Source organism: Sphingomonas sp. SP5, from assembly GCF_058313455.1.
The window spans coordinates 112,550-168,893 of sequence record NZ_JBZFLF010000002.1 but is presented as its reverse complement, the minus strand read 5'-3'; the positions used below and the strand labels follow the sequence as shown (position 1 = coordinate 168,893).

Annotated in this window: 53 protein-coding genes (2 of these 53 cut by a window edge); 26 read left to right on the top strand and 27 right to left on the bottom strand. The window is 68.0% G+C overall.

Annotation, left to right across the window (positions count from 1 at the left end; translation table 11 throughout):
- Positions 1–613, bottom strand: the 5' portion of a protein-coding gene (locus tag AC4GY7_RS04560; protein ID WP_491112210.1) for a M23 family metallopeptidase. Its footprint begins 557 nt before the window's first position; only the first 613 of its 1,170 coding nucleotides appear in the window; it begins with the start codon at positions 611–613; the stop codon falls past the left edge of the window.
- A 326-nt stretch (positions 614–939) separates the two neighbouring features.
- Here AC4GY7_RS04560 and AC4GY7_RS04555 point away from each other — a divergent pair, with 326 nt between their 5' ends.
- A complete protein-coding gene (locus AC4GY7_RS04555; RefSeq protein ID WP_491112209.1) occupies positions 940–1,899 on the top strand; it encodes an isopenicillin N synthase family dioxygenase in 960 nt (319 codons plus the stop codon).
- Between the two features lie 40 nt (positions 1,900–1,939).
- Here the strand turns inward: AC4GY7_RS04555 and AC4GY7_RS04550 are convergent, their stop codons facing one another.
- From AC4GY7_RS04550 to hflK, 5 genes are all read right to left on the bottom strand, one after another.
- Positions 1,940–3,154: a M20 metallopeptidase family protein gene (locus AC4GY7_RS04550; protein ID WP_491112208.1), complete on the bottom strand. Its 1,215-nt coding sequence runs from the start codon at positions 3,152–3,154 to the stop codon at positions 1,940–1,942.
- Positions 3,155–3,220: 66 nt separating this feature from the next.
- Positions 3,221–4,858: a helicase HerA-like domain-containing protein gene (locus AC4GY7_RS04545; RefSeq protein WP_491112207.1), complete on the bottom strand. Its 1,638-nt coding sequence runs from the start codon at positions 4,856–4,858 to the stop codon at positions 3,221–3,223.
- A 333-nt stretch (positions 4,859–5,191) separates the two neighbouring features.
- Positions 5,192–6,745: a Do family serine endopeptidase gene (locus AC4GY7_RS04540; RefSeq protein WP_491112206.1), complete on the bottom strand. Its 1,554-nt coding sequence runs from the start codon at positions 6,743–6,745 to the stop codon at positions 5,192–5,194.
- Between the two features lie 115 nt (positions 6,746–6,860).
- Positions 6,861–7,700: a protease modulator HflC gene (gene hflC, locus AC4GY7_RS04535; protein WP_443585175.1), complete on the bottom strand. Its 840-nt coding sequence runs from the start codon at positions 7,698–7,700 to the stop codon at positions 6,861–6,863.
- Positions 7,701–7,732: 32 nt separating this feature from the next.
- A complete protein-coding gene (hflK, locus tag AC4GY7_RS04530) occupies positions 7,733–8,884 on the bottom strand; it encodes an FtsH protease activity modulator HflK (RefSeq protein ID WP_491112205.1) in 1,152 nt (383 codons plus the stop codon).
- Between the two features lie 71 nt (positions 8,885–8,955).
- On the opposite strand from hflK, the gene AC4GY7_RS04525 reads away from it, so the two are divergent.
- Genes AC4GY7_RS04525 through AC4GY7_RS04510 form a run of 4 tightly spaced genes read left to right on the top strand, consistent with a single transcriptional unit; the run spans position 8,956 to position 11,323 of the window.
- Entirely contained in the window at positions 8,956–9,912 is a 957-nt protein-coding gene (locus AC4GY7_RS04525; RefSeq protein ID WP_491112204.1) for an Mrp/NBP35 family ATP-binding protein, read from the top strand.
- A gap of 17 nt (positions 9,913–9,929) precedes the next feature.
- The gene (locus tag AC4GY7_RS04520; RefSeq protein ID WP_491112203.1) at positions 9,930–10,361 is read left to right on the top strand and encodes a CoA-binding protein; all 432 of its coding nucleotides are present in this window, start codon (positions 9,930–9,932) and stop codon (positions 10,359–10,361) included.
- Positions 10,362–10,418: 57 nt separating this feature from the next.
- Entirely contained in the window at positions 10,419–10,766 is a 348-nt protein-coding gene (locus tag AC4GY7_RS04515) for a hypothetical protein (protein ID WP_491112202.1), read from the top strand.
- Entirely contained in the window at positions 10,763–11,323 is a 561-nt protein-coding gene (locus tag AC4GY7_RS04510) for a hypothetical protein (RefSeq protein ID WP_491112201.1), read from the top strand. Before AC4GY7_RS04515 ends, AC4GY7_RS04510 begins: the two co-directional genes overlap by 4 nt.
- A gap of 203 nt (positions 11,324–11,526) precedes the next feature.
- Here the strand turns inward: AC4GY7_RS04510 and AC4GY7_RS04505 are convergent, their stop codons facing one another.
- Positions 11,527–12,822 carry a homoserine dehydrogenase gene (locus tag AC4GY7_RS04505; protein WP_491112200.1) on the bottom strand — a complete coding sequence of 432 codons (1,296 nt, stop codon included), beginning with the start codon at positions 12,820–12,822 and terminating at the stop codon, positions 11,527–11,529.
- A 138-nt stretch (positions 12,823–12,960) separates the two neighbouring features.
- Here AC4GY7_RS04505 and AC4GY7_RS04500 point away from each other — a divergent pair, with 138 nt between their 5' ends.
- From AC4GY7_RS04500 to AC4GY7_RS04490, 3 genes are all read left to right on the top strand, one after another.
- Positions 12,961–14,928 (top strand): OPT family oligopeptide transporter, encoded by a 1,968-nt coding sequence (locus tag AC4GY7_RS04500; RefSeq protein WP_491112199.1) that lies wholly within the window; start codon positions 12,961–12,963, stop codon positions 14,926–14,928.
- Between the two features lie 134 nt (positions 14,929–15,062).
- Positions 15,063–15,248, top strand: a complete 186-nt coding sequence (locus AC4GY7_RS04495; protein WP_443584999.1) for a hypothetical protein — start codon at positions 15,063–15,065, stop codon at positions 15,246–15,248.
- Between the two features lie 185 nt (positions 15,249–15,433).
- Positions 15,434–16,309: an FRG domain-containing protein gene (locus AC4GY7_RS04490; RefSeq protein WP_491112198.1), complete on the top strand. Its 876-nt coding sequence runs from the start codon at positions 15,434–15,436 to the stop codon at positions 16,307–16,309.
- A 50-nt stretch (positions 16,310–16,359) separates the two neighbouring features.
- On the opposite strand, the gene AC4GY7_RS04485 is transcribed toward AC4GY7_RS04490, so the two are convergent.
- From AC4GY7_RS04485 to queF, 3 genes are all read right to left on the bottom strand, one after another.
- Positions 16,360–17,640: a glycoside hydrolase family 130 protein gene (locus AC4GY7_RS04485; RefSeq protein WP_491112197.1), complete on the bottom strand. Its 1,281-nt coding sequence runs from the start codon at positions 17,638–17,640 to the stop codon at positions 16,360–16,362.
- Between the two features lie 51 nt (positions 17,641–17,691).
- Positions 17,692–19,965: a glycosyltransferase family 4 protein gene (locus AC4GY7_RS04480; RefSeq protein WP_491112196.1), complete on the bottom strand. Its 2,274-nt coding sequence runs from the start codon at positions 19,963–19,965 to the stop codon at positions 17,692–17,694.
- A gap of 124 nt (positions 19,966–20,089) precedes the next feature.
- Positions 20,090–20,536: a preQ(1) synthase gene (gene queF, locus AC4GY7_RS04475; RefSeq protein ID WP_491112195.1), complete on the bottom strand. Its 447-nt coding sequence runs from the start codon at positions 20,534–20,536 to the stop codon at positions 20,090–20,092.
- A 29-nt stretch (positions 20,537–20,565) separates the two neighbouring features.
- Between queF and AC4GY7_RS04470 the strand changes: the two genes are divergently transcribed.
- From AC4GY7_RS04470 to metC, 3 genes are all read left to right on the top strand, one after another.
- Positions 20,566–22,110: a cryptochrome/photolyase family protein gene (locus AC4GY7_RS04470; RefSeq protein ID WP_491112194.1), complete on the top strand. Its 1,545-nt coding sequence runs from the start codon at positions 20,566–20,568 to the stop codon at positions 22,108–22,110.
- Positions 22,111–22,172: 62 nt separating this feature from the next.
- A complete protein-coding gene (gene sseA / locus AC4GY7_RS04465; RefSeq protein ID WP_491112193.1) occupies positions 22,173–23,036 on the top strand; it encodes a 3-mercaptopyruvate sulfurtransferase in 864 nt (287 codons plus the stop codon).
- Positions 23,026–24,225, top strand: coding sequence for a cystathionine beta-lyase (metC, locus tag AC4GY7_RS04460; RefSeq protein WP_491112192.1), 1,200 nt, complete (start codon positions 23,026–23,028; stop codon positions 24,223–24,225). Before sseA ends, metC begins: the two co-directional genes overlap by 11 nt.
- A 131-nt stretch (positions 24,226–24,356) precedes the next feature.
- Here metC and AC4GY7_RS04455 read toward each other — a convergent pair whose 3' ends face one another.
- The 7 genes from AC4GY7_RS04455 to AC4GY7_RS04425 all read right to left on the bottom strand — a co-directional run bounded on the left by AC4GY7_RS04455 (position 24,357) and on the right by AC4GY7_RS04425 (position 31,645).
- Positions 24,357–24,770, bottom strand: coding sequence for a DUF3035 domain-containing protein (locus tag AC4GY7_RS04455; RefSeq protein WP_443584991.1), 414 nt, complete (start codon positions 24,768–24,770; stop codon positions 24,357–24,359).
- Complete coding sequence (lspA, locus tag AC4GY7_RS04450; protein WP_443584990.1) at positions 24,763–25,272, bottom strand: signal peptidase II; 510 nt, start codon at positions 25,270–25,272, stop codon at positions 24,763–24,765. Before lspA ends, AC4GY7_RS04455 begins: the two co-directional genes overlap by 8 nt.
- Positions 25,265–28,081 carry an isoleucine--tRNA ligase gene (ileS, locus tag AC4GY7_RS04445; RefSeq protein WP_491112191.1) on the bottom strand — a complete coding sequence of 939 codons (2,817 nt, stop codon included), beginning with the start codon at positions 28,079–28,081 and terminating at the stop codon, positions 25,265–25,267. Before ileS ends, lspA begins: the two co-directional genes overlap by 8 nt.
- Positions 28,082–28,114: 33 nt before the next feature.
- Positions 28,115–29,044 carry a bifunctional riboflavin kinase/FAD synthetase gene (locus AC4GY7_RS04440; protein WP_491112190.1) on the bottom strand — a complete coding sequence of 310 codons (930 nt, stop codon included), beginning with the start codon at positions 29,042–29,044 and terminating at the stop codon, positions 28,115–28,117.
- Between the two features lie 11 nt (positions 29,045–29,055).
- Positions 29,056–30,246 carry a dipeptidase gene (locus AC4GY7_RS04435; RefSeq protein ID WP_491112189.1) on the bottom strand — a complete coding sequence of 397 codons (1,191 nt, stop codon included), beginning with the start codon at positions 30,244–30,246 and terminating at the stop codon, positions 29,056–29,058.
- A 146-nt stretch (positions 30,247–30,392) separates the two neighbouring features.
- Complete coding sequence (locus tag AC4GY7_RS04430; RefSeq protein ID WP_491112188.1) at positions 30,393–30,854, bottom strand: dihydrofolate reductase; 462 nt, start codon at positions 30,852–30,854, stop codon at positions 30,393–30,395.
- Complete coding sequence (locus tag AC4GY7_RS04425; protein WP_491112187.1) at positions 30,851–31,645, bottom strand: thymidylate synthase; 795 nt, start codon at positions 31,643–31,645, stop codon at positions 30,851–30,853. The genes AC4GY7_RS04430 and AC4GY7_RS04425 overlap by 4 nt, the downstream gene beginning before the upstream one ends.
- A 99-nt stretch (positions 31,646–31,744) precedes the next feature.
- Here AC4GY7_RS04425 and AC4GY7_RS04420 point away from each other — a divergent pair, with 99 nt between their 5' ends.
- Entirely contained in the window at positions 31,745–32,134 is a 390-nt protein-coding gene (locus tag AC4GY7_RS04420; protein ID WP_491112186.1) for a JAB domain-containing protein, read from the top strand.
- Between the two features lie 12 nt (positions 32,135–32,146).
- On the opposite strand, the gene AC4GY7_RS04415 is transcribed toward AC4GY7_RS04420, so the two are convergent.
- Positions 32,147–32,860: a DsbA family protein gene (locus tag AC4GY7_RS04415; protein WP_491112185.1), complete on the bottom strand. Its 714-nt coding sequence runs from the start codon at positions 32,858–32,860 to the stop codon at positions 32,147–32,149.
- Positions 32,857–34,209 (bottom strand): M48 family metalloprotease, encoded by a 1,353-nt coding sequence (locus AC4GY7_RS04410; RefSeq protein WP_491112184.1) that lies wholly within the window; start codon positions 34,207–34,209, stop codon positions 32,857–32,859. The genes AC4GY7_RS04415 and AC4GY7_RS04410 overlap by 4 nt, the downstream gene beginning before the upstream one ends.
- Positions 34,210–34,513: 304 nt before the next feature.
- Here AC4GY7_RS04410 and AC4GY7_RS04405 point away from each other — a divergent pair, with 304 nt between their 5' ends.
- The 3 genes from AC4GY7_RS04405 to AC4GY7_RS04395 all read left to right on the top strand — a co-directional run bounded on the left by AC4GY7_RS04405 (position 34,514) and on the right by AC4GY7_RS04395 (position 39,015).
- Positions 34,514–37,042 (top strand): penicillin-binding protein 1A, encoded by a 2,529-nt coding sequence (locus tag AC4GY7_RS04405; RefSeq protein WP_491112183.1) that lies wholly within the window; start codon positions 34,514–34,516, stop codon positions 37,040–37,042.
- 117 nt (positions 37,043–37,159) lie between these two features.
- A complete protein-coding gene (gene prfB / locus AC4GY7_RS04400; protein WP_491112182.1) occupies positions 37,160–38,287 on the top strand; it encodes a peptide chain release factor 2 in 1,128 nt (375 codons plus the stop codon).
- Positions 38,284–39,015 carry a class I SAM-dependent methyltransferase gene (locus AC4GY7_RS04395; protein ID WP_443584979.1) on the top strand — a complete coding sequence of 244 codons (732 nt, stop codon included), beginning with the start codon at positions 38,284–38,286 and terminating at the stop codon, positions 39,013–39,015. Before prfB ends, AC4GY7_RS04395 begins: the two co-directional genes overlap by 4 nt.
- Before the next feature lie 432 nt (positions 39,016–39,447).
- Here the strand turns inward: AC4GY7_RS04395 and dnaN are convergent, their stop codons facing one another.
- Together dnaN and AC4GY7_RS04385 are read right to left on the bottom strand one after the other, a co-directional pair.
- The gene (gene dnaN, locus AC4GY7_RS04390; RefSeq protein ID WP_491112181.1) at positions 39,448–40,563 is read right to left on the bottom strand and encodes a DNA polymerase III subunit beta; all 1,116 of its coding nucleotides are present in this window, start codon (positions 40,561–40,563) and stop codon (positions 39,448–39,450) included.
- Positions 40,564–40,682: 119 nt separating this feature from the next.
- On the bottom strand, positions 40,683–41,285 hold the full coding sequence (locus AC4GY7_RS04385; RefSeq protein ID WP_491112180.1) for an outer membrane protein: 603 nt from the start codon (positions 41,283–41,285) through the stop codon (positions 40,683–40,685).
- A 133-nt stretch (positions 41,286–41,418) separates the two neighbouring features.
- Between AC4GY7_RS04385 and AC4GY7_RS04380 the strand changes: the two genes are divergently transcribed.
- From AC4GY7_RS04380 to AC4GY7_RS04365, 4 genes are read left to right on the top strand one after another with little or no spacing between them, the layout of a single operon-like run.
- Entirely contained in the window at positions 41,419–42,078 is a 660-nt protein-coding gene (locus AC4GY7_RS04380; protein WP_491112179.1) for a histidine phosphatase family protein, read from the top strand.
- Complete coding sequence (locus AC4GY7_RS04375) at positions 42,075–42,584, top strand: hypothetical protein (RefSeq protein ID WP_491112178.1); 510 nt, start codon at positions 42,075–42,077, stop codon at positions 42,582–42,584. The genes AC4GY7_RS04380 and AC4GY7_RS04375 overlap by 4 nt, the downstream gene beginning before the upstream one ends.
- A gap of 56 nt (positions 42,585–42,640) precedes the next feature.
- Complete coding sequence (rlmN, locus tag AC4GY7_RS04370; RefSeq protein ID WP_491112177.1) at positions 42,641–43,825, top strand: dual-specificity RNA methyltransferase RlmN; 1,185 nt, start codon at positions 42,641–42,643, stop codon at positions 43,823–43,825.
- A gap of 9 nt (positions 43,826–43,834) precedes the next feature.
- On the top strand, positions 43,835–44,593 hold the full coding sequence (locus AC4GY7_RS04365) for a sulfite exporter TauE/SafE family protein (RefSeq protein WP_443584973.1): 759 nt from the start codon (positions 43,835–43,837) through the stop codon (positions 44,591–44,593).
- Between the two features lie 92 nt (positions 44,594–44,685).
- Here AC4GY7_RS04365 and AC4GY7_RS04360 read toward each other — a convergent pair whose 3' ends face one another.
- Positions 44,686–45,303, bottom strand: a complete 618-nt coding sequence (locus AC4GY7_RS04360; protein ID WP_491112176.1) for a flavin reductase family protein — start codon at positions 45,301–45,303, stop codon at positions 44,686–44,688.
- A gap of 26 nt (positions 45,304–45,329) precedes the next feature.
- Between AC4GY7_RS04360 and AC4GY7_RS04355 the strand changes: the two genes are divergently transcribed.
- Genes AC4GY7_RS04355 through AC4GY7_RS04345 form a run of 3 tightly spaced genes read left to right on the top strand, consistent with a single transcriptional unit; the run spans position 45,330 to position 48,021 of the window.
- Positions 45,330–46,031, top strand: coding sequence for a cytochrome b/b6 domain-containing protein (locus AC4GY7_RS04355; RefSeq protein WP_491112175.1), 702 nt, complete (start codon positions 45,330–45,332; stop codon positions 46,029–46,031).
- A complete protein-coding gene (locus tag AC4GY7_RS04350; RefSeq protein ID WP_491112174.1) occupies positions 46,028–46,774 on the top strand; it encodes a molybdopterin-dependent oxidoreductase in 747 nt (248 codons plus the stop codon). Before AC4GY7_RS04355 ends, AC4GY7_RS04350 begins: the two co-directional genes overlap by 4 nt.
- Before the next feature lie 17 nt (positions 46,775–46,791).
- Positions 46,792–48,021: a class I SAM-dependent methyltransferase gene (locus AC4GY7_RS04345; RefSeq protein WP_491112173.1), complete on the top strand. Its 1,230-nt coding sequence runs from the start codon at positions 46,792–46,794 to the stop codon at positions 48,019–48,021.
- Positions 48,022–48,174: 153 nt separating this feature from the next.
- Here the strand turns inward: AC4GY7_RS04345 and AC4GY7_RS04340 are convergent, their stop codons facing one another.
- Positions 48,175–48,582 carry an EF-hand domain-containing protein gene (locus AC4GY7_RS04340; RefSeq protein WP_491112172.1) on the bottom strand — a complete coding sequence of 136 codons (408 nt, stop codon included), beginning with the start codon at positions 48,580–48,582 and terminating at the stop codon, positions 48,175–48,177.
- A gap of 132 nt (positions 48,583–48,714) precedes the next feature.
- Between AC4GY7_RS04340 and AC4GY7_RS04335 the strand changes: the two genes are divergently transcribed.
- From AC4GY7_RS04335 to AC4GY7_RS04325, 3 genes are all read left to right on the top strand, one after another.
- Positions 48,715–49,929 (top strand): argininosuccinate synthase, encoded by a 1,215-nt coding sequence (locus AC4GY7_RS04335; RefSeq protein WP_491112171.1) that lies wholly within the window; start codon positions 48,715–48,717, stop codon positions 49,927–49,929.
- Positions 49,930–50,048: 119 nt separating this feature from the next.
- Complete coding sequence (locus AC4GY7_RS04330; protein ID WP_491112170.1) at positions 50,049–51,776, top strand: hypothetical protein; 1,728 nt, start codon at positions 50,049–50,051, stop codon at positions 51,774–51,776.
- A gap of 9 nt (positions 51,777–51,785) precedes the next feature.
- Complete coding sequence (locus AC4GY7_RS04325) at positions 51,786–53,405, top strand: hypothetical protein (protein WP_491112169.1); 1,620 nt, start codon at positions 51,786–51,788, stop codon at positions 53,403–53,405.
- Here the strand turns inward: AC4GY7_RS04325 and AC4GY7_RS04320 are convergent.
- From AC4GY7_RS04320 to AC4GY7_RS04305, 4 genes are all read right to left on the bottom strand, one after another.
- Entirely contained in the window at positions 53,380–54,528 is a 1,149-nt protein-coding gene (locus AC4GY7_RS04320; RefSeq protein WP_491112168.1) for a GNAT family N-acetyltransferase, read from the bottom strand. The genes AC4GY7_RS04325 and AC4GY7_RS04320 overlap by 26 nt on opposite strands.
- Positions 54,529–54,604: 76 nt before the next feature.
- The gene (locus AC4GY7_RS04315; protein WP_491112167.1) at positions 54,605–55,069 is read right to left on the bottom strand and encodes a RidA family protein; all 465 of its coding nucleotides are present in this window, start codon (positions 55,067–55,069) and stop codon (positions 54,605–54,607) included.
- A gap of 68 nt (positions 55,070–55,137) precedes the next feature.
- Complete coding sequence (locus AC4GY7_RS04310) at positions 55,138–55,764, bottom strand: HAD family hydrolase (RefSeq protein WP_491112166.1); 627 nt, start codon at positions 55,762–55,764, stop codon at positions 55,138–55,140.
- Positions 55,761–56,036 carry a DUF3572 domain-containing protein gene (locus tag AC4GY7_RS04305; protein WP_491112165.1) on the bottom strand — a complete coding sequence of 92 codons (276 nt, stop codon included), beginning with the start codon at positions 56,034–56,036 and terminating at the stop codon, positions 55,761–55,763. Before AC4GY7_RS04305 ends, AC4GY7_RS04310 begins: the two co-directional genes overlap by 4 nt.
- Positions 56,037–56,077: 41 nt before the next feature.
- On the opposite strand from AC4GY7_RS04305, the gene AC4GY7_RS04300 reads away from it, so the two are divergent.
- A protein-coding gene (locus AC4GY7_RS04300; protein ID WP_443584960.1) for a response regulator crosses the window boundary here: on the top strand, positions 56,078–56,344 show its 5' portion. It continues 96 nt past the right edge of the window; 267 of the gene's 363 nt are visible here — the first part of the coding sequence; the start codon lies at positions 56,078–56,080; its stop codon lies off the right edge, out of view.

The window sequence follows — 56,344 nt, the reverse complement described above, 5'->3', positions numbered from 1 at the left end:
CCTCGGCACCGTTGGCGTCGAGCATCGGGCCACCCATGCCGCCGGTCGTCGTCCGGGCGACCTTCAGGCGGCCGGCGACGCCCAGCGTCTTGAGCGTCGCATCGGTTTGGGCGAGGCGGCGATCGAGCACCTTCTGCGCGGCGGCGGCGAGTTCGCTCTGGCGCCCTTCCACCTTGACCAGCGGTTCGACGACATCGGCGGCGAGGCGATCGGCGGCGGGATCGATCGCCAGCTGCGCGAGCGCGAGCTTGGCCTCGTCGCCCTTGCCGGTCAGCGCGGCGGCGATCAGCGCCTGGCGCTGGTCGAGCCGCTCGGCATGTTCGCGCGCGACCTGGCGGATGGTAGAGACGCGCGCCTGCATCGCGTCGAGGCGATGCTCCATGTGCACGATGCGGGTATCGGCCGGCTGGGTGGCGAGCTGCGCCGCCTGCGCCGCGCCATAGCCCGAAAAGCCGATCATCAGCGTGCCGGCGACCGCCGCCACCGCCTGCGACCGGCCGGTGATGCTGACCCGGCGCAGGCCGCGGCCATCGTGGAACAGGACATCGCGGGTGGCGAACAGCGCGCGAACGCGCGAACCGAAGGCAGCAGCAGTACGGGCGAAGGTGTTCATCGTACCCCAACACGAGTGCGCCGTTCCCGCCCTGACCGGGACCGGCTGTTTGACATCGTCCTGACCCGCAGCCCCACCGCGCCCCAGACCGGGACGGTGAGACACCATCCGATCCACGGCCACAAGACCGCGGATACCGCTACCGCGATCAAGCGGCTGGGGCGTGCGCCGAACGGATGATATGGGGTTACATGGGTTCGTGCTGCTGACGCTTTCGCACGATCGGTACGGGAATCACCCCGCCGAAACCCCCGGCGGGCGAAGTTGCGCATGACGCATCGGCAGGCGCGGGGTATAACTGCCGCTTCATCAAACGGATGGCTCTTATGCTCGACACCCCCTCGACCGCGCAGGTCCCCACCCTCAGCCTCGCCGACCAGGCAAGCGATCCCGACGGCTTCGCCGCCGCGTTCGGCGAATCGTTCGAACGGTTCGGCTTTGCGATCGTCGCCGACCATGGCGTGCCGCAGGAGCTGATCGCGCGCGCCTGGCGCGAGACGGAGGCGCTGTTCGCGCTGCCCGAGGCGGAGAAGCGCGGCTATTTCGTCGAAGGCGGCGGCGGTGCGCGCGGCTACACCCCGTTCAAGACGGAGATCGCCAAGGATGCGAAGCACGTCGACCTGAAGGAATTCTGGCACATCGGCCGCGAGTTGCCGGCCGGGCATCGTTATGCCGATACGATGTCGCCCAATATCTGGCCCGAGCGGCCGGAGGGGTTCAAGCAGACCTTCCTCGAACTCTTCACCGCCTTCGACCGGGCCGGCGACCGGCTGCTGTCGGCGATCGCGCGGCACCTGGGGCTGGCGCCCGACTGGTTCGACCCGGCGGTGAAGGACGGCAATTCGGTGCTGCGCCTGCTGCACTATCCGCCGATCCCCGCCGATGCCGAGGGCGTACGCGCCGGCGCGCATGAGGACATCAACCTCATCACGCTGCTGCTGGGCGCGGAGGAAGCGGGCCTCGAACTGCTCGACCGGCACAGCGGGCAATGGCTGGCGATCAAGCCGCCGGAAGGCGCGATGGTGGTCAACGTCGGCGACATGCTGCAGCGGCTGACCAACCATGTCCTGCCGTCGACCACGCATCGCGTCGTCAATCCGCCGCCCGAGCGCCGCGGCCATTCGCGCTATTCGATGCCCTTCTTCCTCCACCCGGCGCCCGATTTCCTGATCGAGACGCTGCCGCAGACGGTGACCGCCGAGAACCCGAACCGCTACCCCACGCCGATCACCGCGCACGATTACCTGTACGAACGGCTGGTCGAGATCGGCCTCATCAAGGCGTGAGGAGCAGGCATCCCTCCCCTGCCTGGGGAGGGATCGACTCTCAGTCGAAGCCGCGTTCGAGGTAGCGCGTCGCCACGGCGCAGTGCAGCGCGACGCCCTGCGCCATGACCGATTCCTCGATCGTCATGCGGGTGTTGTGCAGCGGCGGGTTGGTGGCCGGATCGCTGCCCGCTGGCGCGACGCCCAGGAAGGCGAAGGCGCCGGGGATCTCGCGCAGCACGTAGGAGAAATCCTCCGCGCCCATCATCGGCTGCGGCATGGGCGCGAAGCGGGCGCCGAGATCGCCCGCCACCGCCTCGACCAGCGCGGCGCCGCGGGGATCGTTGACGGTCACCGGATAGCCGCTGTCGATCGTCACCTCCGCGCTGGCGCCGTGGGCGATGGCGACATGCTCCGCCACCCGCCGGATCGCGGCGTGCATCGTCTCGCGCGTCGCCTCCGACAAGGTGCGCAGCGTGCCGAGCATCGCCACGGCATCGGGAATGATGTTGTGCGCCGAGCCCGCTTCGATCTTGGTGATCGACAGCACCGCGGGATCGGTGACGGCGATCCGGCGCGCGACGAAGGTCTGGAGTGCGGTGACGATCTCGCAGGCGACCGGCACCGGATCGATGCAATCCTGCGGCATGGCCGCATGGCCGCCGGCACCGCGCACGCTGATACGCACCGTGTCGGCCGAGGCCATGATCGACCCCGACCGGGTGATGACGACCCCGGCCGGCGCATTGGGCGTAATGTGCAGCGCGAAGGCCGCGTCCGGCGCGGCGATGCGCAGCAGGCCGTCGTCGATCATGAAGCGGGCGCCGTGATGCCCCTCCTCCCCCGGCTGGAACATGAAGACGACGGTGCCTGGCAGCGTGTCGACCCGCGCGCACAAGGCCTTGGCGGCACCGACCAGCATCGCGGTGTGCGAATCATGGCCGCAGGCGTGCATGCGGCCGGGAATGGTGCTGGCGAAGGGCAGCCCCGTCTCCTCCTGCATCGGCAGCGCGTCCATGTCGCCGCGCAGCAGCACGGTGCGGCCGTTGCCCCCCTGCTGCCCGCGCAGGATCGCGACAAGGCCGGTGGTGGAGGCGCCTTCGTGAAATTCGAGCGGCAGGCCGGCGAGCGCTGCCTTGATCTTGGCCGTGGTGCCGGGACAGTGGAGGCCGATCTCCGGCTCGGCGTGGATCGCGCGGCGCAGCGCGACGACGCCGTCCAGTTCGGCCTCACCGGCCGCGGTCCAATCGATCATGCTGTGGTCGTCGAGGGACATGCAATGGCTCCAATCAGGATGCCATGGTGCGCCGGTGTGCCGCGATTGTCGAGCAGATGCCCGCAATCACCGCCGCATCAGGCCGCCGAGTACGTTCCGCAGCACCGTGCCGACCAGGCCGCCGCCGGACGATGCGCGTCGCGAGCCGGTGCCGAACACCTGCTTGCCGATCTCGTTCGCCACCTGCCGTCCGATCGACGAGCTGGCGGCGCGGGTGGCGGAGGTCATCGCCTTGGCCCAAGGTGAATTCGCCGCCTCGCGATCCGCCGCGGCCTTCGCCTTGGCCTCGGCGGCGGCGGCGCGGGCTGCCTCCTTTGCAGTCCGGGCGTCATCCTTCGCCTGGATCGCCGCCGCCTTTTCGGCATCATCGGCGGCGCGGGCGGCTGCGGCGGAGGCGGCGGCCTCCTGCGTCTTGGCGGCGAGGATCTCCTCGGCCGATTCCCGGTCGATGGCGGTGTCGTACTTGGCGCCGACCGCGTCGGTGTCGATCATCACCGCGCGTTCCTGCGGGGTGATCGGGCCGACGCGGCTGGCGGGCGGCTTGATGAGCGTGCGCTCGACCGGGGACGGCGATCCGTCCGCCTGGAGTAGCGACACCAGCGCCTCGCCGACCTTCAACTCGGTGATCGCGGTCGCGACGTCGACGCCGGGATTGGCGCGGAACGTCTCCGCCGCCGAGCGCACCGCCGCCTGGTCGCGCGGCGTGAAGGCGCGCAGCGCATGCTGGACCCGGTTGCCGAGCTGTCCCGCCACCGTATCGGGCACGTCGATCGGGTTCTGGGTGATGAAATAGATGCCGACGCCCCTCGAACGGATCAGCCGCACGACCTGCTCGATCTTGTCGAGCAACGCCTTGGGAGCGTCGTCGAAGAGGAGGTGCGCTTCGTCGAAGAAGAAGACGAGCCTGGGTTTGTCGGGATCGCCGACTTCGGGCAGATGCTCGAACAATTCGCTCATCAGCCAGAGGAGGAAGGTGCTGTAGAGCTTGGGCGCTGCCATCAGCTTGTCGGCGGCAAGCAGGTTGACAATGCCGCGGCCGCGATCGTCGGTGCGGATGAGGTCGTCGATCTCCAGCGCGGGCTCGCCGAAGAAATGATCGCCGCCCTGCGTGCGCAGCTGGAGCAGCGCGCGCTGGATGGCGCCGATCGATTGTTTGGAGACGTTGCCGTAGGTGGTCGTCAGCTCGTCGGCACGCGTCGCGCAATGCGCGAGCATCGCCTGCAGGTCATCGAGGTCGAGCAGCAGCAGCCCGTCCTTGTCGGCGACGTGGAAGGCGATGGTCATCACCCCTTCCTGCACCTCGTTGAGATCCATCAGCCGGCTGAGCAGCAACGGCCCCATTTCGCTCACCGTGGTGCGGATGGGATGGCCCTGTTCGCCGTACAGGTCCCAGAATTGCACCGGATTGTCGGCATAGGCCCAGTCGGTGTCGCCGATCTCGGCGGCGCGCGCGGCGAAGCCCGCGTGCGTCTTGGCCTGGGGCGAGCCCGCCATGGCGAGGCCGGACAGGTCGCCCTTCACGTCGGCGACGAAACTCGGCACGCCGGCGCGGCTGAAGCCTTCGATGATCCCCTGCAAGGTCACGGTCTTGCCGGTGCCGGTGGCGCCGGCGATCAGGCCGTGGCGATTGGCGCGGCGCAGGTCGAGCAACTGGGGCTTGCCGCCATCCTGCCCCGTGCTCGCGCCGATGAAGATGCCGTCCAACGATCGCTCCTCCTTTCTATCGACCCCGGCTTGGTACTGATCCACAATGGATATAGATAATCCAATACAGTAGACAACGATCTACTCTCCGAGCATCATCGTCAAGCCAAAGTCAGGCAACATGGAGTCATTCTGATGAAAACGTTCAAGCGCTTCTCGCTCGCCCTGCTTACGTTACTAACGATGACGACATCATCCGCGGCGGTATATGCACAGACTCAAGGTCCTGTGATCGTATGTGCGCCAGGCTGCTGGCCGGACATGTTCGGCCAATTCTGTCAATGTGGCGCCTAAATTAATAGGCCGGGAGAAATCTCTCCCGGCCTCCATCATTTACTTAATTTTCACGGCCAAGAACCGTGGAATATCACGGCCACGCTGAACTAACAGTAGCACCTGGGGCCGCCCCGCAGCCTTTGCCTGTGCCACGACGCGCGCGAAGTCGGCCGCGGTGCGGACGGGCACGCCATTGACCGCCTGGATCACGTCCGTGCGCCGCAGCTTGCCATTCGCATCGCTCGACTGATCGACCGTCGCGATGACGACACCCTGCACCGACGTATCGACACCGATCGCGCGGGCGATACCGGGGGTCAGTGCCTGCACGGTAATGCCGAGCGGTGCGGTCGATCCTTGCGTGACGCCATCGCCGTCGTCGCTGCCGTCGTCCTGGCCATCGTTCGGGCCGAAGCCGCCCGAATCCTCGCCGCCGTTGGCCAGCGCGCGGAGCTGGTCGTTCGACGGACGCGTCGCCACCTGCACGGTGAGCGACACAGGCTGCCCGTTACGCAGCACCTCGAACCGCGCCGTCGTTGCCGGTTGCAGGTTGGAGACGAGGCGCGTCAGCGTCTGGTCGGGGGTAACCTGCTGACCGTTGATCTTCGTCACCACGTCGCCGGCGCGCAGGCCACCCTTTGCGGCCGGACCGTTGGGCTCGACCCGCGCGATCAGTTCACCCTGGTTCTTGGGGATACCGAGTGCCGCCGCGGCATCGTCGTTGACGCCGCCGCCGATCGACACGCCGATATAGCCGCGGGTGATCTTGCCGCCCTTCATGAACGTCTCGATGATCGGCTTGGCGGTCGCCGCGGGAATGGCGAAGCCGATGCCGATGTTGCCGCCCGACTGGCTGAAGATCTGCGAATTGACGCCGATCACATTGCCGTTGAGGTCGAACATCGGGCCGCCCGAATTGCCTTGGTTGATCGAGGCATCGGTCTGGATGAACTGGTCGTAGGCGCCGCCCTGACCGGTGACGCGGTTGATCGCCGAGATGATGCCCGCGGTGACGGTACCGCCGAGGCCGAAGGGTTCGCCGATCGCCAGCACCCAATCGCCGACGCGTGCGCGGCTCGAATCGCCCCACTTCACGAAGGGCAGGCCGGCAGCATCGATCTTGAGCAGCGCAAGGTCCGAATCCTGGTCCTTGCCGATGACCTTGGCGGTATATTCCTTGTTGTTGGACAGGGTGACGGTGATCGAGTTGACCGTCGCCCCTTCCGCACCCGGCGCGATCACGTGGTTGTTGGTCACCACATAGCCGTCCGGGGAAATGAGGAAGCCCGAACCCAGCGACTGGCCCTCGCGCTTCACCGGCGCGCCGCCCTGGCCGCCCATGCCGCCGAACAGCTCGCCGAACGGCGTGCCGGAGAAGGGGTTGGCGGGCTGGCGCTGCACGATGGTCTGCTTGGTCGAAATGTTGACCACCGCCGGCTGCAGCTTGGCCACCATGTCGGCAAAGCTCATCGGTGCGCCGGCGCGCGGTGCGCTCGCCTGGATCGCGCCCGGTTCGTTCTGCGCCTGCTGTGCGGCGCTCGGCTGGAGGGCCAGCGTGGCGGTCGCGCCGCCCAGAAGGAGCGCACTGGTGATGGCGTAGGCGTAGCGCACTAGGGGAGATTCCTCTCGTTGGTGACGTTCAATATTGGTGCATTACTGGCCCCAAACGCCTGAACGCCGCTTGAATGTTCATGAACGGGAAAACTGGGGGCGGTGCTGCCCCCGATCAACGCCCCCGCCCTTCGAACTCGCGCAAGTAACTGTTGTTGGGCGACAGAATGATCGACGTCGATCCGGTCGGCGGCGTGCCGCCATCCGCACCGAAGGTGTGACGATACGACTGCATCGCGCGATAGAAGTCGTAAAAATCGGCATCCTTGGTGAAGCTGGCCGCATAGATGCGCGCCGCCTGGGCGTCGGCCTCGCCGCGGATGATCTGCGCGTCCTTCTGCCCCTGCGCGCGGATGGTGATCGCCTGCTGCTGGCGCGCGGTGGCCATGCGGGCGAGCGCACGGTCGAGCGGGCTGCCGTCGGGCAGGTCGGCGTGCTTGATGCGCACGTCGACGATCTGCACGCCATATTGGCTGGCGAGCCGCTGCAGGCGTGCCTGGATATTGTCCATCACCTGGTCGCGTTCCGGGCTGAGCAGCGTCGCGAACGGCTGGTTGCCCAGCTCGTTGCGGATCGAGCTGCCGAGCAGCGGGCGCAATTGCTCGGTGATCCGCGCCTCGGTCTGCGAGGTGCTGCCGGTGGCGTTCACCGCCTTCAGGGGATCGACGATGCGGAAGCGGGCATAGGCATCCACCTCGAGGCGCAGCTGGTCGGACGAGAGGACCTGCTGGTTGTCGTAATCGACGTCGAGCACGCGCTTGTTGAGCCACACCAGCCGGTCGATGAACGGGATGCGCAGGATCGGCCCCGCGCCCGTGTCGCCGAAGCGCTGGTTCGGCTTCCACGCGTTCACCGTGCGCACCGGCTGTTCGAAGCGCAGGATCACCACCTGCTGCGTCTCCGGCACGATCGTCACCGTCGCGGCGAGCAGGATGACGAAGATCAGTGCCGCCATCCCGATCGCGATCGGGTGCTTCCAGAGCCCCTTCACTGGCCGCCTCCCTGTACCGGGGCAGACTGGGCGGGGGCAGATTGGGCGGACTGGGCCGGCTCCGGCTGGGCGGACTGAGCGGTGGCCGCATCGGGCAGGCGCCGCGTCGGCCCCATCGGCAGGTAGGGCACCACGCCGGTCGGCTCGACGATGGTCTTGTCGGACTTGGCCAGCACGGCCTCCATGGTTTCGTAATACATGCGGCGGCGCGTCACTTCGGGGGCAAGCCTGTACTGTTCGTACACCTTGTCGAACTGCGACGCCTCGCCCTCGGCGCGGGCGATCACCTGCTTGGCGTAGGATTGCGCCTGGTTGCGGGCGCCCTGCGCGTCCTGCTGGGCGGCGGTGACGTCCTTGAACGCATCGTTGACGCGGGCGGGCGGATCGGCCTGCTTGATGCCGACGCCGACGATGACGATGCCCGACTTGTAATCGTCCAGCACCTTCTGCATCCGCTCCTGCGCCTGGTTCTCGATCTCCGCGCGGCCCGGCCCCAGGGCGGAATCGAGCGTGACGTTGGCCACGACCTCGCGCATCACGCTCTCGGCCGTCGCGCGCACGGTGTCGCGCGGCTTGTCGATCTGGAAGACGTAGTTCTGGGGGCTCGAGATCTTCCAGCGCACCGCATAAGCGAGATCGATGATGTTCTGATCGCGCGTCAGCATCAGGTTTTCGCTGCCGCTTTCAGGAAAATTCTCGATGCGGATGTTCTGCACGTCGACCTTCACCACGCGTGCGATCGGCGCCGGCAGCGTCATCGCGATGCCCGGGTCGAGCGTGCCGGAATAGCGGCCGAGATAGGTCACCACCCCGCGCTCCTGCGGCGCGATCGGGTGGATCGAGGTGTAGAGGATCCAGACGAGCAGGATGATGCCCGCGCCGATCAGCCACAGCGCCCGTGCGTTGGGCGCGCCGGGCAGGCCGTTGAAGCCGCCTCCGCCGCCGCCGCCACCACCCCGCGCCTTGCGCAGGAAATCATCGAGCGCCGTGGGCTTCGCACCGGGCTTGCGACCGCCGGGCGGCAGCGACCAGGGATTGCGCGGGCCGCCGCCCGAGCCGCCGGCGTCGTCGCCCTGCCCCCACGGGCTCTTCGGTGGTTCGGCTGCGAGGATGGGAGGGCGCGCCTTGCGGCCCGGCAGGATGCTCATGCCTCCCCTTATAGGAAGGCGTCCGCGGAAAAACAGTGGCAAGCCGCGGCCGTGCGCCTATCTGCCTCGCCATGACACAAGACGTTACGATCGCGCGCATCCGCGCCGCCGCCGGAACCCGCGCGACGGTGCGCTTCGAGGGCCAGCGCGCCGGCATCGTGCTGGACGCCACCGGGCTTGGCGGGGCGGAGCGCGATGCACTGGAAGCAGCGGTGCGCGCCGCCGCGGCGGAGAGCTGGCCGGGCGAGGTCCGCGTGGTCGTCACCGCCGAGCGGGTCCAGCGCCGGCTGATCGCGGTGGCGAGCGGCAAGGGCGGGGTCGGCAAGTCGACGCTCGCCGCCAATCTCGCCATCGCGTTGAAGGCGCGCGGGCGGCGGGTCGGGCTGGTCGATGCCGACATCTACGGCCCGTCGCAGCCACGGCTGATGGCGGCGGAGGACCAGCGGCCGACCGCGAAGGACAAGGTGCTCGATCCGGTCGCTACCCCCTATGGCGTGCCGATGCTGTCGATGGGGCAGCTGGTGGCGGACGGCCGCGCGCTCGCCTGGCGCGGGCCGATGGTGGCGGGCGCGCTCACCCAGCTGGTCGAGGCGGATTGGGGGGCGACGGACACGCTGGTGCTGGACCTGCCGCCGGGCACCGGCGACGTGCAGCTGACCATTGTGCAGAAGCACAAGCCAGCCGGCGCGGTGATCGTGTCGACGCCGCAGGACCTGGCGCTGATCGACGCGACGCGTGCGATCGACCTGTTCGACAAGGCGGGCATCCCCGTGATCGGGCTGGTCGAGAATATGGCGGGCTATGCCTGCCCGCATTGCGGCATCGTATCCGACCCGTTCGGCCAGGGCGGTGCGGAGGCGACGGCGATGCGGCTCGGCCTGCCCTTCCTCGGCCGGGTGCCGCTGGCGATCGGCATCCGCACCGCCTCCGATGCCGGGCGGCCGCCGGCGGCGGGGAACGGCGCCGACGGGGCCGCGTTCCACTCCATTGCCGCGCAGGTCGACGACTGGCTGCGCGCGAACGGATAGACGCAAGGGAGACACGCATGCCGCTGACCGCCGATGCCGATATCAAGGCGCTGCTGGAAGGCGCGCGGACGATCGCGCTGGTCGGCGCATCCGACCGGCCGGACCGGCCCTCCTATGGCGTGATGGCGCGGCTGCAACGGCACGGCTATCGCGTGATCCCGGTCAATCCGCAGATCACCGGCGAGCACGCCCATGGCGAATTCGTCTTCCGCGAACTCGACCAGCTGGGCGATCCGATCGATATCGTCGACATCTTCCGCCGATCGGAGGCGGCAGGCGCCGTGGTCGACCAGGCGATCGCAATCGGCGCCAAGGCGGTCTGGATGCAATTGGGCGTAATCGATCAGGCCGCTGCCGCACGGGCGGAAGCCGCCGGCCTGAAAGTGGTCATGGATCGCTGTCCCGCGATCGAGATTCCGCGGCTGGGGGTCGCACCGATCGCCGCTTGATCTTCGGGGGGAATTGGCGGACACCGGAGCATCACCGGCCATCCGGAGTCCGTTCCGATGCTCGCCCTGCTGCTGTTGCTTGCCGCGCCTGCCGAAGATGCCGCCACGCTGGTGGCGCGCTCCTCCGCCGTGATCGCGGGCGAGCGTTGCCATTCCAATCCCAACGCGACCGACATCACCGTCTGCGGGCGGCGACAGGCGGACAAGTTCCGCGTGCCGTTCATCGTCCATGACGAAGGCGACCCGCGCTACGAGGCGGTGATCGTGGAGCGCGACCGCCTGCTAAACCGCACCAACCCGGTGAAGGAGCTCAGCCCCTTCCTGGTCGGCGGCGGCATGGCGGGCGCGACGATGAGCACCAGGAGCGGCCTCACCGGCGTCACCAAGCGGCCGCTGGCGCCGTGATTCTCTTTGCCCTGGCCCTGCAAGCTGCGACGGCGGCGGCCGAACCGGCTGCTGCCAAGCCCGAACCGGTGCAGACCCGCCCCGACGGCAGCCAGAGCTGGTCGATCATGTCGTGCGAGACGCGCGCGGCGAGTGGCGAGATCGTCGTCTGCGGCCGCAGGGACCAGAACCAGTTCGACGGCCCGCCCGTCGGCCGCGGTGCCAATCGCGACCTGTCCGCGGGCACGGCGCTGGCGCTCCAGGCGCCGCCGTGCGCGGCGCGGGTCGGCGGCTGCCAGGTCGGCTTCAACATCCTCGGTCCGCCGACGATGCTGGTGCGGGTGGTGCAGAAACTGGTCAACCCCAACAGCGAGTGTTGCGAAGGCAGCGACGCGACCAACCCGCTGTCGCTCGTCCGCGATGCCGCCCGCGCGATGAAGAAGGGATCGGCCAAAGCCGTCGACACCGCGGGGCGCGTGCCGATCGCGCTCGACGAGCCGGGGCCGGCCGGCCGGATCGTGCCAGCGACGACGGAGCCGGCAGCCGTCACCGCGCCGGAGCCCGCAGCGAAGCCCTGAGCGGCGGCATGGCTGGCGCTACCCTGCCGCCGTTCCTCAGGCCGGCCGTGACGACATGACCGTGCATGGTTCGCACCGAGCCTGTCCAAGCGCCTGAGTCTCACCTGTGCTTCGACAGGCCCAGCACAAACGGGGCTCCGCCGTCATGCCCTCTGGCTCCCGCTTCCGCAGGAGCACCGGCCCTCACCCAAGACCAACGGGCGTCACCCCAGGATGTGCATCCATAGCGGCTGGCCGGCGAGGCTCTGCGAGCCGCGCAGCTTCTCCAGCGCCCGGGCGACGCAGCGTTCGGGGCCTTCGTGCGTGACGATCGCGACGATCGCGCTGCCGTCGTCGGTGACGCCGCGCTGGATGAGGCTTTCGATCGACACGCCGGCATCGCGCATCGCCGCTGCGATCTCGGCCAGCACGCCGACCTTGTCCTCGACGGTGAAGCGCAGATAGGCGCGGCCCCGCCGTTCGCCGCTGTCCGCCTTGGGCTCGGCGGCAAGCGCGGCGGCCGGCATCGCATAGGGCGGCCCGAATTCGCCGCGCGCGATGTCGATGAGGTCGGCGACCACCGCGCTGGCGGTCGGGCCGTCGCCCGCGCCTGCGCCCTGGAAGAACAGGCGCCCGACGAAATTGCCCTCGGCGACGACGGCGTTGAGCGATCCGGTGACGTGCGCCAGCGGATGGTCGATCGGGACGAGGTGCGGATGCACGCGCTGGAACAGCCCGCCCGTCCCCGCTTCCGCGACGCCGACCAGCCGCACCTTGTATCCCAGCGCCGCCGCCTCCGCGATATCGGCGGCGATGACGTGGCGCACGCCGGTGGCCGACACATCGGCGAACGCGGGCTGCGTGCCGAAGGCGATGCTCGCGAGGATCGACAGCTTGTGCGCGGCATCGACGCCGTCGATATCGAAGCTGGGGTCCGCCTCGGCATAGCCGAGCGCCTGCGCCTCGGCGAGCACCTCGGCGAAATCGCGGCCTTCGGCTTCCATCTTGGAGAGGATGAAATTGCAGGTGCCGTTGAGGATGCCGTAGACGCGGCCGATCGCATTGGCGGCGGCACCTTCGCGCAGTCCCTTGATGACCGGAATGCCGCCGGCGACCGCCGCTTCGAACTTGAGCGGCACGCCGGCCGCCTCCGCCGCCTGCGCCAGGGCGAGGCCGTGATGCGCCAGCATCGCCTTGTTGGCGGTGACGAAGCCCTTGCCCGCCGCCAGCGTCGCGCGGGCCAGCGTCAGGGCGGGTCCGTCGGAGCCGCCGATCAGCTCCACCACCACGTCCGCGCCGTCGTGGCCGGCGAGTTCGCGCGTGTCGTCCACCCAGGCGAAGCGGGACAGATCGATGCCTCGATCCTTGGAGCGATCGCGCGCCGAAACCGCGACGACCTCGATCGGGCGCCCCGCGCGCCGGGTGATGAGGTCGCGGTTCGCATCGAGCAGACGGATGACGCCGCCGCCGACCGTACCAAGGCCGGCCAGGGCAACGCGCAATGGAATGGTGTCGTTCATCCCCGCCGCCTAGCGGAAAGGCGCCTTGCCTGTCGACCCGGCGCAGCTTTGTTTCGTCGATGACCGCGGCCATTGCCCGCGGGCGATGCGGCGTGCACAACCCCGCGGCAGTTCCTTCGCCCGAAAGTTTCCCACGTCATGGCCACCGCCCCCCGTTCGCCGATCGCACCCGTCGCCGAACTGACCGTCCGGGGTGTATTGCTCGGCGGGCTCATCACGTTGCTGTTCACCGCCGCCAATGTCTATCTGGGGCTGAAGGTCGGGCTGACCTTCGCCACGTCGATCCCGGCGGCGGTCATATCGATGGCGATCCTGCGCTACCTGCCGGGCGCGACGATCCTTGAAAACAACATCGTGCAGACCGTGGCATCGGCGGCGGGCACGCTGGCGGCGATCATCTTCGTGCTGCCCGGCCTGGTCATGATCGGCTGGTGGCAGGGCTTTCCCTATCTGCTCACCGCCGGCATCACGATGACCGGCGGCATCCTGGGCGTGATGTTCTCCGTGCCGCTGCGCCGGGCGCTGGTGGTCGATACCGCCCTGCCCTATCCCGAAGGGCGTGCCGCCGCCGAGGTGCTGATGGTCGGTGCGGGTAGCCGCGCGGGCGAGGCGGAAAGCGGCAAGGGGCTGCGGCTGATCGTCGTCAATGCCCTGGTGTCTGCGGGCTTCGCGGTGTTCACCCAGACCAAATTGGTCGTGGCGGAGGCGGCGCAGTTCTTTCGCGTCGGCGCGGGCGCGACCGGTATTTCGGGCGGGCTGTCCTTTGCGTTGATCGGCGCGGGGCATCTCGTCGGCCTGTCAGTGGGCTTGGCCATGTTCGCCGGCGTCATCATCGGCTGGTGGATCGCGTTGCCGTTGCTGACCGGCCTCTCCCCCGCCGCCGCAGGTGTCGGCATCGAAGATTGGGCAGGCGGCGTGTTTCGCACCGACGTGCGCTTCCTCGGCGCCGGCGTGATCGGCGTTGCGGCGATCTGGACGCTCATCAAGATCATCGGGCCGGTGCTGGCCGGCATCCGCTCGTCGATCGCGGCGAGCCGGGCGAAGCGCGGCGGCGCGGTGCTGGAACTGGGCGAACGCGACCTGTCGATCGGCATCGTGCTGGTCGTTAGCCTGCTGACGCTGGTGCCGATCGCCGGGCTGCTCTGGTCAGTGATCGCCGGCGGGCCGCTGGCGGGATCGGCGGTGGTGCTGATCCTGGGCGCGCTCGTGTTCGTCCTGGTCCTCGGCCTCGTGATCGCGGCGGTGTGCGGCTATATGGCCGGGCTGATCGGCGCGTCGAACAGCCCCGTGTCCGGGATCGGCATCCTGTCCGTGCTGGCTGCCAGCCTGATGCTGGTCGGGTTGTTCGGGCGCGGCGCGGGGCCTGATACCACGCAGGCGCTGGTCGCCTATGCGCTGATCGTGACCGGCATCGTCTTTGGCGTCGCCACCATCTCCAACGACAATCTCCAGGACCTCAAGACCGGCCAGCTGGTCGGTGCGACGCCGTGGAAGCAGCAGTTGGCGCTGATCTTCGGCGTGATCTTCGGCAGCCTGGTCGTGCCGCCGGTGCTGGAACTGCTGGCGACGACGTTGGGGTTCCAGGGCGCGCCGGGCGCCGGGCCGAACGCGCTCGCCGCGCCGCAGGCGGCGCTGATCTCCGCGCTGGCCAAGGGCGTGCTGGGCGGCGACCTCAACTGGGCGATGATCGGTTACGGGGCGCTGATCGGCATCGTGGTGATCGCGATCGACGAAACGCTCGGCCGGCTGGGCCGGCTGCGCCTGCCGCCGCTGGGCATCGGCCTCGGCGTCTACCTGCCGATGGCGGTGACGCTGCCGGTGGTGATCGGCGCGGTGATCGGCGCGGTGTACGATCGCTGGGCGGAGCGGCAGCGCGACGTGGAGTTTGCCAAGCGCATGGGCGTGCTGACCGCGACCGGCATGATCGTCGGCGAGAGCCTGTGGGGCGTCGCCTTCGCGGTGATCGTCTATGTCACCAATTCGGACGCGCCGCTGGCGATCGCACCGGCGGGGTTCGAGCGGTTCGCGCTGATCGGGGGCACCATCGCGTTCCTCGCCCTCGTCGCTGCCCTGTATCGCTACACGCGGCGTTCGGTGGCCGCCTGAAACGCGACCAACCGTTCATCGCAGGCGGAACACGCAGGGCCGTCCGCCGTTCTGCAACACGAACCCGGTAGTCATCCCGCCATCCCCCCCCGGCCGGTGACTGCCGGGTTTGCCGTAAGCGTAAGGGTTCCCTCGTGACAGCGTCCGCACCACACCAGCACGACCGGCTGGCCGCCGTCAGCAACGCCCTCAGGGCGAGCCTCTCGGTGCCCACCGATACCTTCATCACCGAAGACATTCCCCTGCTGCTGACCCGTTTGTCGCAGATCCCGCCAGTATCAGCCAAGGACACGACGTCGCCGCCGCAGATACGGAATTGACCGCATCACGTCGAAGCACATGACGAGACGCCCATCGGGTTTGAGTTACGCGACACGCGGCCATTGGCCGACAAAGGGATACTGCCGGTTCGGATGATCCGGTAACGCTTTGGCAACGGCGCCATCGATACGCAGGCGGCAGATGACGGACGTCATCTATCCCGATCTCGAATCGAAAGATCATCGTGACCATCATTGCGGCGCATCCTACCACCCTCGTCGACTTCATCCGCCAAGTGTCCGACTATGCGGCAAGCGAACCCTTGTTCAATTGCTATCGTGGACAGCGGGATGCTTCCTGGGCCAATATTCCCGGATTGTTCCGGCCGGATCGTAGCCGATTGGAGGAGCATGAGAACCGGGCGACGCGCGACCTCATCAGCGTGCATCCGACCGAATTCGCAAATGACGCGACGATGTTCGACCGGCTGGTGCGCATGCAGCATTTCGGACTGCCGACGCGGTTGATGGATGTGTCGCGCAATCCACTGGTCGCGCTCTTCTTCGCGACCCATCCGGGGGCAGAAGACCATCTCACCGATGGCGTCGTCACTGCCTTTGCCATTCCTGCCGATCGCGAGAAATATTACGACAGCGATTCCGTCAGCTGCGTGGCGAACCTCGCCAACCTCACCAAAGCCGAAAAGCAGGAGATCATCGATCTTCGCGCCGTCCGCGTTCCCGGCACGCATCGGAACGACGAGATCGCGCGGGTCAACCAAGAGCGTGTCTACCATCGGCTGCAGCAGTTCGTGCGCGTCGAGAAGCCGCATTTCGAACCTGCGATCCATCCGATCGACCTGTTCAAGCCATTCTACGTCCACCCCAAGATGAGCAACCGCCGCATCCTGTCACAGGCCGGCGGCTTCATTATCCATGGGCTGATCCCGCCGAGTGACATCAAGTTCGGATGGACGATCAAGGAAACCCGCTTCGTCATCCCCGCCGACTGCAAGGAACCGCTCCGTCAGGCCCTGGACTTGCTCGGCATCAACGAGAGCACGTTGTTCCCCGAAATCGACAAAGCGGCGCAACGGATCGAGGCACGGTATTCCAATTGAGCGACGCGCCGGGGGATCATCAGCGATCCACCCGCCGCTCGGTCTTTCGATCACACCATCGCGGCCAGCAGGTCCCTGATCCTGACGAACGCGAAGCCGACCGAACTGTCCGCGATGCCATAGGGCAGGAACAACGTGTCGCCGTGGCGGATCGCGCCGCAGCTGTAGACGACGTTGGGCACATAGCCTTCGCGGTCTTGGTCCTTGGCGGCCAGGATCGGTTCGCGCGTGCGGCCGATCACCCTGGAGGGATCGTCCTTGTCGAGCAGCGCGGCGCCGATCGAATATTTGCGCATCGCGCCGACGCCGTGGGTCAGCAGCAGCCAGCCTTCCTCCAGCTCGATGGGCGGGCCGCAATTGCCGATCTGCACCAATTCCCACGGGAAGACCGGGGTGAGGATCTTCTCGCCCTCGTCCCAATGCTCGAGGCTGTCCGATTTCAGCAGGAACAGGTTTTCGCCGTCCTGCCGGCCGATCATCATATACTGCCCGGCGACCTTGCGCGGGAACAGCGCCATGCCCTTGTTGCGGGCGGCGGGACCGGACATCGGCACGAGGTCGAAGGCGCGGAAGTCGCGGGTGCGCATCAGCTCCGACTGGATCACCGAGCCGTTATAGGCGGTATAGGTGCCGATCCATTCGTAGCTGCCGTCGTCATGGCGGAAGTGGACGATGCGCAGATCCTCCAGCCCCTTGGACTGGGCCTGGGTGATCGGGAAGATGACGGTACCCGACAGCGTCGAATCGCGATGCCGCCACACGGTGACCGGCCCTTCCGGGATCTCCTCGCCCTCGCCGATCACGTCGGTCGCGGTGGCGAAGGGCGGCTCGGGCGCGAGCTTCAACTCGTTGCCCTGCGTGATGATGCCTTCGCGGAAAGCGACGGACGAGATGTGCCCCTCACCCACCGATCGCAGGCTCATCAGGATGCGCATCGATCCTTCGGGCATGCCGGTCTGGTCGAAATGCGGCACCGCGCTGGGGTTCATCAGCGCCGCGGCGGCATAGCTGTATTCGTGGCAGAAATAGGCGCCGATCAGCTGCCGCTTCTCATCGCCGATATCGCGCCCGTCAAGGCCGAGCAGTTCCTCGATCTCTTCGTAGCGGGTCATGAAGACGCGGCGCGTCTGCCAGTGCCGCGCCTCGAAATCCTTGAGCACGATCTCCAGCTGGTCGCGCGCCTCTACGGCGGACATCTCCAGCACTTCGCCCACCAGGCGTTCGGTGCGATTGGGTGCGCCGCCCTTACCGCCCCACGCGATGTGGAACGGCCGGACGACGACGCGGGACGGATCGGCATGAAGCCGCAAGCGGTGGTTGAACAGGTCCATCGCGGTTGAAGCCTCGTCGGTCGGTCGTCTACGAGGCCGTCGCTGCTGCAATCAGGCGACGGCGCGCGATGTCCCTGCCACGCCTTGGGCAGACTTTGAAAGCCCCGAAATCGCACATGAGGCGAGTTGCAGCGCCAAAATCGACTCGGCGCCCTGATTGCGGTTGAGGCCGGTCGGCATCAGGCCGTCGAAACAGCCGCCATCGGCCGGGCTGGCGAGCGGCAGGTCGAGATCGTTCTGGCCGAGATACCAGGCATAGGCGCGCTCCGCCTCCGCCACCCAGCGTGCCTCGCCCGTCGCGTGATAGGCGGCGATGCAGGCATCGACGGTCGCCTGCGCCTCCAACGGCTGCTGGTCGAACTGCAGGGGCTCGGCATAGGGACGGTGGAAGCTTTCGGTGCCGACCGCGCGGAACCGCCCCTCAGGCGAAGTCTGCTTGGCGACGATCCAGTCGAGCGTCTGGAGGCCGCAATCGATCAGGTCCTTGCGCCCCAGCGCGCTGCCGGCGACGATCAGCGCCTGCGGCAGGCGCGCGTTGTCATAGGCGAGCACGATCTCGAACCACTGCCATTCCGGGCGCCGCGCCTCGGCGAGCAGCGCCAGCTGGTCGTCGGGGAACCGCTCCAGGATCGAACGCGCAAGGTCGTGGCCGGGCGAGGCCTGCAACATGGCAGCCGCACCGAGCATCGCGAAGGATTGCGCGCGCAGCGAGCCGAGGTCCAGCGCCATGCTGGCGGTGGCGTCGAACATCGCGCGTGCCCAGTCGCGGTGCTTGGGGTCCTTGCCGTCACGCGCGGTGACGCCGAGCGCCCAGATCGCGCGGCCGTTCGAATCCTCCGACCCCACGTCTTCGCACCACGTCCGGTCGAAGTTCATGAAGTTGCGGAAACGCCGCGCATCCGGGTTCCAGGCATATTGCATGAACGAGGCGTAGATGGTCGTCCACTTGTCCCGCTCGACGGGATCGAGATCGTCCATCGCACTCATCAGCATCAGCGCACGAGCATTGTCGTCGATGCAATAGCCGTGACGACGATCGGGCACCGAATAGATCGAATGCTGGAGCATGCCGGTGGCATCGCTCATCCGCTCGACTGCGGCAAAATTGGGTTTCAATGCGCGAACCGCCTGTTGATTCTGGGTAATCCGCCTGGGGCGGGCGGCCACGGCGACCTCGGTTTCATGGAGCGCCGCCTCGGCGAGGCGCGGCCAGATCATCGTGCGGCCGCGGTCATAGGCCCGCTGTGCCAGCCGCGAACGATCACGCGCGCTCGACAGCAGCCGGTCGATCTCACGACTGAACGCGGCGACATCGCGGAAATCGACGAGCACGCCATGGCCATCGGCCAGGATCTCGGTCGCATGCACATAGGGGGTGGAGATGACTGCCTTGCCGACGCCGACCGCGTAAGACAGCGTGCCCGACGTGATCTGCGCCGGGTTGAGATACGGCGTCGCATAGATATCCGCCGCCTGGAGATAGTCGAGCAGCTCGTCATGCTCGACGAACCCGTCGATGAAGGCGACGTTGCCGCCGACGCCCAGCGTCTCGGCCAGCGCCTTCAACCGGTCGCGATATGCCTCGCCCTCGTGCGCGACGAGATTGGGATGGGTCGCGCCCAGCACGACGTAGAGCATATCCGGATGGCGATCGACGACGGCGGGCAGCGCCTCGATGATCGTCTCGATCCCCTTGCCGGGAGCGAGCAGGCCGAAGGTCAGCACGACGTCGCGCCCCTGCCAGCCGAAGCGCGGCTTCAGCGTCTCGGGATCGACGAAGGGACGGTCGGGGACGCCGTGCGGGATCATCGCGATCTGGCGCGGATTGGCGCCATAGACGCGGCGCAGGATATCGCGACCGCGTTCGGCCATCACCACCACCTTGGCGGCGCGGCGCAGCAGCCCTTCGAGCACGCGGCGCTCGTCGGCGTTCGGCTTTTCGAGCACGGTGTGGAGCGTCACGATCACCGGCAGCGTGGTGCGATCGAGCAGCGCCAGCAGGTGTTCGCCCGCCGGCCCTCCGTAGATGCCATATTCGTGCTGCACCCAGATCGCCTGCGCGCCGCTCGCCTCGATCGCGCGGGCCGTCGACAGGTATCCCGCCAGTTCGTGCTGGGGGATGCTGCCGGTCACCGCGGGTGGATAGGCATAGCGGCCGGGATGATCGTCCATCGCATAGACGTCGACCTGCACATCCGGAAAGCGATCGCGCATCGCCTGCCATACGTCGGTCGTGAACGTCGCGAGGCCGCACTGGCGCGGCAGGAAGTTACCGATCATCGCGAGATGTTCGATGCTACCGCCGTTTACCGCCGTCGTACCCATGCCGTTGTCCTTCGCTGGTGCAACATTGCGGCAGGGCCACAATCTTACCAGCGGATGAACAGCCCATCGGACAAAAGGTTGCATTGATGTTGCACCGCAACCGGCGCGATCGGGCTGATCTGGATCAACCGCGGCCGCGGTATGGTGCAACGCCCTGATCGGGCAACCACAGGTCCGCGGGCGGTATGCCCGATTGCCAGAAGACGTCGATCGGAATGCCGCCGCGGGGATACCAATAGCCACCGATGCGCAGCCAGCGCGGCTTCATCTCGTCGAACAGGCGCTGGCCGATGCCGACCGTACAATCCTCGTGGAAGGCGGCATGGTTGCGGAACGCGCCGAGGAACAGCTTCAGCGACTTCGATTCGACGATCGTCTCGCCCGGCACATAGTCGAGGACGAGGTGCGCGAAATCGGGCTGGCCGGTGACGGGGCAGAGCGAGGTGAATTCCGGCACCGCGAAGCGCACCAGATAGGTGGTGCCGATGCGGGGGTTGGGAACATAATCGAGCACCGCCTCTTCGGGAGAGGCGGGCAGCTGGCTGGTCTGGCCGAGGTGCTTGGGGGTCATGCCCGGCCATGTAGGACGTCGCACACCGGATGAAAACGCTCGTTCCCGTTCTGGGCGATCAGCTCAGCCTGTCGCTGTCGTCGCTGCGCGATGCCGATCCCGCCGAAACGATGGTGCTGATGATGGAGGTCGCCGAGGAGACGACCTATGTCCGCCATCACAAGCAGAAGATCGCCTATATCCTGTCGGCGATGCGCCATCATGCCGAGGCGCTGGCGCAGGCCGGCTGGAGCGTGGACTATGTCCGGCTCGACGATCCCGACAACAGCGGCAGCTTCACCGGAGAGATCGCCCGCGCCGTGCAGCGCCATGCGCCGGGTCGCATCGTCGTCACCGAAGCAGGCGAATGGCGCGTCGCGGCGATGCTGGAGGGCTGGGAAACGCTGTTCGGCATCCCCGTCGATATCCGCGCCGACGACCGCTTCCTTGCCAGCCATGCCGAGTTCGAAGCCTGGGCCGATGGCCGCAAGCAGCTGACGATGGAGTATTTCTATCGCGAGATGCGGCGCAAGACCGGCCTGCTGATGGACGGCGCCAAGCCGGTCGGCGATCGCTGGAACTTCGACAAGGAAAACCGAAAACCGGCGAAGAACGACCTGTTCATGCCGCGCCCGCATGCCTTCCCACCCGATGCCACGACGCTTGAGGTGCTGGCGCTGGTCGCGACCCGCTTCGCCGATCATCCCGGCAGCCTCGACGGGTTCGCCTATGCGGTCACCGCCGCGGATGCGGAGAAACAGGCGGCGTATTTCCTCGCCAAGGCGCTGCCGCAGTTCGGCGATTACGAAGATGCGATGCTAACCGGCGAACGCTTCCTGTGGCATTCGATCCTGTCGCCGTACATCAATTCGGGGCTGCTCGATCCGGTCGACCTGTGCCGGCGGGCGGAGGCGGAATATCGTGCCGGCCGCGCGCCGCTCAATTCCGTCGAAGGCTATATCCGCCAGATCATCGGCTGGCGCGAATATATGCGCGGCATCTATTGGCGCGAAGGGCCGGACTATGTGACCCGCAACTTCCTGCGCCACGACCGCAAGCTACCCGGCTGGTACTGGACCGGCGATACCGACATGCATTGCCTGAAGGAATCGATCGGCCAGACGCTCGCCACCGCGCATGCGCACCACATCCAGCGGCTGATGGTAACCGGGAACTTCGCCTTGCTGATCGGCGCCGACCCCGCCGAGGTGCACCGCTGGTATCTGGAGGTGTACGTCGATGCCTATGAATGGGTGGAATTGCCCAACACATTGGGCATGAGCCAGTTCGGCGACGGGGGGTTGCTGGGATCGAAGCCGTACGTGTCCTCCGGCGCCTATATCGACCGCATGAGCGATTATTGCAGCCATTGCCGATACGACGTGAAGCAGCGCATCGGCGAGAATGCCTGCCCGTTCAACGCGCTCTATTGGGACTTCCTCGCTCGCCACGAGAGCAAGCTGGGCGACAACATGCGGTTGCGCATGCCATATCGTACGTGGTCGCGTCAAACCGCGCAATCTCGCAAGCAAACGCGGGCGCAAGCCGCAACTTTCTTGCGGGGGCTCGACAGCGTAGCAAAAGATGGCTATTGAGGCTTCGGGCACTCCTCCCCAGTCGTAGCCCGGCTAACACGTGTAAACGTATGGAGAGAGTGATGGACGCGTTGGTGACGACCGAATGGCTGGCCGAACAACACGGCGCAAGCGATCTCAGGATCGTCGATGCCACCTATTTCGCCAATTTTCCCGGTGAGGCACCGCGCGATGCCGCCGCCGAATATGAGGCGGCGCATATCCCCGGCGCGGTGTTCATGAACCTTGGCGACTTGCGCGACACGGACAGCGACCTGCCGATGATGCTGCCGAGCGCGGAAAAGTTCGCCAGCCGCATGCAGAGCCTGGGCCTGGGCGACGGCAGCCGCATCGTCCTCTACGACAATTCGCCGCACCATACCGCCGCGCGGGCATGGTGGATGCTGCGGACTTTCGGCGCGCACGATGTCGCGATCCTCGACGGTGGCCTCGCCAAATGGCAGGCGGAGGGGCGCGAGACGGTGAGCGGCAAGGAAAGCCTGCGCCACCGCCACTTCACGGTGTGGGCGGATACCAAGAATGTCCGCACGCTTGACCAGATGAAGGCGAACGTCGACAGCAAGGCCGAACAGGTGGTCGATGCCCGTTCGAAGGCGCGCTTCGACGGCGAAGAGCCCGATCCACGTCCGGCGACGCATGCCGGCCATATTCCGGGGTCGCGCAACCTGCCGCAGGGCGCGCTGTTCAACGCCGACGGCACGTGGAAGACGGGCGATGCGCTGCGCCGCGCCTTTGCAGATGCGGGCGTCGACCTCGACCGGCCGATGGTCGCCACCTGCGGGTCGGGGATCACCGCCGCGGTGCTCGCCTTCGGCGCGCATCTGGTCGGCAAGGCGATGCCGATCTATGACGGCAGCTGGTCGGAATGGGGAGCGGATCGCTCGACGCCCAAGGCCATGGGAGCGCGCGAAACCGTTGACGCATGACACCAAGCCCGACCGGCCGCTGGCCGACGCCACCCGCGTCGTCCAGGCCGGTCGCCGCCCCGAATGGACCGGCGGGATCGTCAACCCGCCGGTCTGGCGCGCCTCGACGATCCTCTACGACAGCATCGCCGACCTGCGTGCCAACGCCCGCCCCGACACGCACCACCGCCTCTATTACGGACGCCGCGGCACGCCGACGCAGTGGAGCCTCGCCGACGCGCTGACCAGCCTGGAGCCGGGGGCCGAGGCGACCTTCCTCTATCCCTCCGGCGTCGCGGCGATCGCGGCGGCGCTGCTCTCCGTCCTGTCGCCGGGCGACGAACTGCTGCTGGTCGACAGCGCCTACGACCCGACGCGGGGGCAGGCAATGCAGCTGTTGAAGCGGTTCGGCATCACCACGCGCTTCTACGATCCGCTGATCGGCGCCGGCATCGCCGACCTGATCGGGCCGGCGACCAAGGCGATCTTCCTCGAAAGCCCCGGCAGCCTCACCTTCGAGGTGCAGGACGTGCCCGCCATCGTCGCGGTCGCCAAGGCGCATGGGCTGACGACGCTGCTCGACAATACCTGGGCGACGCCGCTGTTCTTTCCGGCGATCGAGAAGGGCATCGACCTCACCATCCTTGCCGCGACCAAATATGTCGTCGGCCATTCGGACGTGATGCTGGGATCGGTCACCGCCGCGCCGGGCCATTTCGCGCCCTTGCGCGACGTGAGCTTCCAGCTCGGGCAGGTCGCCTCGCCCGACGACAGCTGGCTGGGCAGCCGCGGCCTCAGGACCATGGCGATCCGGCTGGACCAGCACCAGCGCAGCGCGCTCGCCATCGCACGCTGGTTGCAGGATCGGCCGGAGGTGGCGCAGGTGCTGCATCCAGCACTCCCCTCCTGCCCCGGCCACGAACATTGGGCGCGCGATTTCAAGGGGTCGAGCGGGCTCTTCTCCTTCGTCCTGAACGGCGGCGGCGAGGCGGCGCGGGCGGCACTGATCGACGCGCTCGACCTGTTCGGCATCGGCTATAGCTGGGGCGGGTTCGAAAGCCTCGCCATCCCCGCCGATCCGGCGCGGATCAGAACGGCGACGAAGCGCGACTATGCCGGGCCGATGGTGCGATTGCAGATCGGGCTGGAGGACACCGGCGACCTGATCGCCGATCTGGAGCAGGGGCTGGCGGCGTTCCGCGCCGCCTGATTCCTCCCCCGCCAGGGGGAGGTGGCCGCCGCAGGCGGTCGGAGGGGGAGGTCAGCGACAAACGTCGTGCTTGTGGCGACGCCCCCTCCACCACGGCCCCCCTCCCCCGGCTGTGCCGAGGGAGGACTTTATTACTTCGTCGCCGAAGCCTTGGCGTCCTGCCCATCGCTCTCCGGCGCGGCGACGATGTCGCGGGTGGTGGCGCCCTTGTCGACGACATTGGTGTCGGGATCGCCGACCGCGGAGCGGATGCCGGCATCGGCGTTGTCGCCGCCGGCCTGGTTGAGCACGCCGTTCTCCGCCGCCGAACGCTGCGTGTTGCTGCCGAACAGCGCGTCGAGCGTCTGCGCGGTGGTGGCATTGTCCTGCGGGCGGGCGGCGCCGGGCTGCGGCGGCACCAGCGCGTAATCGGGCGGGATCACCAGCGGCGCCTGGCGCGCGACGGCGAATTCATCGGGGCGCGCCCGGTCGAACCCACGCTTGCCGCAACCGGAGAGCAGGACGACGCAGGCGAGGCCGGCGAGAATCGGAACTGACTTACGCATGGGGATTCTCCGTGGGAACGTCGCGCTTGTCGCGCATCAGGAGCGCGCGGACAAGCAGCACCAGCACGCCGAGGGTGATCGCCGCATCGGCGACGTTGAAGACGAGGAACGGGCGCCAGTCGCCGAAATGCAGGTCGGCGAAATCGACCACATAGCCGAAGCGCACGCGGTCGACGATGTTGCCGAGCGCGCCGCCCAGGATCGCGCCCAGCGCGATACGGTCGGCGCGGTTGCTCTCCCGCGTCATCCATACCGCAACCGCCACCGCGATGGCACCGGTCATCGCCACCAATGCCCAGCGCATGGTATTGCTGTCGGCGTGGAGCAGCCCCAGCGAGATGCCGTGGTTGGCGACGAAGCGCAGGTTGAAGAACGGCGTGATCGTCCGCTCGGCGGTCAGTTCGTTCAGTTGCAGCACGTCGGTGACCGCGAACTTGGACAATTGATCGGCGAGGAAGAGCAAGGCGGCAGTAGCCAGCCCCGCGACGGGAAGCTTACGCATGGCCCACCACGCCTTCACCCACCACGCCTTCACCCACCACGCCTTCACATCGCGCGCACAGGTCGCCGTCGACACTCACCTCGGGCAGATGCCGCCAGCAGCGGCCGCATTTGCGATAGTCGGTGCGGGTCACCGCCACCTCCTCGCCCTTGGCCACGCGCGCGACGATGAACGTCTCGGCCAGCGCATCGGCGGACAGCGGCATCGCCGGCACGCTCACCTCCGCCTCCAGGCTGGAGCGCACCGTCTTGGCGCGGCGCAGCGGCTCGATCGCCTCGGTCACGCTCGCACGCAGGCGGCGCACGTCGGCCCAGTCGGTGCCGACCGGATCGTCGCCGGGCAGCGCGGGCAGGTCCGGCCATTCGAGGAAGTGCACCGACCCGTCCTCGCTCGGGAAGCGCGCCTGCCACACCTCTTCCGCGGTGAAGCAGAGGATCGGTGCGGCATAGCGGACGAGCGCGTGGAACAGCACGTCGAGCACGGTGCGATAGGCGCGCCGCTTGGGATCGTCCGCGGCATCGCAATAGAGCGAATCCTTGCGGATATCGAAGAAGAAGGCCGACAGGTCCTCGTTGGCGAAATCGGTCAGGCGGCGCAGGTAGCGGTTGAGTTCATAGGCGTCCGCCGCCTCGCGCAGGTCGACGTCGAGCTGGCCGAGCAGCGTCAGCACATAGCGTTCGAGTTCGGGCATCGCCTCCACCTCGACCCGCTCCGCATCGGTGAAGCCGTCGAGCGCGCCGAGCAGGTAGCGGAAGGTGTTGCGGAGCTTGCGATAGCCGTCGCTGGCGGTGCCGAGCACCTCCTTGCCGATGCGCACATCGTCGAAATAGTCGGTGGAGGCGACCCACATCCTGAGGATGTCGGCGCCGCTTTCGCCGATCACCTTCAACGGATCGACGACGTTGCCGAGGCTCTTCGACATCTTACGGCCCTGGCCGTCGAGCGCGAAGCCGTGGGTCAGCACCGCGTCATAGGGCGCGCGGCCGCGCGTGCCGCAGCTTTCGAGCAAGGACGACTGGAACCAGCCGCGATGCTGGTCGCTGCCTTCGAGATACAGGTTGGCACGCACGTCCTCGCCGTACCGCGCCTCGACGGTGAAGACGTGGGTCGAGCCGCTGTCGAACCACACGTCGAGGATGTCGTTCTGCGGCTCGTAGTCGGCGAGCGCGTGATCGGCGCCGAGCAGCGCCTGATGATCGGCGGTGAACCAGGCATCCGCCCCGCCCTGGCGAAAGGCGTCGACGATGCGCGCGTTGACCGCGGGATCGCTCAGATATTCGCCCGTCTCGCGATGCACGTAGAGCGCGATCGGCACGCCCCAGGCGCGCTGGCGGCTGATGACCCAGTCGGGTCGCCCCTCCACCATCGAGCGGATGCGGTTGCGGCTGCGCTCCGGCACCCAGCGGGTGTGCTCGATCGCGTCCAATGCCGTCTCGCGCAGCGTCGCGCCGTTCGACTGGCCTTCGCCCTCGGGCAGGATCGGTCGGTCCATCGGGATGAACCATTGCGGCGTCGCGCGGAAGATCACCTTCGCCTTCGACCGCCAGGAATGGGGATAGCTGTGCGCGAAATCGTCCGATGCCGACAGCAATGCGCCGACACCCCGCAGATCGGTGCAGATCGGCCCGTCGGCGGCGGTGAACTTCTTGTTGATGACGCTGCCCTGCCCGCCGAGCCAGCCCCAGTCGGCGCGGTAGAAACCGGCGCCATCGACCGCGAACACCGGTTCGAGGCCGTGCGCCTTGCACAGCAGGAAGTCGTCCTCGCCGTGGTCGGGCGCCATGTGGACGAGGCCGGTGCCGGCATCGCGGGTGACGAACTCGCCGGGGAGGAACGGACGCGGCCGGGCGAAGAAGCCGCCAAGGCCATGCATCGGGTGACGCGCGGTCGCGCCCTCCAGTGCGGCGCCCTTCACCAGCGCGACGAATTCCTCCATCTTGAGGCCGGTCCGCCTGGTGAAGGCTGGGAGCAGATTCTCCTCGACCAGGAAGCGCCGGCCACCGCTCGCGAACAGCACGTAATCGAGCGCCGGATTGTAGGCGAGCGCCTGGTTGACCGGGATCGTCCAGGGCGTCGTCGTCCAGATCACCGCAGTCGCGCCGACCAGAATCTCCGCCTCCGGCGCGGTCGCGACCTCGAAGCCGACGTCGATCTGGGTCGAGACGATGTCCTCATACTCAACCTCCGCCTCGGCGAGCGCGGTCTTCTCGACCGGTGACCACATCACCGGCTTGGCGCCGCGATAGAGCTGGCCGGACTCGGCGAACTTGAGCAATTCGCCGACGATCGTCGCCTCGGCGTCGTAGTTCATCGTCAGGTAGGGATCGGCCCAGTCGCCCATCACGCCCAGCCGCTGGAACTGTTCGCGCTGCACGCCGACCCAGCGATCGGCATAGGCGCGGCATTCGGCGCGGAACTGCGCGACCGGCACCTCGTCCTTGTTCTGCTTCTTGGCGCGATAGGCCTCCTCGACCTTCCATTCGATCGGCAGGCCGTGGCAGTCCCAGCCGGGGACGTAGGGCGCATCCTTGCCGATCAGCGACTGGGTGCGGACGATGATGTCCTTCAGCACCTTGTTCATCGCATGGCCCATGTGGATGTCGCCATTGGCATACGGCGGCCCATCATGGAGGATGAAGAGCTCGCGCCCGCGCCGCTGCTCGCGCAACCGGTCGTAGATGCCGATCCGCGCCCAGCGCTCCAGAATCGCCGGCTCCTTGGCGGCAAGGCCCGCCTTCATCGGGAAGTCGGTCTTCGGCAGGAAGACGGTGTCGCGCCAGTCCTTGGCGGTATCGGAAGCGTCGGTCATAGGTCGGGCGGGCTTAGCGTGCATGCGTGTCGCTTACAACGCACCCAGCACGTCCCTCGCGCGGTCACAATCGAGGGCCATCTGCGCCGTCAGCGCATCGAGGCTGTCGAACTTCGCCTCGGGCCGCAGATAGTCGATCAGCGCCACCTCGAGCGGCTGGCCGTACAGGTCGCCCGTGAAGTCGAAGAAATAGGGTTCGAGCAATTCCTTGGGCGGATCGAACGTGGGGCGGATGCCGAGGTTTGCCGCACCGTGCAGCATGCGGCCATCCGCCAGCCGCCCGGTGACGGCATAGATGCCGTAGGCGGGGCGCAGATATTGGCCCATGTCGAGATTGGCGGTGGGATAGCCGATCGTACGGCCCAGCTTGTCGCCATGCTGAACGACGCCCTGCACCGCGAACGGGCGGGTGAGCAGCCGCGCCGCGGTGCGCGGGTCGCCGCGGCGCAGCGCATCGCGGATGCGGGTGGAGGACACCGGCTCGCCATCCAGCGTCACCGGCGCCACCGTTTCGGCAGTAAAGCCGTGCGCCGCGCCACGCGCCGCGAGCAGGCGGACGTCGCCGCTCTTGCCGTGGCCGAAGGTGAAATCCTCGCCGGTCACCACGCCGGCGGCTGACAGGTTGGCGTGCAGCCGCTCGGCGATGAACCGCTCCGCCGACAGCCGGGCAAGGTCGCCGTCGAACTGGAAGACGACCATCGCATCCACGCCGGCGGCGGCGAACAGCGCCGCCCGCTGATCGAGCGTGGTCAGCCGGAACGGCGCGGCATCGGGGCGGAAATGCCGGACGGGATGCGGATCGAAGGTCGCGACCAGCGCCGGCCGCCCCGCGGCACGCGCACGCGCCACCGCATGCCCGACCACCGCTTGGTGCCCGAGGTGGAATCCATCGAAATTGCCGAGCGCGACGATCCCGCCGGCGAGATCGCGCGGCACCGCCGAGCCGCCGTCCAGCCGCTCCATCGCCCTGCGCCTTAGGGCTGGCGCAGCGCCGGAGCAACAGCGGGCTGGAGCCCGGCGCGCAGCACCCGCAGCACGTTGCCGCCCATCACCTTGGCGACGTCCGCATCGGAAAAGCCCCGGTCGAGCAGCGCCTGGGTGATCCCCGCCAGCTGGCTGGTATCGAAACCGGTGGTCACCGCGCCATCGAAGTCGGAGCCCAGGCCGACATGGTCGATGCCGGCGACATCGCGGACATGCGCGATCGCGCGGGCCACTGCCGCCGGCGTGGTCGAGCAGATCGCGGCATCCCAATAACCGATGCCGATCACCCCGCCGGTGCGCCCGATGCCGCGGATCTCGCCATCGGTCAGGTTGCGGTTGACCCGGCACGTCGCCTGCACGCCGCCGTGGCTGGAGACGACCGGGCGACGCGCGACGCGCAGGACATCGGCAACGGCGGCGTGGCTGGCATGCGCCACGTCGACGATCATGCCCTTGGCCTCCATCCGCGCGATCACCTGCCGCCCGAGCGGGGTCAGGCCGCCCTTGGCGAGGCCGTGCATCGATCCGGCCACATCTGTGTCGAAGAAATGGGCCATGCCCGCCATGCGGAAACCGGCGGCGTAGAGCCGGTCGAGATTGCCGATATCGCCTTCGAGATCCTGCAACCCCTCGACCGACAGCATCGCACCGACCGGCCGCGCCGGGCGACGCGCGCGGTCGGCAAGCAGGCGGTCGAGGTCGCCGGCACTGGCGACGACACGCAAGCGGCCGGACGAATCGGCAGCAGCGCGGTGCAGCTTCTCGGCATGCCAGAGCGAACGCTGGAGCAGCGAGGTCCAGGTCCCCGGCGGTTGCAGCTGGGCGATGGTCAGCAACGTGATATTGTCGGTGTCGCCACCGTTGGCGTCGTAATTCTGGTGCTTGGGCGTCTTGGTGACCGAAGAGAAGACCTGGAGCGCGACGTTGCCCGTCTCCAGCCGCGGCAGGTCGACCTGGCCACGCGTGCCGGCGGCGAGCAGGTCGCGCCGCCACAGCAGGGTGTCGGCGTGCATGTCGGCGATGGCGAGGCGGCGGTGCAGCGCCGCGGCGCGCGGGGTGACCCGGATGGACACCGGCACGACGCGGTTCATCGATCGCTCGACGAGGATCGGGGCGATGCCGAAGAAGCCGATGCCGGCGAGGACGAGCGCCGCGGTGAGGATCAGGAGCCAGCGCCGCACCTTCATGCCTCCCCCGCCAGGGGGAGGTGGCAGCGCGCCAGCGCTGACGGAGGGGGAGGTAAGCGATGTCCTTCGCAACGATGCTCCACCCTGTCCTCCCCTCCGTCACGGCTTCGCCGCGCCACCTCCCCTCGCAGGGGAGGAATTTAGATCCTCACCAACGTCACGAAACTATACGCCGGCCGCTCTCCCTCTGCGGGATGATCCTCCCGCGTGATCTCGCGATAGCCGGTGAAGGGCGGGACGATCGCGTCGCCCTGATAGTCGCCATGCACCTCGGTCAGCTCGATCCGGTCGGCCCTGAACAGCGCGAACACCTCCGCGCCGCCGATCACCGCAACGTCGTCTCCCGCCAGCGCCAGCGCCTGTTCGGGGGTGTGCGCCACCTCCGCACCCGCCGCCGACCAGCCGGCATCGCGGGTCAGCACGATGTGGCGGCGGCCCGGCAGCGGCGCGGGAAAGCTGTCGAAGGTCTTGCGGCCCATCACCATCGGCCGGCCCATCGTCTGCGCCTTGAAGCGCTTGAGATCGGCGGGCAGCCGCCACGGCAGCTGCCCATCCCGGCCGATGACGCCATTGGCGGCGCGGGCGAGATGGAAGCTGATCATATCGCCACGGCGGCCTTGATATGCGGCTGCGCCTCGTAATCGTGGAGGACGAAATCCTCATATTCATAGGCGTCGATCGCCGGCGGTTGGCGGAGGATCTCCAGTCGCGGCAGCGGCCCCGGCTGGCGCATCAGCTGCATCCGCGCCTGGTCGAGATGGTTGCTGTAGAGGTGGCAATCGCCGCCGGTCCAGACGAACTCGCCGACCTCCAGCCCGCATTGCTGCGCCAGCATGTGGGTCAGCAGCGCATAGCTGGCGATGTTGAACGGCACGCCCAGGAAGATATCGGCCGACCGCTGGTAGAGTTGCAGCGACAGCCGGCCGTTCGCGACATGCGTCTGGAACAGGCAATGGCATGGCGCCAGCGCCATCGCGTGGAGGTCGCCGGGGTTCCAGGCGGACACGATCTGGCGGCGCGAGGCGGGCTGCGTGCGGATCTGTTCGATCAGTTCCTTGATCTGGTCGATATGGCGCCCGTCGGCGGTTTCCCAGTCCCGCCACTGCTTGCCGTAGACGGGGCCGAGGTCGCCGCCCTCGTCCGCCCATTCGTCCCAGATGCTCACCCGCCGGTCCTGCAACCAGCCCACATTGGTGTCGCCGCGCAGGAACCACAGCAATTCGATGATGATCGAGCGCAGATGCAGCTTCTTGGTGGTGAGCACCGGAAAGCCCTGAGCAAGATCGAATCGCATCTGCGCGCCGAAAACGGACAGCGTGCCGGTGCCGGTACGGTCCATCTGCTCGGCACCGCTGGTCAGCACGCGGTCCATGAGGTCGAGATATTGACGCATCCGTGACGGCCTAGCCGCTCGCATGCGCCGCGCCAAGCGTCGCTCCGAAACGGCGGCGATCGTGCGTGCCCCCGGTCCTGCGGCCGGCGACAACGGGACGTGACCGCATCCCCCGCCCTTCCCCGCATCACCGGCCCGCGCGAGGCGGCGGCGATGTTCGCCGATCTGGCGCACGATGGAGTGGAGCGGGCACGCGTGCTCTATCTCGATCCGGAATGGAGCTATCTCGGCCGCTCCGATTTCGCCGGCAGCGCCACCGCGGTCGCACCGCCGCTGCGCACGATCATCGGCGAGGCGTTGCGGCTGGACGCGGCGGCGCTGGTGCTGGGGCATGGCCACCCGAGCGGTTTGCCCGAACCCAGCGCCGCCGACCTTGCCTATACCCGCGCGCTGACCCGCGTCGCGGAGGCGGTCGGACTGACGCTGGTCGACCATCTGATCGTCGCGGGCGACGGGTTCGTCAGCCTGCGCGATACAGGCTGGATGTGAGGAACGCGCGCCCTACCCCGCCCGCGCCGCCGTGATCGCGCTTTCTATCTCCTCGATCGGCAGCGCGCCCGACAGCACGCGATCGCCGACCACCCAGCTGGGCGTGCCGTTCATCCCCAGCTTCGCCGCGACCGCCATGTTCTTGGCGATCTCGGCATCGAGCTTGGCAACGTCGATCGTGGCGAGCGAGACGCCGGCCTTCGCGGCGGCGGCGGCGATCGATGCCTCGCTTACCGGCCCGCCGGCATAAAGCGCATCGTGGAACGCCTGGAATTTGCCTTGCTGCGCCGCCGCCAGACTGGCGCGGGCGGCGATGCGGCTTTCATCCGATAGGATCGGCAGGTCGCGATAGACGATGCGCAGCTTGGGATCGCGTTTCAGCAGGTCGGCGATCAGCGGCAGCGACGCACGACAATAGCCGCAATTGTAATCGAAATATTCGACCAGCGTGACGTCGCCCTTGGGATTGCCCGCCCAGGCGCTGCCGAACGGCGTTTCGATCGCCTGCCGATTGGCCGCTACCGCCTGCCCGGACTGCTGCTCCTGCAGGCGCTGCATCGCCTGCGGCAGGATTTCGGGATGGGCGAGCATATAGTCGTGGACCACCCGCTCGATCCTGACGCGATCGGCGCCAGCGGGTGCGGCGAAGCGGTCGTAGCTCCAGACGGCGCCGGCGCCGATCACGGCGCCCAGCGCCGCGATCAGCGGCAGGGTGAGGCGGCTCACCGTTTCTTGTACTTCTTGGGATTGTCTTCCATGTCGTTCTGCGCGGCCATGACGATATCCTGTGCGCGGATCCAGTCCGGCGTGTTGGCGGGAATGTTGGCGAGCGCATAGCGGGCGCTCTGTGCCGCCGTACGCTGGTCGCCCTGCATGCTCGCGCGTTCGGCGGTGGCGAGCGCGGCGCGTGCGGTATCGCCGGTCAGTTCATAGGCGGTGCCGAGCTGATACCAGGCGAAGGGATTGTCGTCGTCGCGCCCGGTGGCGACGCGCAGCACGCGGATCGCCTCGGGATAATTGGCCTTGTCCTCCGTCGCGATCAGCGCGTGGCCGAAGGTGGTGGCGATCAGCGGATTGTTGCGCGATCCCTCGGTCGCGGCACGCAGGGGGCCAAGCGCATCCGTCGGCCGCCCGGCTTCCAGCAGGATCTGGCCGCGGATTTCCTGGAAATAGGGATCGTCCGGCTTCGCCTTGATGAGCGCCAGCGATTCGGCATCCGCCTTGGCCGGATAGCCCGCCTTGTGGAAGGCGTAGGCGCGCGCATAATGGCCGTAGAGGCTGGTGTCGGTTTCCGGATAATCCTTCAGCGTGCGCTCCGGGCTCATCACATAACCCTCCAGCTTCGCCTTCACCCGGCGGAAACGCTCCTCCAGTGCCGGGTCGGACGGCTTGTTCCACGCCGGCGATTCCTGCAGCACCGCGGACAGGTGCTGGATGCGCTCGCCCGACAGCGGGTGCGTCTGCATGAACGGATCGATATTCTCGACGCCGTAGCGATATTCCTGCTGCTGCAACACGCGAAAGAAGCTCAGCATCCCCTTGCCGGTGATGCCGGCGGTGTTGAGGAAGCGCGCGCCCGCCGCGTCGGCGGAGGATTCCTGGGTGCGGCTGAACGCCAGATACTTGCCCATGCCGGCGGATTGGCCGAGCGCCATCAGCCCCGCCCCCGCCTCGCCCGCCCCCGCCGCCACGGCGGCAAGCCCCAGCACCATCGACAGCAGGGTGATGTTCATCGCCGGCTTGATGCCCGCATCGGCCAGCACGACGTGACCGTCGGCGACGTGGCCCAGTTCGTGCGCGATGACGCCCTGCACCTGGTTGGCGTTCGCCGCCGCCTGGAGCAGCCCCGAATGGACGTACACCGTCTGCCCGCCGGCGACGAAGGCGTTGATCGAATCGTCGTTGATCAGCACGACCTTGACGTCGCGCGGCGACAGCCCCGCCGCCTTCACCAGCGGCACCGACATGTCGGAGAACATCGCCTCCGTTTCCGCATCGCGCAGGATCGACTGCGCCTGCGCCGGCTGCGCGGCGAGCAGGATCGAGGCGGCGGCAACGACGAGGAGGCGCTTCATGGCAGGCACCGGGGGATCATAGGGGCGGGACGGGAGAAGGTCACGGGCAAACGAGCGCACATGCGCCCGGCGGTAGGGCGCGGCGGGTGAACGGCGATTGAACCCGCAATTCCTCCCCGGCACGGGGAGGGGGACCAGCGGAGCTGGTGGAGGGGGCTTTCCACGAGCGAGTCCCGTGCCGAAGCCCGCCTCCGTCGCCGCTGCGCGGCGCCACCTCCCCGTGCCGGGGAGGATTTTGCCGGTCGCGATCGGGGGCTGAGGCTGGCAACCGCGCCCGAACCTGCTACACGCAGCCCCCAGTATCATGGCGTCCGAAGCACCCCGCACCACCCGTTTCACCGTCTTCCGCGAGCGCGGTGGCGTCCGCGGCCTTGCCCGGCGCGCGTGGGGGCGGTGGTGGGTGAAGGGGCTGGCGATCCTCGCCGTGCTCGCCGCCATCGCCTATGCGGTTCTGTGGCTGACGATCCTGCGCGGCCTCCCCTCGGTCGATCAACTGCGTACCTACGAACCGCCGCTGCCGACCAACGTGCGCGGCGCCGACGGCACGCCGATCCAGTCCTATGCCCGCGAGCGGCGCGTCGAGCTGTCCTTCTCCGAATATCCGCCGCTGCTGGTCCGCGCCTTCCTGGCGGCCGAGGACAAGACCTTCTTCGAGCACCACGGCGTCGACTATCCGGGCCTCGGCGGCGCGGTGATCGATTACGTTCGCAAGTTCGGCAGTGGCCGCCGCGCCAAGGGCGGATCGACCATCACCCAGCAGGTCGCCAAGAACCTGCTGATCGGCAACGAATATTCGCCGACGCGCAAATTGAAGGAGGCGATCCTCGCCTATAAGATCGAGGATACGCTGACCAAGCCGCAGATCCTGGAGCTGTACCTCAACCAGATCGCGCTCGGCCGCAACGCGTTCGGCGTCGAGGCGGCGAGCCACGCCTATTTCGACAAGGAACTGGACGAGCTCGATCTTGCCCAGCTCGCCTATCTCGCCATCCTGCCCAAGGGGCCGTCGAACTACGATCCCGTCCGCCATGCCGATCGCGCGATGACGCGGCGCAACTATGTGCTCGGCGAGATGCTGCGCAACGGCTTCATCACGCAAGCGCAGCACGATCAGGCGGTCGCGGAACCGCTCGGCACGATCCTGCGGCGGACGCCCAAGTTCGAGCGGGTCGGCGGCTATTTCGTCGAAGAGGTGCGCCGCCAGCTGATCGACAAGTTCGGCGAAACCGATCGCGACGGGCCGTACAGCGTCTATGCCGGCGGGCTTTGGGTACGGACCAGCCTTGACACGCGATTGCAGGACCTCGCGGCGCAGGCGCTGCGCGATGGCCTGTTGCGCTACGATCGCGGCCGTGGCTGGTCCGGCCCGTTGCGCCGCGTCGACCTAGGTGCCGATTCTACTGGTAACGGCAATTGGCTGCAGCCGCTGCTCAACACCAACATCGGGCTCGACTACAGCGACTGGCGTGCCGCCATCGTCATCGGGCGCGACGGCAGCGCCTGGAGCCTGGGCTTCGCCGACGGCAAGACCGGCACGCTGCCGCGCTGGGGCGCGCAGATGCCGGTGCGGGGCAAGGGCGGCACCGCCTTTGCGGCGATCAAGCCGGGCGACGTCATCGCGGTCGCGCCCGAGGGCGATGCCTATGCGCTGCGTTCGGTGCCCAAGATCTCCGGCGGCTTCGTCGTCGAGGAGCCGGCGACCGGGCGCATCCTGGCGATGCAGGGCGGCTTCGACAGCCGGTTGCAGGCGTTCAACCGTGCGACGCAGGCACTGCGCCAGCCGGGGTCGACGATCAAGCCGATCGTCTATTCCGCCGCGCTTGAAAACGGCATGTCGCCCGCCTCGATCATCATCGACGGTCCGTTCTGCGTCTATCAGGGCGCTCGCCTGGGCAACAAATGCTTCCGCAATTTCGGCGGCTCGCGCGGCGCCGGGCCGCATACGATGCGCTGGGGGATCGAACAGTCGCGCAACCTGATGACCGTCCGCGCCGCCGCCACCACCGGCATGCCCAAGGTGGTCGACGTGATGAAGCGCATGGGCGTCGGCGACTATCAGCCCTATCTCGCCAATGCGCTCGGCGCCGGCGTCACCACCGTCACCCGCATGGTCAACGCCTATGCGACGCTCGCCAACCAGGGCCGTGCCCATGCGCCGACGCTGATCGACTTCGTGCAGGACCGCCACGGCAAGGTTATCCTGCCGGAGAACTGGCGCGCTTGCGACGGCTGCAACGCGCGCGACTGGAACGGTAAGGCGATGCCCCGCCCCGGCGACCGCACCCGCCAGGCGATCGACGCGATGACCGCCTACCAGATGGTGCACATCACCGAAGGCGTCATCCAGCGCGGCACCGCCACCGTGCTGCGCGATCTCGACCGGCCGATGATGGGCAAGACGGGCACCACCACCGGCCCGACCGACGTGTGGTTCATCGGCGGCACGCCGCAGTTCATCGGCGGCCTCTACGTCGGTTACGACACGCCCTCGAACCTCGGCGGCTATGCGCAGGGCGGCACCTTCGCGGCGCCGATCTTCAAGGAATTCGCGGTCAAGGCCTATGAGGGGCTGGAGAAGGTGCCGTTCCGCGCGCCCGCCGGCATCCGCATGGTGCGGATCGATCGCGGCAGCGGACGGCCGGTCTACGGCACCTTCCCCACGGATACCGATCCCAAGGCCGCGGTGATCTGGGAAGCGTTCAAGCCGCAGAGCGAGCCGCGCCGCGCGATCCGCCGCGGCCCGGCGCCGGCCGCCGCGCCCACCACTGCCGCCAAGCCGACGCAGGCACCGCGCGACAGCGACTTCTTGCAAAGGGAAGGCGGAATCTACTAGCGCCGTCCCTACATACGTCATGCCAGCGCCAAGCTGGCATCTTTCGCCGCCAAGCCCGCCCTTGCGGCTCGAGATGCCGGCCTTCGCCGGCATGACGGACACTTTGGAGAATATACGATGCGCGCCGAAGCGCAGTCCCACGTCGACAGCATCAAAGAGGCGCTGGCGCTGCTGCGCCGGTTCCTCGATTGGGACCGTGCGCTCCGCCGTCTCGACGAGCTCAACGCCCGGGTCGAGGACCAGGCGCTGTGGAACGATCCCAAGGCCGCGCAGGAGGTCATGCGCGAGCGTCGTCGCCTGGATGAGGCGATCACCGCGACCCGCGCGATCCAGTCGGAACTCGACGACACCGTCGAACTGATCGAGATGGCCGAGGCCGAAGGCGACACCGCGATGGAGGCGGAGGGCGTCGAGGCGCTCGCCGCGCTCGCGCAAAAGGCCGATCACGACAAGATCCAGGCGCTGCTCGCCGGCGAGGCCGACGCCAACGACACCTATATCGAGATCAACTCCGGCGCCGGCGGCACCGAGAGCCAGGACTGGGCGGGCATGCTGCAGCGCATGTACACGCGCTGGGCGGAGCGCCGCGGCATGAAGGTCGAACTGATCGACTATCACGCCGGCGAACAGGCCGGGATCAAGTCGGCGACGCTGCTGGTTAAGGGCGAGAACGCCTATGGCTATGCCAAGACCGAAAGCGGCGTCCACCGGCTGGTCCGCATCAGCCCCTACGACAGCGCCGCCCGCCGCCACACCAGCTTCTCGAGCGTGTGGGTCTATCCGGTGATCGACGACAATATCGAGGTCGAATATAACGAGAGCGACCTGCGCATCGATACCTATCGTGCGTCGGGCGCCGGCGGGCAGCACATCAACACCACCGATTCGGCCGTTCGCATCACCCACATACCGACCGGCATCGTCGTGCAGTGCCAGAACCAGCGGTCGCAGCACAAGAACAAGGCGGAGGCGTACAACCAGCTGCGCGCACGCCTGTACGAGCGCGAACTCGCGATTCGCGAACAGGCCGCCAACGCCGAGAACGCGACCAAGACCGATATCGGTTGGGGCCACCAGATCCGCTCCTACGTCCTCCAGCCGTATCAGCTGGTGAAGGACCTGCGCACCGGCACGACCTCGACGGCGCCCGGCGACGTGCTCGACGGCGCGCTCGATCCGTTCATGGCGGCGGCGCTGTCGCAGCGGGTGACCGGCGAAAAGGTCGAGGTGGAGGACGTCGATTGAGACTCGTCCGGGCCCTCTCCCTTGCCGCCTGCGCCGGGCTGACGCTCGGGGCGAGCGCGTGCGACGGGTCCAAGCCGCTCATCAAGCGCGACGAGAAGCCGCCGCAGTTTCCCGCCGCCGATCGCCCGGTCGCGCATATCGTCTCGTCGCGCTGGTCTAACGAAGAGGCGCGCGACCGGCTCAACGAAGCGTCGGAGGTGATGAACAAGGCGGGCATCGCCAAGGGGATGACCGTCGCCGACATCGGGGCGGGCGAAGGCTATTATACCATCCGTCTCGCCCAGCGCGTCGGCAAGACCGGCCGGGTGCTGGCGGAGGACATCGTCGCCGGAGTCCGCGACACGCTGGCCGAACGCGTCGCGCGCGAGGACCTGGAGAACGTCTCGGTACGCCTTGGCGCGCCGGCCGATCCCAAGCTGCCGCCGGCAAGCTTCGACCGGGTGCTGATGGTGCATATGTACCACGAGATCGCGCAGCCCTACGAATTCCTCTGGCGGATGCGCCCCTCGCTGAAGCCCGACGGACTGGTGGTCGTGGTCGACGCCAACCGGCAGACGCAGAACCACGGCACGCCGCCAGCCCTGCTGCGCTGCGAGTTCGAGGCGGTAGGGTATCGCCAGGTCGCGATGACCGACATGCCCTCGGCCGGCGGCTATATGGCAACCTTCCAGGCCGTCGGCCCGCGGCCGGAGCCGGAGGCGATCAAGCCCTGCGTGCTGAAGGACTGACGTCTACGGGCGAATGACGCGCGTGCCGTTCATGCTGCATGGGGCGGAGGGCCGCGTTTCGACGGGCGGTCCGCTGGTGGCGAGGTGCCCTTCGACAAGCTCAGGGCAAACGGGTCACGGGTAACTGCTCGATGCTCCAAAGCGGGTCAAGTGTCATCGCTCGAGACTCCAAAGCGGATCAAGTGTGATCGCATGAGGCTCTAAAATCGGCCCAGTGTGGTCGCTCGGCACTCCAAGACGGGCGGACTGAGTGCGCGCGACACTCCAACGACGACAGCACCCTAACCCGCTCGTGCTGAGCCTGTCGAAGCACAGGTGAGACTCAGGCGCTTCGACACGCTCTCGCCGAACCATGAATCGCGTGCGGTCCTACAGGCCGCGCCTTTTGCCATAGCAAAGAGGCCAGCCACCGCGGCGCCAGCCCCCTCCCCGTCAGACGCGCATCGGCATCAGCACGTACAGCGCCGGCGCCTTGTCGTTCTCGCGGATCAGGGTTGGCGCGGCGGCGTCGTTGAGGTGGACCTCCACCACGTCGCCGTCGATCTGGCCGAGGATGTCGAGCAGGTAGCGGCTGTTGAAGCCGATTTCGAACGGCATGGCGGCATAATCGCCCGGCACCTCTTCGGCGGCGGTGCCGTTTTCGGGGCTGGTCACCGACAGCGTGATCTTGTCGCGATCCAGTGCCATCTTCACCGCGCGGGTCTTTTCCGTCGCGATCGTCGACACGCGGTCGACGCCCTCTTCGAAGCTGCGCGGATCGAGCTTCAGGATCTTGTCGTTTGCGGTCGGGATGACGCGCGAATAATCGGGGAAGGTGCCGTCGATCAGCTTGCTGGTGAGGATCGCCTGGCCCAGGTCGAAGCGGATCTTGGTGCCCGACAGCGACACGCCGACCGATCCGTCGACCTCGTCGAGCAGCTTGCGCAATTCGCCGACGCATTTGCGCGGCACGATCACATCGGGCATCCCCGCCGCGCCTTCCGGCCGCGGCAGCGTGACGCGGGCGAGGCGGTGGCCGTCGGTCGCCGCCGCCTTCAGCGTCGGTTCGCTGGCGTCGTCCTGCACGTGGAGGAAGATGCCGTTGAGGTAATAGCGGGTTTCCTCGGTCGAAATGGCGAAACGCGTCTTGTCGATGATCTGCTTCAGCGTGTCGGCCGGGATCTCGAACTGCGTCGGCAGCTCGCCCTCGGCAATGACCGGGAAGTCGTCACGCGGCAGCGTGCCGAGGCTGAAGCGCGCGCGCCCGGCGACGATGGTCATCCGCCCTTCCGCCGCGGTCAGCTGCACCTGGCTGCCGTCGGGCAGTTTCCTCGCGATGTCGAACAGCGTGTGCGCCGACACGGTGGTGGAGCCCGGCTGATCGACCGCCGCCGCGACCGATTCGTTGATCTGCAGGTCGAGGTCCGTCGCCATCAGCCGCAGCTGCCCCTCGGCGGTCGCCTCCAGCAACACGTTCGACAGGATCGGAATGGTATTGCGCCGCTCCACCACGGACTGGACATGGCTCAGCCCCTTGAGGAGCGTTGCGCGTTCGATCGTCGCCTTCATGGATTCTAACCCCCGTCCCCCGAGTCCGGGGCGTGTTCACCGACAGTCCTACCCACGAAAAAGGGGTCGGAGCAAGCACCCCGACCCCTCGGACGACTCCGGTTAACAGCTGGTTAGGATCAGAAGCGCATTCCGACGCCTGCCACCAGCTGGTGGCGGTCGGCATCGATATCGTAGCTGCTCACCGAACCGTTGGCACGGCCGTAGTTCGAATAGCGGTATTCACCCTTGATGTAGGTGCTCGCACCGATCTGGTGCTCCAGGCCGGCACCGAGACGGAAACCGTCGAGATCGGTGTGATCGCGCGTGCTGGTGGTGCCGATGTCGTAACGCGTCTCGACGCGGGCGTTGGTGTAGCCGCCCTTGGCATAGGCCATGGTGGTCGGGTTGAGCGGGAAGCCGACGCGCGCGCCGACATACAGGTCGCGGCCCATGCCGACGCGGAAGCGGTCGCCCGACGTGATGAGATTGTTGGTGTTTGTGTCGGCGGTCGAGCCGGTCAGCTCGCCTTCGGCGCCGACGACCAGGTTGTTGAGCTGCACGTCATAGCCGACCGCGCCGCCGTAGACGAAGCCGTCGGTCTTGTCGTGGCCGTCGCGCAGCGCGTCGTAGCCGGCGACGCCTTCGATGCGCAGGCCGGTGAAGGGCGCGCCGGCGGTCTGCGCGAGGGCGGGCGTGGCGAGCGTGCCGGCGGCGAGCGCGGCGAGAATGAGGGTACGCATAAGCAACTCCGTAACTGACACCCCGACGGCAGGGCGTGCGGCTCCAATGGTCGATGCGCGCCGGCGTTGCATGAACCTCAGCTAAACACGGAAAACCGTTGCTTTTGCGCCACAGCGCCCCGACACCGGCCGGATGACGCCGCCCCCCGCCCCGCCCGCCCCGCCCCTCCGCAAGGGCCGCGACTTCATCGCCCGGCATGGCGAGACGGTGTTCAACGCCGCCGCGCGGCTACAGGGCGACCATCCGCACACCCCGCTCACCCGCGCCGGCTTCGCCCAGGCCGAGGAGATGGGGTGGGCGCTGCGCACGACCCTGGGGCCGGCACCGGCGCTGACGCTCTGGGCCTCGCCGACCGGGCGGGCGCTCCAGACGCTGGCGGTGATCGCCGAACATCTCGAACGCGACTGGCACGGCACGCAGACCGACCCGCGGCTCGTCGAGATCGGCATGGGCAGCTGGGGCGGGCGCTATTATGCCGAGGTGATCGACGCGGTCGGCCCCGTGGTGACGCCGGAGGGGCTGCTCCGCCCCGCCCCGGATGGCGAGGATTATCGCGCCATCGCCAGCCGCGTGTCGGGCTGGCTGGCGGACACCGCGGACGATGACGGCGATCGCCTCGTCATCATGCACGGCATCTCCAGCCGGGTGTTGCGCGGCGTGATGACGGGCACGCCTCCCCATCCTGAATGGGGCGCGCCGATCGCCGCCGGGCTGCCGCAAGGGTCGCTGGTGATGATCGAGCGCGGCGTGGAGACGGTGATCCACCGCGGCACCGGCGGCGGGCCGGCGTGACGGCGTGGCTGGCCGCGGCACTGGCGCTGGCCGCGCCTGCGCCGGCGGCACCCGGCGCGCGCGCGACGCTCGGCGTCTTCAAGAGCTGGGGCGCATTTCGTGATGCGAGCCCGCGCCGCTGCTATGCCATCGCCCGGCCGGTCATGGCCGGCGGGCGCCGCTCCGGCTGGGCCAGCGTCGCGACCTGGCCGGGCCGCGGCCTCGCCGCCTCGCTGCACATCCGCCTCTCACGCCCGCGCGACCGCGCCGCGCCGGTGACGCTGACCGTGGGCGAACGGCGCTTCGAACTGGTCGCCAACGGCCTCGACGCCTGGGCCGCCGACGCCCCCAGCGACCGCGCCATCGTTGCCGCGCTGCGCTCCGCCCGCAGCATGAGCGTCGAGGCCGTCGCCGCAGGAGGCCGCCCCTTCGCCGACGTCTACCCCCTCCCCGGCGCCGCCACCGCAATCGACGCGGCGACGCTGGCGTGTGCCAGGGTCGGTGCTGGAGCCAGCGAGGCGGGATAGAAATACGGCCGGTTTGCCGCTATATGCGCGCGATGCTCGACAGCGTTGCCCCGCCCATGCCCATTCCGGGCCATATCGATCCCGTGCCCGTTCCCCGCGTGCCGTCGCTGCGTGCCGATGGGCGGATCGACCTCATCGGCCTCGGCAAGGACGCCCTGCGCGAGACGTTGCTGGAGGCCGGCATGGAGCCGCGCCAAGCGAAGCTACGCGCCAAGCAGATCTGGCACTGGCTCTACAACCGCGGCGCGACCGAATTCGCGCAGATGACCGATATCGCCAAGGCGCAGCACCCGTGGCTGGAGCAGCGCTTCGTCATCGGCCGGCCGGAGGTGGTCGAGGCGCAGGTGTCGACCGACGGCACGCGCAAATGGCTGCTCCGCTCGCCCGACGGGCAGGATTACGAGGCGGTGTTCATCCCCGACGCCGATCGCGGCACGCTGTGCGTGTCGAGCCAGGTCGGCTGCACGCTCAACTGCCGCTTCTGCCACACCGGCACGATGCGCCTCGTCCGCAACCTGACCGCGGGCGAGATCGTCGGCCAGGTGATGCTGGCGCGCGATGCCCTGGGCGAATGGCCGAGCCAGCCGGAGGGGCGCATGCTCACCAATATCGTGATGATGGGCATGGGCGAACCGCTCTACAATTTCGACCATGTCCGCGATGCGTTGAAGCTGGTGATGGACGGCGATGGCCTGGCGCTCTCCAAGCGGCGCATCACGCTGTCGACCAGCGGCGTCGTGCCGATGATGGCGCGCGCGGGCGAAGAGATCGGCGTCAACCTCGCGGTATCGCTGCACGCCGTCACCAAGGAGGTGCGCGACGAAATCGTGCCGCTGAACAAAAAATACGGCATCGAGGAGCTGTTGCAGGCCTGCGCCGACTATCCGGGCGCCAACAACGCGCGGCGCATCACGTTCGAATATGTGATGCTGAAGGACAAGAACGATTCGGACGAGGAGGCGCATGAGCTCGTCCGGCTGCTGCGCAAGTACAAGCTGCCCGCCAAGGTCAATCTGATCCCGTTCAACCCCTGGCCAGGCGCGCCCTATGACACCTCGACGCCGGAGCGGGTGCGGCGGTTCAGCGACATCATCTTCGAAGGCGGCATCTCGGCGCCGGTGCGCACCCCGCGCGGCCGCGATATCGACGCCGCCTGCGGGCAGCTCAAGACCGCTGCCGAAAAGAAGAGCCGGGCGCAGATGGATCGCGAAGCTGCCGAAAAGATGGCCGCGCTTGGCTGATCGCGTCTTGTGACGGACTGGGCGGCGCTCGCGCTCGCCGCGGGCGCGGGCGTGCTCGGCGGGGGGATGAATGCGCTGGCGGGCGGCGGATCGTTCGCGACAATGCCGACGCTGATCGCATTGGGCCTGCCCTCCACCGTCGCCAATGCGACCAGCAACGTCGCGGTGCAGCCCGGCGCGGTGGCGAGCGCCTGGGCTTATCGCGGCGGGCTCGCCCCGATCGGCGGCGTCTCGGTGCGGGCGCTGTCGGCGATCACCTTCACCGGCGGGCTGGCCGGCAGCCTGCTGCTGGCGTGGACGCCGGCGCGTGCGTTCGACGTGATCGTCCCCTGGCTGCTGCTCGCCGCGACGATCGCCATCGCGCTCGGCCGGCATGCGTCGGACTGGCTGAGCACGCGCTTTGCCGCCGGACCGCGCTCGATCGCGGCGGGCCAGGCGCTGCTCGGCATCTACGGCGGCTATTTCGGTGGCGGCATCGGCATGATGCTGACCGCCTTGTGGGGCTTGCTGACCGGCGCCTCTCCGGCGTCGCTCGCCGCGCCGCGGACGCTGATGCTGGCGGTGGCGAACAGCGCGGCGACGATCGTGTTCGTCATGTCGGGCATGGTCGCCTGGGCGCTGTGCCTGCCGATGATGGCGGGATCGATCGTCGGCGGCTGGCTCGGCGCGCTGGTCGGGCGGCGGCTGCCCGCCGGGGTCATCCGCGGGTGGACGCTGCTGGTGACGGTGGTGACGACGATCGTGTTCTTCTGGCGGGCGTACGGGTGACACGCCGCACAACCACCGTTCGTGCTCAGCCTGTCGAAGCACGGTGAGACCCACGCCCTTCGACAAGCTCAAGGCAAACGGAGGGAAACCCCTTACCCCGGCCGCCGCATCCGAAACAGGTCGCCCTCGCCAACCTCGAAATAATCCGCCGGGCCGCCGCCGCGCAGGATCGGGCGGGCGCGGGCGGTCTGGTAGACGCCGCCGTCCAGCATGGCGGTGTCGATGTGGATGCCGACCGCCTCGCCGATCACCAGCCATTGGTCGAGGTCGCGCCCCTCGCGGGTCTTGAGGCGGATCAGCTGGGTCAGCTTGCATTCGAACGCCGCCGGGCTCGCCGCGACCCGCTCGGGCCGGACCAGCCGCGAGGGCGCCGTCGCGAGGCCGGCGAGGTCGAATTCATCGACCTCGGCGCCCACCGTGGCGGAGGTCGCGTTCATCGCCTCGGCCAGGTCGCGCGTCGCGAGGTTCCAGACGAACTCACCCGTCGCGGCGATATTGGCGACGCTGTCCTTCCACCCCATCGACGAAAAGCCGATCAGGGGCGGCGTGTAGTTGAGCAGGTTGAAGAAGCTGTAGGGCGCGATGTTGCGCACGCCCGTCGCCGATACGCTGCTGATCCAGCCGATCGGCCGCGGCGCGACCATCGCGTTGAGTGGATCGTGCGGCAGGCGATGGCCGGCGTGCGGTTCGTAGAAATGCCATTCGGTCATGGCCATGTTCCTGCTACATCCGCGGCATGAACCCAAGCCCCGGCACCTCCGTCTACCGTCACGCGCTGGCGACGCGCCTGTGGCATTGGGTCAATGCCGTCGCGGTGTTCGTGCTGATCGGCAGCGGGCTCGGCATCTCCAACGCGCATCCGCGCCTCTATTGGGGGCGCTACGGCGCGAACTTCGATCATGCCTGGGCGCAGCTGCCGCGGTTTCCGGCGTGGATCACAATTCCCGCGAACTACAATCTGGCGCTGTCGCGACGCTGGCACCTGTTCTTCGCCCTGGTGCTCGCCTTCGGCCTGCTCGCCTTTCTGGTCGCGAGCCTCGTCAATCGCCACGTCAGGCGGCTGCGGCTGACCCGCGCCGACGTCAGCGCCCGCCATCTGGCGGAGGACGTGCGCGATCACTGGAACTTCCGCTTCCACGACCCCGACGATCCCGGCGCCTACAACAGCTTGCAGAAATGGAGCTACATCCTCGTCCTGTTCGTCATGCTGCCGGTGATGATCTTCACCGGCCTTGCGCTGTCGCCCGGTATGGATGCGGCATGGCCGTGGCTGCTGGAAATCTTCGGCGGGCGGCAATCGGCGCGGTCGATCCACTTCATCACCTGCGCCGCATTGGGCGGCTTCGTGGTGATCCATCTCGCGCTCGTCATCCTGGCGGGTGCGGTTAACGAGGTCCGCTCGATGCTGACCGGCCACTGGCGGGAGCCGCGCGCATGATCCTGCCCCGCCGCTCCCTGCTCGCCGGCGGCGCCGGCCTGCTGCTCGCCGGCTGCGACAAGGTGGTCGCCAACCCGCAGGCACGCAAGATCCTGTTCGCGGGCGAGGATATGCACATGGGGCTCCAGCGCGCGCTGCTCGACCGCGGCGCGCTCGCCCCCGAATTCACTCGCGAGCAGATGTCGCCGATCTTCCGCGCCAACGGCACGCGCGATCCCGGCACGCCCGCCTATGCCGCGATGGTGGCGGACGGCTTCGCCAGCTATCGCCTGACGGTCGACGGCCTCGTCGACCGGCCGCTGTCGCTGAGCCTTGCCCAACTTGCCGGGATGCCGGCGCGCTCACAGATCACCCGCCACGACTGCGTCGAGGGGTGGAGCGCGATCGGCCAGTGGCAGGGGCCGATGCTGGGCACGGTGCTGCATGCGGCGGGCATGCGGCGTTCGGCGCGCTACGTCGTCTTCACCTGCGCCGACCTCTACAATGGCCAGCCCTATTATGAATCGATCGATACGGTCGACGCCTTCCACCCGCAGACCATCCTGGCGCTCAAGATGAACGGCGCCCGCCTCACCGTGCCGCATGGTGCGCCGGTGCGGCTGCGCGTCGAGCGCCAGCTGGGCTACAAACATGCCAAATACGTCACCGGCATCCGCGCCGTCGCCGATCTTGCCGCCATCGGCCGGGGGAAAGGCGGCTATTGGGAAGACGTTGTCGATTACGATTGGTATGCCGGCATCTAGGTGATTAGAGCGTCGCCATGGCGCTGATCGATATGTTCCTCAGCCGCGCCGTGAAGCGTGGCCAACTCACCCTCCACCGTCCCGGCAAGCCGCCCGCGACCTTCGGCACGCCCGATCCCGCATACGGCCATATCACCATCCGCTTCGCCGACCGCGGCGTCGCCGCACGCATCGTCCGCAACCCGGCACTGGCGGCGGGCGAGATGTACATGGACGGGCGGCTGACCGTCGATGGCGACGACATCATGGGCCTCGTGCGCCTGATGAAGCGCAACAACGCGTTCGAGCGCGGCCAGAATGCGCTCAAGCCCTCCGCCTTCGTGCGCGGCCTCGGCGCGGTGAAGCACCGGCTCGATCGGATCAACATGGAGCGCCGTTCGAAGAAGAACGTCGCGCACCATTACGATCTGTCGGCGCGGCTCTACGATCTGTTCCTCGACGCCGACAAGCAATACAGCTGCGCTTACTATACCGATCCCGACAATGCGCTCGAACAGGCGCAGTCGGACAAGCTTGCGCATATCGCCGCCAAGCTGGCGATCCGGCCGGGGATGCGCATCCTCGACATCGGCTGCGGCTGGGGCGGGATGGCGCTATACCTCAACAAGCATTTCGGCTGCGAGGTGCTGGGCGTCACGCTGTCGGAAGAACAGCTGAAGATCGCACGCGAACGCGCCGCCGCGGCGGGCGTCGCCGACCGGGTGAGGTTCGAGCTGATCGACTATCGCCGGGTGGAGGGCCGCTTCGACCGCATCGTCTCGGTCGGCATGTTCGAGCATGTCGGGCCGCCGCAATACCGCACCTTCTTCCGCAAATGCCGCGACCTGCTGACCGACGACGGCGTGATGCTGCTACACACGATCGGCCGGTTGGGACCGCCGAGCGTCACCGACGACTGGACGACCAAATATATCTTCCCCGGCGGCTACAATCCCGCGCTGTCGGAAGTGATTGCGGCCTTCGAGGGCCTGCGCCTGTTCCTCACCGACGTCGAGGTGCTGCGGCTCCACTACGCCTATACGTTGCACGAATGGTATCGCCGCACGCTGGCCGCGAAGGATGCGATCATCGCGCTCTACGACGAGCGCTTCTACCGGATGTGGACCTTCTACCTCGCCGGCGCCGCCAACGCCTTCGAGAATGGTGGGCTGGTCAATTTCCAGATCCAGTTCAGCCGCAGCCGCACCGAACTGCCGATCACCCGCGATTACATGATCGACGGCGAGCGGGCGCTCAGGGGGCGGTAGGGCGTCGCTCTCCGTCCCCTTCAACCGTCATCCCCGCGCAGGCGGGGATCCATAATCACGACGGCTGGAGATGGAGCCGATAGTCCTGCGACTATGGATCCCCGCCTGCGCGGGGATGACTACGGTTAGGGTCAGGACCGTAACAACCGGCACTTACCGCCCCTTCGGCGCTCCGGCACCTGCCGGCGGCCCGACCACGGCGGCACGCGCGGCGGCGCGTTCCTCCAGGCTGACGACGCCGTCATGGTTGGTATCGTAGCGCGAGGCGAGCGCACGGAAGAGGCCCTGCATCTCGATCGGCGAGACCTTGCCGTCGTGATTGGCGTCGGCGGTGTTGAAGAAGGCGCCGGCGATCGCCTTGGCCTTGCCCGGCGCCATCTTCTGCTTGCCGACGTCCATCCGGTCGACGCGCGCCTCCACCTCCGCACGGCTGAGGAAACCGTCGTGATTGAGATCGGATTTGTCGAATTCCGCGCGCAGCTTGGGGTCCACCTTGTCCGCGGCGAGGGCGGGCGTGGCGAGCAGGAACAGCGGCAACAGGGCAAGCGAGGGGCGGACCATGACGTCTCCGATGGATCGATGTGCGGGTGGTGGTAAAGCCGCCCCCCTAAACCCGCGGTGAACGCAGACGTTGCGCCTCGGGCCGCAGCGGCCTAGTGGCGCGGCCATTCTCCCTTGTTCAAGGATGCTGCCGTGGCCGATCAGATCAACCGTGTCGTTCTCGCCTATTCGGGCGGGCTGGATACGAGCGTGATCCTGAAATGGCTGCAACAGACGTACAATTGCGAGGTCGTGACCTTCACCGCCGACCTGGGCCAGGGCGAGGAGCTGGAGCCCGCGCGCAAGAAGGCGGAGATGGCGGGCGTCAAGCCGGAGCATATCTTCATCGACGACCTGCGCGAGGAATTCGTGCGCGATTACGTCTTCCCGATGATGCGCTCCAACGCGCTGTACGAGGGGCTGTACCTGCTCGGCACCTCGATCGCGCGGCCTCTGATCGCCAAGCGTCAGATCGAGATCGCCAAAATGGTCGGCGCCGACGCGGTCAGCCACGGCGCGACCGGCAAGGGCAACGACCAGGTCCGTTTCGAGCTCGGCTATTACGCGCTGAACCCGGACATCAAGGTCATCGCCCCGTGGCGCGAATGGGACCTCACTAGTCGCACCCGGCTGATCGAGTTCGCGGAACAGCACCAGATCCCGGTCGCCAAGGACAAGCGGGGCGAATCGCCCTTCTCGACCGATGCCAACCTTCTCCACACCTCGTCGGAGGGCAAGGTGCTGGAGGACCCGTGGCAGGAGGTGCCGGATTACGTCTACAGCCGCACCGTCAACCCGGAGGATGCGCCCGACCAGCCGGAATATATCACGATCGATTTCGAACGTGGCGACGGCGTCGCGCTGAACGGCGAGGCGACCAGCCCGGCGACGCTGCTGACCAAGCTCAACGAACTCGGCCGTCGCCACGGCATCGGCCGGCTCGACCTCGTCGAGAACCGCTTCGTCGGCATGAAGAGCCGCGGCATGTATGAAACGCCGGGCGGCACCATCTATCACCTCGCGCATCGCGGCATCGAGCAGATCACGCTCGACCGCGGCGCCGCGCACCTCAAGGACGAGCTGGCACCGCGCTATGCCGAGCTGATCTACAACGGCTTCTGGTTCAGCCCCGAGCGCGAAATGCTGCAGGCGGCGATCGACCACAGTCAGGCGAACGTGTCCGGCACCGTCCGCCTCAAGCTCTACAAGGGCGGCGTGTACGTGGTCGGTCGCAAGTCGCCCAACAGCCTGTACTCGGAAAAGGTCGTGACCTTCGAGGACGATCAGGGCGCCTACGACCAGCGCGACGCGGCGGGCTTCATCAAGTTGAACGCGTTGCGCCTGCGCCTGCTCGGCCGGCGCGACTGACGCGACGTTCCACTCTGTTTCTTTCCTCGCCTCTCGTAGAGGAACGAGGGAAAAAGGGCCGAGCGGCATGTCGCCGCGCCCTAACGGCGCCTTAATCACGATCGGGTAGGAGGCGGGCGATGACCGCCCGCCTCCGCCACGATGCGCTCGCAGCGCTGATGCTCGCGCTGGTGCTGAGCGTCGTCTGGACGTGGCGCGACTGGACGCAGCTGTCGCTGCTGCATCTGCCCGATACCGACGATGCGATGCGGCTCCAGCAGATCCGCGACTGGCTGGGTAGCCAGCGCTGGAGCGACCTGACCCAGCATCGGCTCGGGCCACCGCCGGGACTGCCCATGCATTGGAGCCGGCTGGTCGATCTGGGGCCGGGGGCGATCATCGCGCTGCTGACGCCCGTTGTGGGCACATCGGCGGCGGAACTGACCGCGGTGCTGCTCTGGCCGGCTTTGCTCTTTGCCGTCGCGCTGCTGCTGGTCGCGCGGATCACGCGTCGGCTTGCCGCGCCCGAGGCGGCACGCACCGCGATGATCGTCGCGGCCCTCGCCTATCCGGCGACGAGCGTGTTCCTGCCGGGGCGGATCGATCATCACAACGTGCAGGTCGTGCTGCTGCTCGCCGCGACGCTGGCCGTGCTGCGCGGCGGTGGCCGCGGCATGGCGCTGGCGGGCGCGTGCGTCGGCACCAGCCTGATCGTCGGGCTGGAGACGATGCCCGCGCTGGCGATCCTGAGCGCGATGGTCGCCGCGCAATGGATCGCGAGCGGCGAGCGACACACCCTACCCGCCTTCGCCGCCGGCCTTGCCGTCATGCTGGGGATCGGACGGGCGGCCTTTGCGAGCGCGGGGTTCGACTATCCCGCCTGCGACGGATTCACGTCCGCCGCCTTCGGCACGGCAGCGGCAGCGGCAGCGGCGGCAGGCGCGATCGGGCTTGCCGGCTATCGCGTCACCGGGCGGGCAGCGCGCGGCATCCTTGCCGCCGCGGTCGGCGTGCCGGTCGTGACGGCGGCCTTGCTGCATGCGTCGCAATGCCTGTCGCCTTACGGGGCGGTCACGCCGGTACTCGACGCACTCTGGCTGTCGCATGTCGAGGAAGCGCAATCGGTCCTGACCGCGGCACCGGCGACGGCGATCGGCTACCTCGGCCTTGCCGTCATCGGCTTGCCGGCGACGCTGTACCGGGTGCGACGGCGGCCCGGTGCCGGCTGGGGGATCGTCGCCCTGCTGCTCGCCGCGACGCTGGCCATCGCCCTCGTCCAACTGCGCGGCGCCTATGCCGCGGCGATGCTGGCGGCGCCGGGCCTGGCCACGATGATTGGAGAGGCGCGAAGGCATGGCGGCTGGCAGGTGGCGGGTGCATGGCTGGCCTCGGCCGGCATGCTCTACCCGCTGGCGGCGGACGCATTGGCGCCGCGGGGCGGCACCACCGTTTTTGGCGACGCCATCCGCGGCGATTGCGCGTCGGCGGCGGCGATGCGCGCGCTGCGGACGCTGGCGCCGGGAACGGTGCTGGCGCCGATCGACGCGGGATCGTGGGTGCTGGCGGCAACGCCGCACCGCGTCGTCGCCGCGCCCTACCACCGCAACACCGCCGGCAATCTCGTCCCCTTCCGCTTCTACGCCGCATCGCCTGCCACAGCGGCGGGGATCGCGGACCGATGGCACGTCGATTACGTGGTGGCCTGCGCCGGCCTGCCCGGCGCCGCCGATCCGCGCAGCATCGCGGCCTCGCTCGGCCGCACCCCGCGCGACGGCGCACCGGCGGGCTTCGTCGCGGTCGCGGTTGCGACGGACGGAGCGACAATCTTTGCGCGAGACCGCTTGTCGTCGGGCGCCCCCAGCCCCTAAGGCAAGGGGATGCAGGGGCATAAGCTGCACTGGTGGCAAACACGGTGGTTCGTGGTCGCGGTGGTGATCGCGACGATGATCCCGTTGCTGTGGCCGGACATCCCGCCGCTGGTCGACCTGCCGGGTCACATGGGGCGCTATCGCGTCCAGCTGGATGGCGCGGCCTATCCCTGGCTTGCCGACTGGTACGATTTCCGCTGGCAGATGATCGGCAACCTCGGTGTCGACCTGTTGATCGAGCCGCTGGCGCCGATCTTCGGCCTGGAACTGGCGGTCAAGCTGATCGTGATGGCGATCCCCGCCCTCATCGTGTCGGGGCTGCTGTGGATCGCGCGTGAGGTGCATGGCCGCATCCCGGCGACCGCGCTCTTCGCGCTGCCGCTCGCCTATAGCTATCCGTTTCAGTTCGGTTTCGTGAACTTCGCGCTGTCGATGGCGCTGGCGCTCAACCTGTTCGCATTGTGGCTGCGGATGGGGCGGCTCGGCAGCGTCCGGCTGCGCGCCGTGCTGTTCGTGCCGCTGTCCTGCGCCCTGTGGATCTGCCACACCTTCGGCTGGGGCGTGCTCGGCATCCTCGCCTTTTCCGCCGAGATGATCCGCCAGCACGACCTCAGGAAGGACCGCAAGAGCGGCCACTGGCTGGAAAGCTGGGTGCGCGCCGGCATCGGCTGCCTGCCGCTCGCCCTGCCCTTCGCCATGATGGTCCTGTGGCGCTCGGGCGACCATGTCACCGGCAACACGATGGACTGGTTCAACTGGCGCGCCAAGGTTGGCTGGGTCATCATGGTGCTGCGCGATCGCTGGATGGCGTTCGACCTCGCGTCCGTCACCGTGCTGTTCGTCATCCTGCTGAAGGGCGTGCGCGACGATCGCGTCGAATATTCGCGCAATCTGCTGCTGTCCGCGCTCTTCCTCACCGCCATCTACCTCCTCCTGCCCAGGATTGTCTTCGGTTCGGCCTATGCCGACATGCGGCTCGCGCCCTTCGCGCTCGCCATCGCGCTGATCGCGCTGCGGCCGAAGCGGGGGCTGTCGTTCCGCGGCGCCTCGACGCTGGCGGCGCTGGGCCTCGCCTTTTTCGGCGTACGGCTGGCGGCGACCACGGTCAGCTATCGGCAGTTCGATCGCGATTACGACCGCGCGCTCACCGCGCTCGACCATGTGCCGCGGGGCGCGCGGCTGCTGACGATGGTCGGCCGCACCTGCCAGGACGCATGGCTCTATTCGCGGCTGGAGCATGCCGCCGGCCTCGCGCTCGAACGCCGCATCGCTTATGCCAACGACCAATGGTCGATGGCCGGCGGGCAGTTGCTGACGGTGCGCTACACCCCCGCCGGCCGCTTCGCGCACGATCCCTCGCAGCTGGTCACCGACCGGCGCTGCCGTGGCGAATGGTGGCGGCCGCTCAGGGTGTCGCTCGCCTATCTGCCGCGCCAGGCGTTCGATTACGTGTGGCTCATCAACCCGCCGCCGGTCGGCGCGGAGTTCCTGACCGGCCTGACGCCGATCTGGCGCAGCGGCGACGACGTGCTTTACCGCATCGACGACCGGACGCCGCCGGCGGTGACGCTGGACCCGTCGCTGCTGCCGCCGCGGCGGGTGCCTATTCGCCTGCCCCGCTTTTCCTGAATGGCGCCAGTTCAGCGAGATAGGCGTGTTCCTCGCTGACCGCCTCGCGCTCGCGCACCAGGAAGTCGGCGACGGCGCGGCGGAAGCCGGCATCGGGCAGGTAATGCGCCGACCAGGTCGGCACCGGAACATAGCCGCGCGCCAGCTTGTGCTCACCCTGCGCGCCGGCCTCCACCGTCTTGAGACCGCGCGCGATGGCGGCGTCGATCGCCTGGTAATAGCAGAGCTCGAAATGGAGGAACGGCACCTCCTCGGTGCAGCCCCAATAGCGCCCGTAGAGCGTCTCCGCGCCGATCAGGTTGAGCGCCCCCGCGATCGGCCGCCCGTCACGCTCGGCGAGGATCAGCAGCACCTTGTCCCCCATCGCCTCACCCAGCAGCGGGAAGAAGCGTCGCGTCAGATACGGCCGGCCCCATTTACGGCTGCCGGTATCCTGGTAAAAGGTCCAGAAGGCATCCCAATGCTCATCGCAGATCTCGGCGCCCGACAGGTGCCGGATGGTCAGCCCTTCGACGGCGGCGGCGCGTTCCTTGCGGATCGCCTTGCGCTTGCGGCTGGCGAGCGCGCCGAGGAAATCGTCGAAGCTCGCATAGCCCTGGTTGGCCCAATGGAATTGTGTCCCCTCGCGAATCAGCCAGCCCGCCTGTTCGAACAGCGGCACCTGATCGGGCTTGACAAAGGTCGCATGCGCGGAGGACAGGCCATGCTGATCGGTCACCGCCTCCAGCGCCGCGATCAGCGCCGGCGCGGCGGCTGGGTCGCGCAGCAGCAGCCGCGGCCCCGGCACCGGGCTGAACGGCGCGGCCACCTGAAGCTTGGGATAATAAGCGCCGCCGGCCCGCTCCCACGCGTCCGCCCAGGCATGGTCGAAGACGTATTCGCCCTGGCTGTGGCTCTTGGCATAGGCCGGCGCGATGGCGGCCGGACGGCCATCGGCGCCATCGACGACGATCGGAATCGGCTGCCAACCGGAGCGCCCGCCGGTGCTGCCCGATTCCTCCAGCGCGGCGAGGAAGGCGTGGCTGACGAAGGGATTGGCGGTGCCGGCGCAGGCATCCCATTGGTCGGCGGGAATGGCACGAACGCCATCGACGAGGCGGGCGGCGACGGGGGTAGAGGTCATCGCCGCCGATATAGGCACACCGCGGGCGTTTGCGGAGGGCTCAAGACGGGGTTCGCGCAGAGGCGCTCAGCGCGTCTCAGGCGAGTTCGATGATCGCATCGACCTCCACCGCCGCGCCGAGCGGCAGCACCGGCACGCCGACGGCGCTGCGCGCATGCTTGCCGGCATCGCCGAACAGCGCGACCATCAGTTCGGACGCGCCGTTGGCGACCTTCGGCTGGTCGGTGAAGTCGCCGTGGCTGTTGACGAACACGCCCAGCTTCACGATCCGCTTGATCCGCGACAGGTCGCCGCCGAGATGCTTCTTGACCTGCGCGACGATCATCAGGCCGCACAGCCGCGCGGCCTCCTGCCCGTCTTCCAGCGACACGCCGTCGCCCACCCGCCCGGTGACCAGCTGGCCGTCCTTGAACGGCAGCTGCCCTGACAGGTGCAGCATCCCGCCCGCCTCGACCACCGGCACATAGGCCGCGACGGGCGCCGCCGCCTCCGGCAGGGTCAGGCCGAGTTCCTCGAGCTTGCGGTCGACATGCGTGGTCATGGACAGTCCTTCTGGATGATGACGGCGCTGTAGAGCATCCCCCGCCCCGCGCAAACCGGGTGCAATGCTTATCCCGCCGCGGCGACGCCGCCCGCGAAGCGCGCCTCGATCCAGTCCGACGCCTCGCGCCAGTTGTCGATCCGCGCATGCGCGTGCGGAGCCTTGGGCACGCTCGGCGCCAGCGAGGGTTCGGACACCATGTGCAGGCGATGGACGCCGGGTGCATGGCGCGCGACCGATTCGTGGTGAACGGCCAGATCGTCGACGAACACCGTCACCGGATCGCCGTGCTCCGCCACCAGCCGGGCGACCGGTTCGCCTTTGCCGCCCTGGTTGCACTCGACGCGATGCCGGATGCCGAAGCGGGCCAATTGCTCGATGCGGGCGGTCCGGCATGCGTCGGTCAGGTTGGTAAGGATCACGATGTCGGCCCGTTCGGCGAGTCGCGCCAGCGCCTCGGCGGCGTGCGGCACCAGCGTCTGCCGGTGCATCTCGCCCGGGAAGAAGCCGCCGAGCATCGCCCACATCTGTTCGCGCGTCGGCACCTCGCCGGTATCGCGGTGGCGCATGGAATTGGCGAAATCGGCGCCGTCGGGGGTGAAATCGATCGCGTGCGTCTCACCCAGCCAGGCGCCGAAATGCGTCACCATGTGCAGCAGCACTTCATCGCAATCGGAAATCAGCAGCGGCTTCATCGGGCCTCCAGGGTCTGGCGGGCGCGCGGCAGCGCCTCGGGGGGAACGCCCAGCGCATCGGCGCAGGCGATAAGATCGGGTTCGTACGATTCGAGATAGCCGATCACTGCGGCCAGCACCGCCGGTTCGGCGGCGCGGGCGCGCAGGTCGTCGGGGTAGAGGCCGGTGACGGCGACCAGCCGGTCGGCCCGCGCCGGCTCGGCCAGCGTCCACACCAGCGCATGCAGCGCCAGCGTTTCCGGGTCGGGGATGTTTGTATCGCGCGCGCGCATTGCCTATCGTCCCTGCAATCGGAAAAGGATCGGTGACGCACGTGGCGAAACGGGTGCTCGTTGTCGAGGACAACGAACTCAATCTGAAGCTGTTCTGCGACCTGCTGCGCGCCCACGATTTCGTGGCGGAGCCGGTGCGCGACGGGCGCGAGGCGGTGGCACGGGCGCGTGAATTCCGCCCCGACCTCATCATCATGGACATCCAGATGCCGCACGTCACCGGCTATGAGCTGATCCTCGAACTGATGGCGGACGACGACTTGCGGACCATCCCGGTCATGGCGGTGACCGCCTATGCCGGCCGCGAC

What these genes read in the sequence shown, in the direction of transcription:
- AC4GY7_RS04305 (WP_491112165.1), bottom strand. Translation starts at nt 56,036, where the DNA reads ATGCGCGCGCGCGATACAAACATCCCCGACCCGGAAACGCTGGCGCTG.
- AC4GY7_RS04505 (WP_491112200.1), bottom strand. Translation starts at nt 12,822, where the DNA reads ATGAACGACACCATTCCATTGCGCGTTGCCCTGGCCGGCCTTGGTACG.
- AC4GY7_RS04385 (WP_491112180.1), bottom strand. Translation starts at nt 41,285, where the DNA reads ATGCGTACCCTCATTCTCGCCGCGCTCGCCGCCGGCACGCTCGCCACG.
- AC4GY7_RS04410 (WP_491112184.1), bottom strand. Translation starts at nt 34,209, where the DNA reads ATGAAGCGCCTCCTCGTCGTTGCCGCCGCCTCGATCCTGCTCGCCGCG.
- AC4GY7_RS04525 (WP_491112204.1), top strand. Translation starts at nt 8,956, where the DNA reads ATGACACAAGACGTTACGATCGCGCGCATCCGCGCCGCCGCCGGAACC.
- AC4GY7_RS04455 (WP_443584991.1), bottom strand. Translation starts at nt 24,770, where the DNA reads ATGCGTAAGTCAGTTCCGATTCTCGCCGGCCTCGCCTGCGTCGTCCTG.
- hflC (WP_443585175.1), bottom strand. Translation starts at nt 7,700, where the DNA reads ATGGCGGCACTGATCTTCGTCATCCTGCTCGCCGCGACGGTGACGATC.
- AC4GY7_RS04360 (WP_491112176.1), bottom strand. Translation starts at nt 45,303, where the DNA reads ATGACCGAATGGCATTTCTACGAACCGCACGCCGGCCATCGCCTGCCG.
- AC4GY7_RS04440 (WP_491112190.1), bottom strand. Translation starts at nt 29,044, where the DNA reads ATGGAGCGGCTGGACGGCGGCTCGGCGGTGCCGCGCGATCTCGCCGGC.
- prfB (WP_491112182.1), top strand. Translation starts at nt 37,160, where the DNA reads ATGCGCGCCGAAGCGCAGTCCCACGTCGACAGCATCAAAGAGGCGCTG.
- AC4GY7_RS04485 (WP_491112197.1), bottom strand. Translation starts at nt 17,640, where the DNA reads ATGGACCTGTTCAACCACCGCTTGCGGCTTCATGCCGATCCGTCCCGC.
- AC4GY7_RS04550 (WP_491112208.1), bottom strand. Translation starts at nt 3,154, where the DNA reads ATGTCCCTCGACGACCACAGCATGATCGATTGGACCGCGGCCGGTGAG.
- AC4GY7_RS04320 (WP_491112168.1), bottom strand. Translation starts at nt 54,528, where the DNA reads ATGACCTCTACCCCCGTCGCCGCCCGCCTCGTCGATGGCGTTCGTGCC.
- AC4GY7_RS04480 (WP_491112196.1), bottom strand. Translation starts at nt 19,965, where the DNA reads ATGGGTACGACGGCGGTAAACGGCGGTAGCATCGAACATCTCGCGATG.
- sseA (WP_491112193.1), top strand. Translation starts at nt 22,173, where the DNA reads ATGGACGCGTTGGTGACGACCGAATGGCTGGCCGAACAACACGGCGCA.
- AC4GY7_RS04345 (WP_491112173.1), top strand. Translation starts at nt 46,792, where the DNA reads ATGGCGCTGATCGATATGTTCCTCAGCCGCGCCGTGAAGCGTGGCCAA.
- hflK (WP_491112205.1), bottom strand. Translation starts at nt 8,884, where the DNA reads ATGAGCATCCTGCCGGGCCGCAAGGCGCGCCCTCCCATCCTCGCAGCC.
- AC4GY7_RS04340 (WP_491112172.1), bottom strand. Translation starts at nt 48,582, where the DNA reads ATGGTCCGCCCCTCGCTTGCCCTGTTGCCGCTGTTCCTGCTCGCCACG.
- queF (WP_491112195.1), bottom strand. Translation starts at nt 20,536, where the DNA reads ATGACCCCCAAGCACCTCGGCCAGACCAGCCAGCTGCCCGCCTCTCCC.
- AC4GY7_RS04500 (WP_491112199.1), top strand. Translation starts at nt 12,961, where the DNA reads ATGGCCACCGCCCCCCGTTCGCCGATCGCACCCGTCGCCGAACTGACC.
- lspA (WP_443584990.1), bottom strand. Translation starts at nt 25,272, where the DNA reads ATGCGTAAGCTTCCCGTCGCGGGGCTGGCTACTGCCGCCTTGCTCTTC.
- AC4GY7_RS04520 (WP_491112203.1), top strand. Translation starts at nt 9,930, where the DNA reads ATGCCGCTGACCGCCGATGCCGATATCAAGGCGCTGCTGGAAGGCGCG.
- AC4GY7_RS04325 (WP_491112169.1), top strand. Translation starts at nt 51,786, where the DNA reads ATGCAGGGGCATAAGCTGCACTGGTGGCAAACACGGTGGTTCGTGGTC.
- AC4GY7_RS04330 (WP_491112170.1), top strand. Translation starts at nt 50,049, where the DNA reads ATGACCGCCCGCCTCCGCCACGATGCGCTCGCAGCGCTGATGCTCGCG.
- AC4GY7_RS04470 (WP_491112194.1), top strand. Translation starts at nt 20,566, where the DNA reads ATGAAAACGCTCGTTCCCGTTCTGGGCGATCAGCTCAGCCTGTCGCTG.
- AC4GY7_RS04430 (WP_491112188.1), bottom strand. Translation starts at nt 30,854, where the DNA reads ATGATCAGCTTCCATCTCGCCCGCGCCGCCAATGGCGTCATCGGCCGG.
- dnaN (WP_491112181.1), bottom strand. Translation starts at nt 40,563, where the DNA reads ATGAAGGCGACGATCGAACGCGCAACGCTCCTCAAGGGGCTGAGCCAT.
- rlmN (WP_491112177.1), top strand. Translation starts at nt 42,641, where the DNA reads ATGCCCATTCCGGGCCATATCGATCCCGTGCCCGTTCCCCGCGTGCCG.
- AC4GY7_RS04350 (WP_491112174.1), top strand. Translation starts at nt 46,028, where the DNA reads ATGATCCTGCCCCGCCGCTCCCTGCTCGCCGGCGGCGCCGGCCTGCTG.
- AC4GY7_RS04405 (WP_491112183.1), top strand. Translation starts at nt 34,514, where the DNA reads ATGGCGTCCGAAGCACCCCGCACCACCCGTTTCACCGTCTTCCGCGAG.
- AC4GY7_RS04380 (WP_491112179.1), top strand. Translation starts at nt 41,419, where the DNA reads ATGACGCCGCCCCCCGCCCCGCCCGCCCCGCCCCTCCGCAAGGGCCGC.
- AC4GY7_RS04425 (WP_491112187.1), bottom strand. Translation starts at nt 31,645, where the DNA reads ATGCGTCAATATCTCGACCTCATGGACCGCGTGCTGACCAGCGGTGCC.
- ileS (WP_491112191.1), bottom strand. Translation starts at nt 28,081, where the DNA reads ATGACCGACGCTTCCGATACCGCCAAGGACTGGCGCGACACCGTCTTC.
- AC4GY7_RS04310 (WP_491112166.1), bottom strand. Translation starts at nt 55,764, where the DNA reads ATGAAGCCGCTGCTGATTTCCGATTGCGATGAAGTGCTGCTGCACATG.
- AC4GY7_RS04555 (WP_491112209.1), top strand. Translation starts at nt 940, where the DNA reads ATGCTCGACACCCCCTCGACCGCGCAGGTCCCCACCCTCAGCCTCGCC.
- AC4GY7_RS04355 (WP_491112175.1), top strand. Translation starts at nt 45,330, where the DNA reads ATGAACCCAAGCCCCGGCACCTCCGTCTACCGTCACGCGCTGGCGACG.
- AC4GY7_RS04515 (WP_491112202.1), top strand. Translation starts at nt 10,419, where the DNA reads ATGCTCGCCCTGCTGCTGTTGCTTGCCGCGCCTGCCGAAGATGCCGCC.
- AC4GY7_RS04315 (WP_491112167.1), bottom strand. Translation starts at nt 55,069, where the DNA reads ATGACCACGCATGTCGACCGCAAGCTCGAGGAACTCGGCCTGACCCTG.